The sequence below is a fragment of the Streptomyces sp. NPDC088732 genome, assembly GCF_044751205.1.
Lineage (GTDB): Bacteria > Actinomycetota > Actinomycetes > Streptomycetales > Streptomycetaceae > Actinacidiphila.
Genome location: NZ_JBIVLI010000002.1, coordinates 112895 through 168478, shown reverse-complemented (window position 1 = coordinate 168478; position 55584 = coordinate 112895). Strand labels below are relative to the sequence as shown.

Genomic DNA, 55584 nt, shown 5'->3' with positions numbered 1-55584 from the left:
CAGGGTCTCCACGGGCACGAAGCACAGCACCGCCCCCGGCACACCCACCGCCAGCGTGGCGATCCACGGCGCCCCGAAGCGCTTGCTGAGCGTCCCGAACGCCTTGTTGACCGCCGTCGGCCAGGCGCGGTCGCGCGCCGAGGCGTACAGCACACGGGAGTTCTGGATCACCATCACGATGCCCGCGTTGATGATCGCCAGCGCGATGCACAGGCTGATGAAGGTGCCGACCGCCGAGTTGCTCCAGCCCCGTACCAGGGCCGACAGGTCGCCCGCCGTCAGGGAGTTCATGTCGGGGGCGCCCAGCGTGATGGCGATCGTCGGGACGATCACCACCAGCGCGCCGATGCCCAGCGTCCACAGCACGGTGCGTGAGACGGTGCGGCGCGGGTTCTCCATCTCCTCCGACAGGTAGACGGCGGTGCTGAACCCCTGGAGCACGAACAGCGCGATCGCCAGGCCCGCGACGATCGTGCCGGCCGTGACCGCCGTGCTCAGCCCGTGCGCGCCCTGGGTCACCGGGTGGACCAGCACCGAGGCGGGCCGGGCGCTGTGCGAGAAGCCCAGGAACGCCACCATGCCGGCCGCCACGACCTCCAGCACGAGGAAGATGCCGGTGATCCAGGCGTTGGCCCGCAGGTCCAGCAGGCCCATCACGGTCGCCAGCAGCATGACCGCCGCCCCCGCGACCTTGGGATCGATCTGCGCGAGCGGCGCCAGGTACTCACCGGTGCCCAGCGCGATGATCGGCGGCACGATCATGACCACGATCAGGGACAGCACGAACACGATCCATCCGGCCAGCCGGCCGATCAGCGTGCCGACCATCGCGTACTCGCCGCCCGCACTGGGGATCAGCGTGCCGAGCTCGGAGTAGCAGAAGGCCACCGCGATGCAGAGCACCGCCGCGATCACGATGGTCAGCGCGGTGCCCGTCCCCAGGTCCGCGAAGAGCGGCGGCACGATGACGAACAACGACGACGCGGGCGTCAGGCACGAGAGCGTCAGCAGTGTTCCGCCGACGACGCCGATCGACCGCTTCAGCGCCGCGGGCGCCTCGATGGGCGGGGCCAGGGGCGAGTGCGGGGCCGCCGGCGGGTGAAGCGTGTCGGTCATGCGCGCATCCGATCAGGTCGGGCTGAAGGGGGCTGCAGCCTCCGGTCGAGGAACCGAGGAACCGAGGAACCGAGGAACCGGGGAACCGGGGAACCGGGGAAACACAGAACGGAATGTCGATTTCCGTTCCGAGGATGAAACCCCGGCCGTTAAGCCCCCGTCAAGAGTCTCCGGACAACGAAATCCGTAGCTCAGACCCCCTGCGACCAACGTAAAACCACTGCGATGCAGGTGTTTGAGTGCTTCAATCGCTACTGGAAGCGCGAAGTCGCCACGCCCCGCTTTCCGTTGGCCGACACCGCGCTCGGCCTCACGGCACGACTGCCGTCGCCGTGATCTCCACCAACTGCCCCGCGTAACCGAGGCAGGCGACGCCGACCAGCGTGGAGGTGTGGGGTCCTTCGGTGAGGCCCCCGGCGCGGACGACGTCCCAGACGCGGCCGAGGTCGGCGGGATCGTGGGCGACCACGTACACGGTGGTGGCGACGACGTGGGGGAGCGCGCTGCCCACCGCACGCAGCGCCTCCTCGAGGTTCCTCAGGACCTGATGGGTCTGCGCGACGGGATCGCCGGGGCCGACGAGGCGGCCCTCCGCGTCGAGCGGGACGGAGCCGGCCATGAAGGCGAGGCGGGCGCCGGCCTCGACGACGGCGGCATGGGCGTAGTCGGGCGGCGGGAAGAGGGTCGGGACGGTCGTGCGATCTGTCATCCCCGCAGCCTGCGGGGCCCACCAGGGCCCTGTCACACGGTTTTCGGCGCCCGCCAGGCCGCGAGGACACCGTCCACCTCCACCGCGATCCGCTGCCGGGCCTCCCAGCGCGGGACACCGGAGGCCAGCAGGGCGTCGTAGGCGGTGCCGCCGTGGCGCACGGACGCCCGGACGGCGGCCGTGACGGCGCCCTCGTCCAGCGCGCGCCCCGCGGCGGTGCGGCCCACACGCCCGCTGCCCCGCACGGCCGCGTGCGCGGCGATGGCGGCGGCACGCACCGGCGGACAGGACGGGAACAGCCGCAGCACCTCCGCCGTGAGGGCGCCGGTGACCCGGACGTCCTCGGCCTTGCGGCGCAGCGCGTCGCGGGCCCGGCGGGCGGCCCGCGCGGCGGCGTCCGCGAGGCACTGCCGCTGGGCCAGCGCGAGGGCGTCGGCGTCGACGAACAGCCCTTGGCGCTCCCAGCGGTTGCGGCGCCGGTTGAGCCGGATGACGACCGCCGAGACCGGGGAGGCCGCCCGGGCCCGCCGGGTCAGCGCCGTGTCGCCGCGGGGGAGGAAGACCAGGTGGCCGAGATCGGCGCACGGCAGGCACAGCGGTCGGCCCGTCTCCAGGACGTGGTAGGCCAGCGGCCCCTGCCGGCACGCCGAACACCGGCGCCGCTTGAGGGGTTTGACGACCAGGATCTCGGCGGTGCCGCCGCGTCGCGCCGTGTCCACCGCACCAGTGTGCGCACCCGGGGCCGGTCGGAGAAGTGCAACCGCCGTGTCACGGGATGTCCATGGGTGCGTATCGGCAGGCATGAGGGCGCCGCAGGCGTGGCAGGTTGACCCCATGACCATCATCGGCTGGATCGTGCTCGGCCTGCTCGCCGGCGCAATTGCGAAGATACTGCTGCCCGGCAGGGACCCGGGCGGCCTGATCGGAACCACGCTCATCGGTATCGCGGGCGCCGTCGTCGGCGGCTGGATCTCGGCGAAGTTCCTGCACCACCCCATCACCAAGGACTTCTACGACCTGCCCACCTGGGGAGCCGCGATCGGCGGCGCCCTGGTGCTGCTGATCGTCTACCGCATCCTGTTCGGCGACTCCCGCGCCCGCTGAGCGGGAGCCGCCGCGCACCGCTTGGGGACTAGTCCTCTTCCTCTTCCTCCTCCAGCCAGCCCTCGAACTCCTCCGCCAGCGCGTTGAGCGCGGCGGGATCGAGTTCGCCGTCCTCGTCGTCGACGATGACGAGCCACTGGGCGTCCTCGGCGTCGTCCTCACCTGCGAGGGCGTCGCGGACGATCTGGGGTCGGGCGGGAAGGTCGAAGCGCTCGGAGGCTTCGTCTGCGGCGTCCTCCGCGGAGTCGCGGTCGGGCAGCACGAGAACATGTCTGACGTCATTCACCGGGACATTGTGTCGGACCCGCGTGGGATGCTGGACGGCGATGCCCAGGAACAGTACGACCGACAGTCTGCTCGCCCCCGTCACGATCGCGGTGGGGCAGGAGGACCTGCTTCTCGACCGCGCGGTGCGGGAGGTCGTGCTCGCCGCGCGGGCGGCCGACGCCGACACCGATGTGCGCGATCTCACGCCCGACGCGCTGCAGCCGGGCACCCTCGCGGAGTTGACCAGCCCCTCGCTGTTCGCGGAACGCAAGGTCGTGGTCGTCCGCAACGCGCAGGACCTGTCGGCGGACAGCATCAAGGACGTGAAGGCCTACATAGGGGCCCCCGTCGAGGAGATCACCCTCGTCCTGCTGCACGCGGGCGGGGCCAAGGGCAAGGGCCTGCTGGACGCCGCCCGCAAGGCGGGGGCGCGCGAGGTGGCGTGCCCGAAGATGACCAAGCCGGCCGACCGGCTGGCCTTCGTGCGCGGTGAGTTCCGGACGCTGGGCCGGTCGGCGACCCCGGAGGCCTGCCAGGCACTCGTGGACGCCCTGGGCAGCGATCTGCGCGAGCTGGCGAGCGCCTGCTCCCAGCTCGCCGCCGACGTGGAGGGCGCCATCGACGTGGCCGTCGTCGCCCGCTACTACACCGGCCGCGCGGAGGCCACCGGCTTCGAGGTCGCGGACCTGGCGGTCACCGGCCGCACGGCGGAAGCCCTGGAACGGCTGCGCTGGGCCATCGCGGTCGGCCAGCCGCTGCCCGGCATCACCTTCGCGCTGGCGTCCGGCGTACGGGCCATCGGCAAGCTCGCCTCCGCGCCGCGCGGCGCCCGCCCGGCGGATCTCGCCCGGGAGCTGGGCATGCCGCCGTGGAAGATCGACCGGGTGCGCCAGCAGATGCGCGGCTGGTCGGGGGACGGGGTCTCCACGGCGCTGCGCGCCGTCGCCGAGGCCGACGCCGCGGTCAAGGGCGGCGGCGCCGACCCGGCCTACGCCCTGGAGAAGGCTGTCGTCTCCATCGCACGCGCCTCGCGCACCCGCTGATCCGCAGCCCTGCCTCCCCGGTACGCCGAAGGGCCCCGCACCGGGGAGGTACGAGGCCCTTCGAGGACCGCACCCGCGTGGCGAACGCAGGCCGCGTGCGGCCGGAAAACCATGGATGCCGGTGGTGGAGCGGGTGAGAGGGACCGCTGTGCCCGTCACCGGCGGGTACTGCTGGGTGCTGCTGTCTACCGCTGGGTACTGCTGACGAGAAAGGCTCAGGCCTGGAGCGCGGCGACCTTGACGGCCAGCGCGGACTTCTTGTTGGCGGCCTGGTTCTTGTGGATGACGCCCTTGCTCACGGCCTTGTCGAGCTTCTTGCCCGCGAGACGCGCGGCCTCGGCGGCCTTCTCGACGTCACCGGCGGCCACGGCCTCACGGGTGCGGCGGATGGCGGTCTTGAGCTCGGACTTGACGGCCTTGTTGCGCAGGCGCGCCTTCTCGTTGGTCTTGTTGCGCTTGATCTGGGACTTGATGTTCGCCACGAAAGAGCCTTCTCAGGTGTGATCTGATGGGGTTCACGCCTCGGGTAGAGGGCACGAAGCGCGACTGCCCAGGTTAGCAGTCGGCCACCGCGCCGCCCAAACCGGCGCTCCCGGTCCCGGTCCCGGCGCCGCGCTCGGGCCCTTCCGGGCCGCCCGGCACGGTCCCGTGCCCCGCGCATGGGACTATGGGAGTCATACGTATCGATCCGACCAGAGGCGACAGGCGCCTCAAGAGACAGGACCCTGCGTGCCCGCGACCCCTTCGAACGTGCCGGAGCCGAGCCGTACCGACCCGGCGCTGATCCGCAATTTCTGCATCATCGCGCACATCGACCACGGCAAGTCCACGCTTGCCGACCGGATGCTCCAGCTCACCGGTGTGGTGGATCAGCGGCAGATGCGCGCCCAATACCTCGACCGGATGGACATCGAGCGCGAGCGCGGCATCACGATCAAGTCCCAGGCCGTCCGTCTGCCCTGGGCGCCCACCGCGGGCGCCGGTGAGGGGAAGACCCACATCCTGAACATGATCGACACCCCGGGGCACGTGGACTTCACCTACGAGGTCTCCCGGTCGCTCGCGGCCTGTGAGGGCACGGTCCTGCTGGTCGACGCGGCCCAGGGCATCGAGGCGCAGACGCTGGCCAACCTCTACCTGGCGATGGAGAACGACCTCACCATCGTCCCGGTGCTGAACAAGATCGACCTGCCGGCCGCGCAGCCCGAGAAGTTCTCCGAGGAGCTGGCGAACCTCATCGGCTGCGATCCCTCCGACGTGCTGAGGGTCTCGGCCAAGACCGGCCTCGGTGTCGAGGCGCTGCTGGACCGCGTCGTGGAGACCGTCCCTGCCCCGGTCGGTGTCGCCGACGCCCCCGCCCGCGCGATGATCTTCGACTCGGTCTACGACTCCTACCGCGGTGTCGTCACTTATGTCCGGGTCGTCGACGGCCAGCTCAGCAAGCGCGAGCGCATCAGGATGATGTCGACCGGCGCCACCCACGAGCTGCTGGAGATCGGCACCAACTCGCCCGAGATGCTGTCGGCCGACGGCCTCGGCGTCGGCGAGGTGGGTTATCTGATCACGGGTGTGAAGGACGTCCGCCAGTCCAAGGTGGGTGACACGATCACCCAGCAGACCAAGGGCGCCACCGAGGCCCTGGGCGGCTACAAGGACCCCAAGCCGATGGTGTTCTCGGGCCTGTACCCGCTGGACGGCTCGGACTACCCGGAGCTGCGCGACGCGCTGGACAAGCTCCAGCTCAACGACGCCGCCCTGGTCTACGAGCCGGAGACCTCCGCCGCCCTCGGCTTCGGTTTCCGCGTCGGCTTCCTCGGCCTGCTGCACCTGGACGTGATCCGCGAGCGGCTGGAGCGCGAGTTCGGCCTCGACCTGATCGCGACGGCCCCCAACGTGGTCTACCGCGTGGTGATGGAGGACGGGGCCGAGCACACCGTCACCAACCCCAGCGAGTTCCCCGAGGGCAAGATCTCCGAGGTGTACGAGCCGGTGGTGCGGGCCACGATCCTTGCGCCCACCGAGTTCATCGGCGCGATCATGGAGTTGTGCCAGACCCGGCGCGGCACGCTGCTGGGCATGGACTACCTCTCCGAGGACCGGGTGGAGATCCGCTACACCCTGCCGCTCGCCGAGATCGTCTTCGACTTCTTCGACCAGCTGAAGTCCAAGACCCGCGGGTACGCCTCCCTGGACTACGAGCCCACCGGCGAGCAGACCGCCAGCCTGGTCAAGGTCGACATCCTGCTGCACGGCGACAAGGTGGACGCCTTCTCGGCGATCACGCACAAGGACGCGGCGTACGCCTACGGCGTGCGGCTTGTCGCCAAGCTGCGCGAGCTCATCCCGCGGCAGGCTTTCGAGGTGCCCATCCAGGCCGCCATCGGCTCCCGGGTCATCGCCCGCGAGACCATCCGCGCCATCCGCAAGGACGTCCTCGCCAAGTGCTACGGCGGTGACATCTCGCGTAAGCGGAAGCTGCTGGAGAAGCAGAAGGAGGGCAAGAAGCGGATGAAGATGGTCGGTTCCGTGGAGGTGCCGCAGGAGGCCTTCATCGCGGTGCTGTCGAGCGACGACGCGGCGGCCAAGAAGAAGTAGCCGCAGGCGGATCGGGCGGTCCGCCGCCCGACTCACCGCAGACGAGGGGCGTTTGTCCGATGACCGGGCAGGCGCCCTTTCGTATGAGCGGTTCGGCATTCGGGTGATTGGTGAAAAAGCCTGTCACGTGCGGTTTCCGGGGGTGTTCGCGGGCGTTACCCATGGCGACGGCGGCGAAAGTCGTCGCCGTGGAAGGGGAATGTGTCGTGAAGTACTCGAAGGCCGCGGCCGTCGTCGCAGGTTCCGTGATCGCGCTGGGCGCCGCCGGTGCCGCCGCGTCCCCCGCCTTCGCCGGTGACGGCTCCCTCCCGCTCGGGAAGGGCCCGATGAAGCTCCTGGACGCCAAGGACGAGGTCGCCAAGACCGGCCTGAAGGCGGTCACCGGGAAGACGGGCGAACTGCTGGGCGGGGTCGGCAAGTCGGGCGGCACCACCGGCATGATCGGCGGCCTGCCCATCGGCGGCTGACCGTCCCTGTGCTCCGCGGTGTCGCCGGAGGGTGGCCGGCGTGACGGCGGGAGGCGGGCTCCCCGGGTTCCGGGTGGGCCCGCCGTTTGCGTCTGCGGCCCATGGGGTCCATGCGGCGTACACATGCGCAAAGTAGATGTATCCGTCACCTATCTCACCCGTCGCGCTCGCAACGCGGTGTCCACTGCCCCTTACATAGCGGGCGCGGATTGCCTACCCTGATCACCAATCGCGGGTTACTCGCGAGTCACCCAGCAATGTGGCGGGCCCCGGAGGTTGTCGTGAGCGACACGCAGACTTTGATCGAGAACCGGCCGCCGTCTGTGGCGAACCTGTTCCTGGAGCGCGTCGAGGCCACGCCCGACGCCGAGGCCTACCGCTTCCCGGTGCCCTCGGCGGGCGGCGGCCCGGACTCCTGGCGGTCGCTCAGCTGGCAGGAGGCCGCGACCCGGGTCTTCGCCGTCGCGGCGGGTCTGATGGACCTCGGAGTGCGTCCCGAGGAGCGGGTGGCCATCGCCTCCGCCACCCGGGTCGAATGGATCCTGGCCGACCTGGGCGTGCTGTGCGCGGGCGCCGCGACGACCACGGTCTACCCCAGCACCAACGCCGACGAGACGGCCTTCATCCTCGCCGACTCCGGCAGCCGCGTGCTGATCGCCGAGAACGCCGCCCAGCTGGCCAAAGCCGCCGAACGGCGCGCGGAACTGCCCGAACTGGCCCACGTCGTGGTGATCGACGCCGACGGCATCGAGACCGACGCCGACTCCGGTGACGACGGTTGGGTGCTGTCGCTGGCCGACCTGGAGAAGCGCGGCGCGCTCTACCTGGAGAAGCACCCCGAGGCGGTCCGCGAGGCCGTGGGCGCGATCACCAAGGACCAGCTGGCCACCCTCATCTACACCTCCGGCACCACCGGCCGCCCCAAGGGCGTCCGCCTGCCGCACGACTGCTGGGCCTACATGGCCCGCGCCATCCAGGCCAACGGCCTGCTGGAAGCGGCGGACGTGCAGTACCTCTGGCTGCCGCTGGCGCACGTCTTCGGCAAGGTGCTCACCGCCGGGCACATCACCATCGGCCACGTGACGGCCGTGGACGGCCGGGTCGACAAGATCATCGAGAATCTGCCGGTGGTGCAGCCGACCTACATGGCCGCCGTCCCCCGGATCTTCGAGAAGGTCTACAACGGCGTGGCCGCCAAGGCCCGTGCGGGCGGCGGGGCGAAGTACAAGATCTTCAAGTGGGCCGCCGAAGTCGCCCGCGAGTACGCCAAGGTCACCCAGGACAACCGCCGCCGCACGGGTACGGCCAGTGCGCCCTTCGCGCTCGCCGCGCAGCACGCCGTCGCCGACCGCCTGGTGTACGCCAAGCTCCGCGAGGCCTTCGGCGGCAAGCTGCGCGCCTGCGTCTCCGGCTCGGCCGCCCTGGCTCCGGAGATCGGCTACTTCTTCGCCGGCGCCGGCATCCACATCCTGGAGGGCTACGGCCTGACGGAGTCCAGCGCGGCCAGCTTCGTCAACCCCGGCGAGGCCTACCGCACCGGGACCGTCGGCAAGCCGCTCGCCGGCACCGAGGTGCGGATCGCCGAGGACGGCGAGATCCTGCTCCGCGGCCCCGGCATCATGCAGGGCTACCACAAACTCCCCGAGAAGACCGCCGAGGTGCTGGAGCCCGACGGCTGGTTCCACACCGGCGACATCGGCGAACTGTCCGCGGACGGCTTCCTCACCATCACCGACCGCAAAAAGGACATCATCAAGAACTCCAACGGCAAGTACATCGCACCGGCCGCCGTGGAGGGCCAGTTCAAGGCCGTGTGCCCGTTCGTCAGCAACGTCCTGGTCATCGGCGCGGCCCGCAACTTCTGCACCGCCCTGATCGCCCTGGACGAGCCCACCATCCTCGGCTGGGCCGCGGACAACGGCCTGGAGGGCCGGCCGTACGCGCAGGTCGTCGCCTCCGAGCAGGTCCGCGAACTCATCGACGGCTACGTGCGCCGCGTCAACGAGGACCTGCAGCGCTGGCAGCAGATCAAGACCTTCCGCGTCCTGCCCCGCGACCTCGACGTGGAACACGGCGACCTGACCCCGAGCCTGAAACTCAAGCGGCCCGTCGTGGAACGCGAGTTCAAGGACCTCATCGACGACATGTACTCCGGCACCCGCGAGTCCTGAGCCCCGCGCCCGCCCGCGCCGGGTCAGTCGCCCCGGCGCGGGCCCGGCAGGTCCACCCCGTGGACGGCGCGCTCCAGCCCCGCCACGCGCAGCGCCAGTTCGGCCACGTCGGCGCGGCCGTCGGCGGCGAGCAGCCGCTCGACGGCCGCGAGGCGTTCCTCGACGGCGGCCAGCCGCTCCCGGTCGCGGGCCAGCAGATCGCGCAGTTCCCGGGCGGTGCGGTGGAGTTCGAGGAAGACGGAGACCTTGGCGCGCAGCACCCACGGGTCGAAGGGCTTGGTCAGGTAGTCCGCCGCGCCTGTGGCGTAGCCGCGGAAGGCGACGGTGGTGTCGGGGCCGCTGCCGGTCAGGAAGACGATCGGGATGTCCTTGGTCCGGTCGAGCCGCCTGATGTGCGCGGCCGTCTCGAAGCCGTCCATGCCCGGCATGAGGACGTCCAGCAGGACCACGGCGAACTCCTGGCACAGCAGGGCCTTCAACGCCTCCTGCCCGGAACGGGCCCGGACCATGGGCCGGTTGAGCGAGCCGAGGACGGCTTCCAGGGCGAGCAGGTTGTCCTCCATGTCGTCGACCAGGAGGATGCCGGCGCTGCCCGTACCGGTGACCGCGCCGGCGGCGCCGCCCGTCACCGTCCGGGCCGCCCCTCCGCCGCGCGGGCGTGCCGCCTTTGGCGGAACGTTCCGGCGGACACGGCCGGCGCTCCTTCCCCGCCCAGCACCCGGAGCCCCGCCGCCCGTCGCGGACCCGCGACACGCGGACGTACAGGAGGAGCGGTTTTCAGGGCGGGAACAGCCGATTTACGAGCCATGTCGGCCTTCTTCGGTGACTCGGCGCTTATGAGCGCGCTCAGTCTGTCACGCTGACCCTGCCCTCAAGGGCGCAACGCCGGATCTGCTCGGGAGCCGCACAGTGGGGCCAGATTCCATGCCACGGGAGGTCGTCTCCCGCACCAGCCTGCCCGGCAACCAGCTCGCCGCCTCCGCCGCCCGCAGGTTCGTCCGCGCCGCACTGGACGCGTGGATGACGGGCGGACCCGGCCCCGACGAGCGTCTGACCGCCGACGCCGTCCTGGTCGTCAGCGAACTCGTCACCAACGCGGTCATCCACGCCGGGACGACCGTCGAACTGCTCTGCCGGCTCGAACAGGACGCGCTCGTGGTCGAGGTGTCGGACCACCACCCCGCGCGCGTCGTCCGCGATCGCGCGGAACTGGAACGGGAGGGCCGCGACGGCGGACGCGGCCTCCAGCTCGTCGCGGCGCTCTCCGAGGCCTGGGGCATCACCTACCGGCGCGACCTCAAGACCATCTGGTGCCGGCTCGCCGCCGCGCACGACCCCGAGGAGCACCCCGCCCCACCCGCCGAGGGCGACCGCACGCTGCTGCCCGTTGCCGAATTCCTGGCACCGCTGCCCCGCCAGGCCGCCCGCCGCCCGGACGGCGACTGGATCAGCCGCGGCTCTCTGTCCTTCCTCGCCGAGGCCTCCGACCTTCTCGCCGGGCAGCTCGACGAGGACATGGTCGCCGCACTGGCCGGACAGCTGCTGGTGCCCCGGCTCGCCGACTGGTGCGCCGTCTGGCTCGGCGCCGACGGCCCCGGGACGACCGGACCGCGGCTCGCCCGCGTCTGGCACGCCGCCGAGAGCCGCATCGACGGGCTGCGCATGGTCCTGGAGAAGGACCCGCCCCCGCCGCCCCCCGACGGGCGCTCCGGCGCCGTCCCCTGGCCCTGGCCGGCCACCGCCGACGGGGCCGACGCGGTGGGCGCCGCCCTCGCCTGCCCGCTCGTCGCCGGCGGACGCTGCCACGGCACGCTCCTGCTCGGCCGGACCGGGCTCATGCGCATGCCCGACGAGGTCATCGGGCTCATCGAGGACTTCGCCCGCCGCGTCGCCCTCGCGGTCGGCACGGCCCGGCAGTACGCCCGGCAAGCCATGATCAGCCGCGTCCTGCAGCGCGGACTGCTGCCCGCCGGGCTCGGCACGGTCCCCGGCGTCGAGACGGCCGTCGTCTACGAACCCACCCGCGCCGACGTCGTCGGCGGCGACTTCTACGACATCTTCCCCGCCGGCGGCGGCCGCTGGTGCTTCGCCCTCGGCGACGTACAGGGCAACGGCCCCGAGGCCGCCGCCGTCACCGGGCTCGCCCGTCCCGTGATGCGGCTCCTCGCCCGGGAAGGCCACGGCGTCGCCGAAGTCCTCGACCGCCTCAACCGCGCCCTCGCCGACGAGGCCGCTGCGGCCACCCTCGGCGACGGCCTCGGCCCCGGCTGGGAGACCGGCCCGCGCTTCCTCTCCCTGCTGTACGGCGAGATCGTGCCCGGCGACGACGGCGGCGTCCTGTGCACCCTCGCCAGCGCCGGCCACCCGCTGCCGCTCGTCCTCAACGGCGCGGGCACGGTCCGCGCCGCGGCCGTCCCCCAGATACTGCTGGGCATCACGGACGACGCGCACTACCGCAGCGAATCGTTCCGTCTCGCCCCCGGGGACACCCTCCTGTGCGTCACCGACGGCGTCACGGAGCGGCGCAGCGGCAACCGGCAGTTCGACGACGACGACGGGCTCGCGGCGGTGCTCGCGGGGTGTGCGGGGTTGGGGGCGGCGGGGGTCGCGGAGCGGGTTCGCGCGGCGGTGCACGGGTATGACGTGGCGCCGCCCGATGACGATCTCGCGGTGCTCGTGCTTCAGGCCCAATAGCGCTCCGCTGCGTTCCCTTGGGCCTTGGTTTTTTCCCCGCCCTCCCTCCCGTGTACCCGGCGCGATAAGTGCGGGCCCCGCGCCGCGTGCGTTGTGGGGTCGGCGCCGCTCCGGAGTCCGTCCTCGGCGCTCGCGGGTTACCCCAGCAATTTGAGTGCTGCGGTCTCCGCTCGTCGCCTGCGGGCAGACCCCGGCGCACCCCCTCCCGGGGTCGTTGGAGCGACTTACGGCCGGTGGGGGTGATTGTTGGGCGGCCCCAGGCACGGTGCCGTCCATATCCACCCACCGGGGATCAGGCGCGTGACGAGACCTGAGGGGGCGGGGTCGTAGGGGTGGCGTTTTGGACTGTGGAGCATATTTGGGTGCGTGACCCGGAGTGATCAGGCCGGGTGCCTGAGGCACCTAAATGTGCTGTCCAGAATGGCAGCCCCGGAGGGCCCGCACCCGGCCCCCTGCAACGCGCGTCGGGGTGCGTGACTTCACAGGGCACACGGGCGGGAGGGAGGGAAAAGAACCCGGCAGAATAGGCGTATGCCATCCGTACTGCCCGACGGCGAACCCATGCCCCAGAACGGCGCACTCCCCCCCGCCGCCCTCGCCGGCGCGGAGCACCGCCCGCTCGGGTTCTACCTGCACGTCCCGTACTGCGCGACCCGCTGCGGCTACTGCGACTTCAACACCTACACCGCCGCCGAGCTGCGCGGCACCGGTGGCGTTCTCGCCTCCCGCGAGAACTACGCGGAGACGCTGATCGACGAGGTCCGGCTCGCCCGGAAGGTGCTGGGCGACGACGCGCGCCGCGTCGAGACGGTGTTCGTGGGCGGCGGTACGCCGACGCTGCTGCCGGCGGCGGACCTGACGCGCATGCTGGGCGCGATCCGGGACGAGTTCGGGCTGGCGGAGGGGGCGGAGGTCACGACGGAGGCGAATCCGGAGTCGGTGGACCCCGCGTACCTGGCGGAGCTGCGGGCCGGGGGCTTCAACCGGATGTCGTTCGGGATGCAGAGCGCCCGGCAGCACGTGCTGCGGGTGCTGGACCGCACGCACACCCCGGGCCGGCCGGAGGCCTGCGTCGCGGAGGCGCGGGCGGCGGGCTTCGAGCACGTCAACCTGGACCTGATCTACGGCACGCCGGGGGAGTCGGACGACGACTGGCGGGCGTCCCTGGACGCGGCGATCGACGCGGGCCCCGACCATGTGTCGGCGTATGCGCTGATCGTGGAGGAGGGCACGCAGCTGGCCCGCCGGATCCGGCGCGGCGAGGTGCCGATGACGGACGACGACGTCCACGCGGACCGCTACCTGATCGCGGAGGAGCGGCTGTCGGAGGCCGGTTTCGACTGGTACGAGGTGTCGAACTGGGCGACGTCCACGGCGGCCCGCTGCCGCCACAACGAGCTGTACTGGACCGGTGCCGACTGGTGGGGTGCGGGACCGGGCGCGCATTCGCACGTGGGCGGTGTGCGCTGGTGGAACGTGAAGCATCCCGCGGCGTATGCGGCGGCGCTCGCGGAGGGCCGCAGTCCGGGCGCGGGCCGCGAGGTGCTGGCCGCGGAGGACCGCCGGGTGGAGCGGATCCTGCTGGAGCTGCGGCTCGCGGACGGCTGCCCGCTGGACATCCTGGCCCCGGCCGGGGCGGAGGCCGCCGGGCGCGCGGTGGCGGACGGCCTGCTGGAGCCGGGCGCGTACGAGGCGGGGCGGGCGGTGCTCACGCTGCGCGGGCGGCTGCTGGCGGACGCGGTGGTGCGGGACCTGGTCGACTGATCAGGCGCCCGGGGCCGTGACGAAGTCGATCAGTTCCTCCACGCGGCCGAGCAGTTCCGGCTGGAGGTCCTTGTAGGAGCGGACGGAGCCCAGGATGCGCTGCCAGGCGGCACCGGTGTTCTCCGGCCAGCCGAGCGCGCGGCACACGCCGGTCTTCCAGTCCTGGCCGCGCGGCACGGCCGGCCAGGCGGCGATGCCGAGAGAGGCGGGCTTCACGGCCTCCCAGACGTCGATGTAGGGGTGGCCGGCGACCAGCACGTGGTCCCCGGTGACCGAGGCGGCGATCCGGGACTCCTTGGAGCCGGGTACGAGGTGGTCGACGAGCACGCCGAGCCGGGCGTCGGGTCCCGGGGCGAAGGCGGAGACGATGGCCGGCAGGTCGTCGACGCCCTCCAGGTACTCCACGACGACGCCCTCGATCCGCAGGTCGTCGCCCCAGACCCGTTCGACGAGCTCCGCGTCGTGGCGTCCTTCGACGTAGATGCGCCCGGCGCGGGCGACCCGGGCGCGGGCGCCGGGGACGGCGAGGGAGCCGGAGGCGGTCAGCCGAGGGCCGGAGGGGGCGGCGGCGCCGGGGCGCACGAGGGTGACGACCTTGCCCTCCAGGAGGAAGCCGCGCGGCACGAGCGGGAAGACGCGGTGCTTGCCGAAGCGGTCCTCCAGGGTGACGGTGGGGCCCTCGGCGGTCTTCTCGCAGCGGATCACCGCCCCGCAGAACCCCGTGAAGACCTCTTCGACCACCAGGTCGCGTTCGGCCGCGACCTCGGGCGCGGGCACCGACGGCCGCTTCCAGGGCGGGGTGAGATCGGCGTCGTAGTTCCGGCTGCGCATGCCAGGGATCGTATCCGGGCGCGGGGCCGCTCAAGCGGATCCGAACCGGGCGGCCAGCGCGTCCCGTTGGGCGCGGACGAAGCGCGCGTCGACCACCGCTCCGTGGCCGGGGACGTAGAGCGCGTTCCCGCCGCCCAGTTCCAGCAGCCGGTCCAGGGTGCCCGGCCACGCGCCGGGCGCCGCGTCCGGGCCGGCCTGCGGCTCGCCGGACTCCTCGACGAGGTCGCCGCAGAAGACCACGGTGGGCGTGCCCGGTACGACCACGACCAGGTCGTGGGTGGTGTGTCCCTCACCGGGGTGGACCAGCAGGGCCTCGCGGTCGCCGCCGAGGTCCAGCGCCCAGTGGCCGTCGACGAGGTGGCCCGGAGTCACCAGGGCCGCCGCGGCCTCGTCCGCCTCCTCCTCGGGGACGCCGTACCCGATCGCGTCCCGGCGCAGCGCACCGCGCTCGCGGTCCAGGTGGGCGCCGAGGGTCATCTCCCCGTGGACCTGGGCGCCGGGGAAGGCGGCCGTGCCGAAGACGTGGTCGAAGTGACCGTGGGTCAGTGCGATGTGCGTCACGTCGCGCCCGGTCAGCTCCCGGACCCGCCGGCGCAGACCGGCTCCCTCGGCGACCGAGGACCCGGTGTCGACGAGCAGGACGCCCTCGCCGCCGGTGACGACCCCGATGGTGACGTCCAGGAACGGCATCCGGCACCGCGCGACGCCGGGCGCCAGTTGCTCCCAGCCGCCGAAGGTGCCCGGTGCCGCAGGTGTCGTCTCCACACGGCGACGGTATCCCCGCCGGGGCGGCCCGTGCGCGCTACGGTGACCGGTCGAGGGGGTCCGGGTGCGGACCGCCCTTGCCGAGGTCTTGCCTCCCCGCCGTACACTGACTTGGGGAAAGCTGGCACTCGCTCGAAGGGAGTGCCAGGGCAGGGAAAACGACCGACGCACCGGTGACCGACGACTGGAGGTGGACGCCGCAATGCTGAGCGAACGACGGCTCGAAGTGCTGCGGGCCATCGTCCAGGACTACGTGGGCACCGAGGAACCGGTCGGTTCCAAGGCGCTCACCGAACGCCACCGGCTGGGTGTGTCCCCCGCCACGGTGCGCAACGACATGGCGGTGCTGGAGGAGGAGGGCTACATCCAGCAGCCCCACACCAGCGCCGGCCGGGTGCCGACCGACAAGGGCTACCGGCTCTTCGTCGACCGGCTCACGAACGTCAAGCCGCTGTCGGGCGCGGAGCGCCGGGCCATCGGGAACTTCCTGGACGGCGCGGTGGACCTCGACGACGTCGTGGCCCGTACGGTGCGGCTGCTGGCGCAGCTGACCCGGCAGGTCGCCGTCGTCCAGTACCCGTCGCTGACCCGCTCGACCGTGCGCCACGTCGAACTGCTGGCGCTCGCGCCGGCCCGGCTGATGCTGGTGCTGATCACGGACACCGGCCGGGTCGAGCAGCGGCTGGTCGACGCCCCCGCGCCGGTGGGCGAGACCGTGCTGGCCGATCTGCGGGCCCGGCTCAACAGCCGGGTGGTGGGCCGCCGCTTCGCCGACGTCCCGCAGCTGGTGCAGGACCTCGCGGACGGCTTCGAGCCCGACGACCGGCCGACCGTCCAGGTCGTGCTGGCCACGCTGCTGGAGACCCTGGTCGAGGAGACCGAGGAACGGATCATGCTGGGCGGCACCGCCAACCTGACCCGTTTCGGCCATGACTTCCCCCTCACGATCCGCCCGGTCCTGGAGGCGCTGGAGGAGCAGGTCGTGCTCCTGAAGCTGCTGGGCGAGGCCGGGGATTCGGGCGTGACCGTGCGAATCGGTCACGAGAATTTCCACGAGGGCCTGAACTCCACATCGGTCGTCTCCGTCGGCTACGGTTCGGGCGACGAGGCGGTCGCGAAACTTGGCGTGGTCGGCCCGACCCGCATGGACTACCCCGGAACGATGGGAGCGGTACGCGCAGTGGCACGTTACGTCGGACAGATCCTGGCGGAGTCGTAGTGGCCACCGACTACTACGCCGTGCTCGGCGTGCGCCGTGACGCGAGTCCGGACGAGATCAAGAAGGCCTTCCGCCGTCTCGCGCGCGAGCTGCACCCGGACGTCAATCCGGACCCGAAGACGCAGGAGCGGTTCAAGGAGATCAACGCCGCCTACGAGGTGCTCTCGGACCCGCAGAAGAAGCAGGTCTACGACCTCGGCGGCGACCCGCTGTCCGCCAACGGCGGCGGCGCCGGTGCGGGCGCGGGCTTCGGCCAGGGCTTCGGCAACTTCAGCGACATCATGGACGCCTTCTTCGGCACGGCGTCCCAGCGCGGCCCGCGCTCGCGCACCCGGCGCGGCCAGGATGCGATGATCCGGCTGGAGATCGAGCTCGACGAGGCCGCCTTCGGCACGACCAAGGACATCCAGGTCGACACGGCGATCGTCTGCAACACCTGCCACGGCGAGGGCGCCGCCCCCGGCACCTCGGCGCAGACCTGCGACATGTGCCGCGGCCGCGGTGAGGTCTCCCAGGTCACCCGGTCCTTCCTCGGCCAGGTCATGACCTCCCGGCCCTGCCCCCAGTGCCAGGGCTTCGGCACCGTCGTGCCGAACCCGTGCCCCGAGTGCGCGGGCGACGGCCGGGTCCGCTCGCGCCGCACGCTGACGGTGAAGATCCCCGCCGGCGTCGACAACGGCACCCGCATCCAGCTCGCGGGCGAGGGCGAGGTCGGCCCCGGCGGCGGCCCCGCCGGCGACCTGTACGTGGAGATCCGCGAACTGCCGCACGCGGCCTTCCAGCGCCGCGGCGACGACCTGCACTGCACCGTCACCCTCCCGATGACAGCGGCGGCGCTGGGCACGAAGGTGCCGCTGGAGACCCTGGACGGGCTGGAGGAGATCGACATCCGGCCGGGCACGCAGTCCGGCCAGTCGATCCCGCTGCACCAGCGCGGCATCACGCATCTGCGGGGCGGCGGCCGGGGCGACCTGGTCGTGCACGTCGAGGTGCAGACCCCGGGCAAGCTCGACCCGGACCAGGAGGAACTCCTGCGGCGGCTGGCGAAGCTGCGCGGCGAGGAGCGGCCCATGGGCCAGTTCCAGCCGGGCCAGCAGGGCCTGTTCTCGCGGCTGAAGGACGCCTTCAACGGCCGCTGACGCGGCATGCGCGAGGCGCGGGCACCCGCCCGCGCCTCGCGCGGCCGTGCGCCCGGTCTCGTGAAACGATGGACGCATGGCCGCGCTGACCGATCTCTCGACCCTCGCCGCGCATCCGGTGGTGCAGGCGCCCATGGCCGGCGGTACGTCCACACCCGCCCTGGCGGCGGCCGTGGCCGAGGGCGGCGGCGTCGGCTTCCTGGCGGCCGGCTTCAAGACCGCCGAGGGCATGCGCGAGGAGATCGCCCGGATCCGCGGACTCACCTCCCGTCCCTTCGGCGTCAACGTCTTCATGCCGCAGCGCGAGACCGCCGACCCGGCGCGCGTCGAGGAGTTCGCCGCACGGGTGGCCGGGGAGGCCGGCCACTACGGCACGTCCCTGGGCGACCCCGCCACCGGCGGCGACGCCGTGCTGGAGGACGCGTACGGGGCGAAGATCGCGGCCCTGCTGGAGGACCCCGTCCCCCTGGTCAGCTTCACCTTCGGCTGCCCCGAACCCGCCGTGCTGCGCGGCTTCGCCGACGCCGGCACCGTCACCGTCGTCACCGTGACCTCCGTCGCCGAGGCGCGGGCCGCCGAGGAGGCGGGCGCGGCGGCGGTGTGCGTACAGGGTTCCGAGGCCGGCGGCCACCAGTCCACGCACCGCGACGACCCGGAGCGCGACGGCACGGAGACCGGGCTGCTCGCCCTCCTGCCGCAGGTGCGGGCGGCCGTGTCGCTGCCCCTGGTCGCGGCGGGCGGCATCATGCGCGGCGAGCAGATCGCCGCGGTGCTGGCGGCGGGCGCGGACGCCGCCCAGATGGGCACCGCCTTCCTGGCCTGCCCCGAGTCGGGGGCGCACCCCGTGCACAAACGGGCCCTGACCGACCCGGACTTCACGGCGACCCGGCTGACCCGCGCCTTCACCGGCCGCCCCGCGCGAAGCCTGGTCAACCGGTACCTGCGCGACCACGACCGGTACGCCCCGCCCGGCTATCCGCGCATCCACTTCCTGACCGCCCCCGTGCGCGCCGCCGCCGTGAAGGCCGGCGACCCCGGGGCGATGGCCCTGTGGGCCGGCCAGGGACACGCCATGGCACGCGACCTGCCCGCCATCGACCTCGTCCGGCTGCTCGCGGCCGAACTCGACTCCGCCCGGAGCGCTTTGTGACCGCCCCCGTCTTCGTCGTCGAGCCCGACGCCCTGGGCCCGGCCCGTATCACCCTCTCCGGCCCCGAGGGGCGGCACGCCGTCTCCGTACGGCGGCTGCAGGTCGGCGAGGAGATCGTGCTGACCGACGGTCAAGGGCGCGGCGCGCACGGCGTCGTGGCCGCCGTCGACGGCAAGGACACCCTCGAGGTCGACGTCACGGGCGTCCGGGAGGAGCCCGCCCCCCACCCGCGGATCACGGTCGTCCAGGCACTGCCCAAGGGCGACCGCGGCGAACTGGCCGTGGAGACCATGACGGAGGTCGGCGTCGACGCGATCGTGCCGTGGGCCGCGTCCCGCTGCATCACGCAGTGGAAGGGCGACCGCGGCGCCAAGTCCCTTGCCAAATGGCGCTCCACCGCCCGCGAGGCCGCCAAGCAGGCCCGCCGGCTGCGCTTCCCCGACGTTGCCGAGATGGTGACGACACGTCAACTCGCGCCGCTGCTCGCGGGGGCGGCCTTCGCCGCCGTCCTCCACGAGGAGGGCTCCGAACCGCTGGCCTCCGCGGGCCTTCCCGCGGACGGCGACATCGTCCTGGTCGTCGGACCCGAGGGCGGCGTCTCCCCCGAGGAACTGGACGCCCTGGCCGCCGCCGGGGCGAAGCCGTACCGGCTCGGTGCGAGTGTGCTGCGCACCTCGACGGCGGGGGTCGCGGCGACGGCGCTGCTGCTGGGGCGGACGGGGCGCTGGGGCTGAATTTTTTGTGTTCGCTCGCCTCCGGGCGCCCCTTTTTGTGTTCGCTCGCCTCCGGGCGCTTTGATCCGGTGCCGACGCTTCTTGACGCTGCGCTTCCTCGTTCCTCGGTCGCTGGGTCTCGTCGCTTTCGGCCCTTTTTGTGTTCGCTCGCCTCCGGGCGCTTTGACCCGGTGCCGACGCTTCTTGACGCTGCGCTTCCTCGTTGCTCGGTCGCTGGGTCTCGTCGCTTTCGGCACCGGCGCGCCCTTTGGCTCGCTCACGGGGGTGGGGGTGGGCCCTTGGGCATGGCGAAGCGTGGGGCGGGGCTGCTTTCAAGGGCGCGGGCGTGGGCGGGAGCGGCAAATGAGATCCAAAAGCCCTGACCCACAGGCCACGGGGTGGTTAGTGTGACGGCGTGACGCAGCCTTCGTACCTCCGCTTTCCGCATCTGCACGGCGACCTGATCACCTTCACCGCCGAGGACGACGTCTGGGCGGCCCCGCTCGACGGTGCCGGCCGGGCGTGGCGCGTGAGTGCGGACAACATGCCGGTCGCCCACCCGCGGTTCTCGCCGGACGGGGAACACGTGGCCTGGAGCTCGACGCGCGACGGGGCGCCGGAGGTCCATGTGGCGCCGGTCGACGGCGGCCCGTCGAAGCGGCTGACGTACTGGGGCGCCGGGCGCACCCTCGTGCGGGGCTGGACGGCCGACGGCGAGGTGCTGGCCATCAGCCCGCAGGGGCAGGCGTCGTCGCGCCGGAGCTGGGCGTGGGCCGTCCCGCTGGACGGGGGGCCGGCCCGGCAGCTGCCGTACGGGCCGGTGGGGGACGTCGCGTACGGGCCGGACGGCGCCGTGCTGCTGCTGTCGGCCACGATGGGCCGTGAGGCGGCGGCGTGGAAGCGCTACCGCGGCGGCACGGCGGGCAAGCTGTGGATCGACCGCACGGGGAGCGGGGAGTTCGAGCGGGTCCACGCGGATCTGGACGGCAACCTGGAGTGCGCGATGTGGGTGGGGGACCGCCTGGCGTTCCTCTCCGACCACGAGGGCGTGGGCGGGCTCTATTCGAGCCTTCCCGACGGGAGCGACCTGCGGCGGCACACCGCCGTGGAGGAGGGCGGCTTCTACGCGCGGCAGGCCACGACCGACGGCACCCGGGTGGTGTACACCAGCACCGGGCGGCTGTTCCTGCTGGACGACCTCGACGGCGCCGAGGCCCGCCCGCTGGAGGTGCGCCTGGGCGGCCAGCGCACGGATCTGCAGCCGCATCCCGTGCACGCCGGCAGCCATCTCGGTGACGCGCGCCCGGACCACACCGGCCGCGGCAGCGCCGTCGAGGTGCGCGGCACCACGCACTGGGTCACCCACCGCGGCGGTCCCGCGCGGGCGCTGGCCGCCGAGCCGGGGGTGCGCACCAGGCTGCCGCGGGTGTTCGGCGGCGAGGGCGACCAGCAGGTCGTGTGGGTGACGGACGCGGAGGGCGAGGACGCGCTGGAGATCGCGCCCGCCGCGGGCGGGGTCCCCGCGCCGCGCCGGCTGGCCGCGGGGCGGCTCGGCCGCGTCCTGTCGATGGCCGTGTCCCCCGACGGCCACCGGATCGCGGTCGCCTCGCACGACGGCCAGGTGCTGCTGGTCGAGGCGCAGACCGGCGAGGTGCGCACGGTCGTGGAGAGCGCGTACGGTCACGCCCGCGGCCTGGCCTTCTCGCCGGACTCCGCGTGGCTGGCCTGGTCGCAGCCGGGGCGGGAGCCGCTGAGCCAGCTCAAGCTGGCGTCCACCGCCGACCTGACCGTCGTCGACGCGACGCCGCTGCGCTTCAACGACTTCTCGCCCGCCTTCACCGCCGACGGCAAGCACCTGGCCTTCCTGTCCGAGCGGTCCTTCGACCCGGTCTACGACGAGCATGTCTTCGACATGGCCTTCCTCGCGGCCTGCCGCCCGCACCTGATCACTCTTGCCGCCACCACCCCCTCGCCGTTCGGCCCGCAGCTCCACGGCCGGCCCGTCGACTCCTCGGCGGAGGACAAGGACGGCGACGACCGCGGCCAGGACGAGGCCAAGAACCCCAAGGGCGAGTCCCGCAAGGAGGACGGCGAGGAGCGTCCCCGCGTCCCCGCCACCCGGGTCGACGTCGAGGGCCTGGCCGACCGGATCGTGCCGTTCCCGGTCGAGGCGGCCAGGTACTCCACGCTGCGCGCGGCCAAGGACGGCGTCCTGTGGCTGCGCCACCCCGTGCGGGGCGTGCTCGGCGCGAGCCTGGCGTCCCCGGAGTCGGAGCCGCCGTCCAGCGTGCTGGAGCGGTACGACCTCAAGCAGTTGCGGGTGGAGGAGATCGCCGACGACGCGGACGACTACGCGGTCAGCGGTGACGGCAACAAGGTGCTGGTCTCCTCCGGGAACCGGCTGCGGGTGGCCGCCGCCGACCACAAGTCCACGCCCTCCGAGGACGATTCGGACAGCAATGTGACGGTGGACCTGTCCCGGGTCCGCGTCACCGTCGACCCGCACGCCGAGTGGCGCCAGATGTACGACGAGGCGCACCGCCTCATGCGCGACAACTTCTGGCGTGCCGACATGGGCGGCGTCGACTGGGACGGCGTGCGCGACCGCTACCGCCCGGTGCTGGACCGCGTCGCCACCCACGACGACCTGACCGACCTGCTGTGGGAGGTGGCCGGCGAGCTCGGCACCTCGCACGCGTACGTCAGCCCGCCCGGCGGGCGCGTCGACTCCCTGTACCGGCAGGGCCTGCTCGGTGCCGATCTCGTGCGTGACGAGGACGGCGTCTGGCGGATCGGGCGCGTGCTGCCCTCGGAGACCTCCGACCCGCGCGCCCGTGCCCCGCTGGCCGCGCCCGGGGTCGCGGTGCGGGCCGGGGACGCGATCCTCGCGGTCGACGGCCGGCCCGTGGACCCGGTGGCCGGGCCCGGCCCGCTGCTGATCGGGACCGTGCGCAAGCCCGTCGAGCTGACGGTGGCGCCGGCCGACGGGAGCGCCCCGCGGCATGTGGTCGTCGTGCCCATCCCGGACGAGGAGCCGCTGCGGTACCACGACTGGGTCGCCGGGCGGCGTGCCCACGTCCGTGAGGCCTCGGACGGCCGGCTGGGCTATGTGCACGTACCCGACATGGTGGGTTCGGGCTGGGCGCAGCTCCACCGCGACCTGCGGGTCGAGGTCGCCCGCGAGGGGCTGATCGTGGACGTCCGGGAGAACCGCGGCGGCCACACCTCGCAGCTCGTGGTCGAGAAGCTCGCCCGCCGTGTCGTCGGCTGGGACCTGCCGCGCGGGCTGCCCGCGTTCACCTACCCCATGGACGCCCCGCGCGGCCCGGTCGTCGCGGTCGCCAACGAGTTCTCCGGTTCGGACGGCGACATCGTCAACGCGGCCATCAAGGCGCTCGGGATCGGGCCCGTGGTGGGCACCCGGACCTGGGGCGGGGTCATCGGCATCGACTCCCGCTACCACCTGGTGGACGGCACGCTGGTGACCCAGCCGAAGTACGCGACCTGGATGGAGGGCGTCGGCTGGGACCTGGAGAACCACGGTGTCGACCCGGACGTCGAGGTCCCGCAGACGCCGCAGGACTGGGCGGCCGGCCGCGACCCGCAGCTCGACACCGCGATCCGTCTCGCCCTCGACGCGCTCGCGGAGAACCCGGCGCGCACGGCGCCGCCGCTGCCGTGACCCCGGCTCCGCCGGGGCACCGGTAGCATGCCCGTACCGATCAACGAAGCGACCCACGACGTGCCGGAGGCGCCACGGTGGCGGGAGAACCGCAGGCGGACTGCCTGTTCTGCAAGATCGTCGCGGGGAGCGTGCCCGCGACCGTCGTCCGCGAGACGGCGACGACGGTCGCGTTCCGCGACATAAACCCGCAGGCGCCGACGCATGTGCTGGTGATCCCCAAGGCGCACTACCCGGACGCGGCCTCCCTCGCGGCGGCCGAGCCGCAGTTGGCCGCCGACGTGCTGCGCGAGGCGGGCGAGGTGGCGGCCGAGGACAAGGTGGACGGGACCGGCTACCGGATCGTCTTCAACACCGGGTCGGGCGCGGGCCAGACGGTCTTCCACGCCCACGCGCACGTGCTCGGCGGGCGCGGCCTGGACTGGCCCCCGGGATAACGGCCCGTGTCCGCACGCGAACTCGTCGTCCTGGGCACGGCCAGCCAGGTCCCGACACGGCACCGCAACCACAACGGCTACTTCCTGCGCTGGGACGGCGAGGGCATCCTCTTCGACCCCGGCGAGGGCACCCAGCGCCAGATGCTGCGCGCCGGGGTGGCCGCGCACGACCTGACCCGGCTGTGCGTCACGCACTTCCACGGCGACCACAGCCTGGGCGTGGCCGGGGTGATCCAGCGGATCAACCTCGACCGGGTGCCGCACCCCGTCACCGCCCACTACCCCGCGTCGGGGCGGCACTTCTTCGACCGGCTCCGCTACGCGACGGCGTACCGCGAGACGGTGAAGCTGCGCGAGGAGCCGGTGTCCGGCGAGACCGCCGTCCTGACCGACGGCGCCTTCCGGCTGGAGGCGCGCCGGCTCTCCCACCCCGTGGAGGCGTACGGCTACCGGCTCGTCGAGCCGGACGGCCGGCGCATGCTGCCGGACCGGCTCGCGGCGCTCGGCATCAGCGGACCCGCGGTCGGCCGTCTCCAGCGCGACGGCGAGGCCGACGGCGTCACCCTGGCCGAGGTCAGCGAGGTGCGGCCGGGCCAGCGCTTCGGCTTCGTGATGGACACCCGGTTGTGCGACGCGGTGTACGCGCTCGCGGACGGCTGCGACCTGCTGGTCATCGAGTCCACCTTCCTCGACGAGGACGCCTCCCTCGCCGAGGAGCACGGGCATCTGACGGCTGGTCAAGCAGCGCGGGTGGCGGCCGAGTCCGGGGTCCGCCATCTGGTGCTCACCCATTTCTCCCAGCGCTACACCGACCCCGAGGCCTTCGAGCGGCAGGCCCGCGGTGCCGGCTTCGCGGGGGAGCTGACCGTCGCGCAGGACCTCGGCCGGGTCCCGGTGCCGCGCCGCCGCTGACCCGCCGCGGGCCGGTTCGCACCGCTGTGACCTGTACCGTTGCCGGGTGACGATCCCGAAGGCCGAACTCCATCTGCACATCGAAGGCACCCTCGAACCGGAGCTGGCCTTCGCCCTCGCCGAGCGCAACGGGGTCACGCTGCCGTTCGCGTCGGCGGACGAACTGCGCCGGGCGTACGCCTTCGACGACCTGCAGTCGTTCCTCGACCTGTACTACGCGCTGATGGCCGTGCTCCGCACCGAGCAGGACTTCGCCGACCTCGCCGACGCCTACCTGGCGCGGGCCGCCGCGCAGGGGGTGCGGCACGCGGAGATCTTCTTCGACCCGCAGGCGCACACCGCGCGGGGGGTGCCGATCGGGACCGTCGTGGAGGGCCTGGCACGGGCGCTGGACGCCGGCCGGGAGCGGCACGGCGTCAGCACACGGCTGATCATGTGCTTCCTGCGCGACGAGTCCGCCGCGTCCGCGTGGGAGACCTTCGAGGCCGCCCGGCCCCACCTGCACCGCATCACGGCGGTCGGGCTGGACTCGGCCGAGGTGGGCCATCCGCCGTCGAAGTTCCGCGAGGTCTACGCGGCGGCCGCGGAGGCGGGGCTCCGGCGTGTGGCGCACGCCGGGGAGGAGGGGCCGCCCGCGTACGTACGGGAGGCCCTGGACGTCCTCGGCGTGGAGCGGATCGACCACGGCATCCGCAGCATGGAGGACCCGGAGCTGGTCGCCCGGCTGGTGCGCGACCAAGTCCCGCTGACCGTCTGCCCGTTGTCCAACGTGCGGCTGCGCTGCGTGCCCGCCCTGGCGGAGCACCCGCTGCCCGCGATGCTCGACGCGGGGCTGCTGGTCACCGTCAACTCCGACGACCCCGCCTACTTCGGCGGGTACGCCGGCGACAACTTCGACGCCCTGCGCGACGCGCTCGGCCTCGACGAGGACACCCTGCGGCGCCTGGCGCGCAACTCCTTCCACGCCGCCTTCCTGGACGACGAGGAGGTCCTGCGCGCCCGCTATCTCGCCGAAGTGGACGCGTACGTCTTCTGAGTTCCCTGCCCGTTCCGGGGGCAGGCGTTCTGAGTACGCGCACTCATGCGGACGGCGTCCGCCGGACGGAGCATGGACTCATGGGAAAGCACCCGATACGGCCCCTGGCGGCCGTCACGCTGATCGTTTCGGTACCGGTCGCCGTCTGGGGCCTGCTGGGCCGGCAGGACGCCCCCGGCTTCCGCCCCTCCGAACTCGACTACCTGGTGCGGCCCTTCGACATCCCGGCCGGTGTGGAGACCGGCCTGGGCGTCGCGGCGGCAGTGCTGGCCGTGGCTGCTGCGACCGTGCTGGGGCTCGCCTCGCGGCGACCCGGGCCGGAGCGGTTCGACGGACGGTGGTGGCAGGTGCTCGGCCCGCTGGTGGCGGCCGGAGCGCTGGCCGGTGCGGGCTGGCGGGTCGTGACCGCGGGCGGCATCGGCGCCAACATCGGCGCCGGGCTGGTGATCCTGTTCGGCGGCCCGCTCGTCGCCGCGCTGCTGGCCTGGTCGGCGGGGCGCGGTCTGTGGCTGGCCCGCGCGGGGCGCCGCGGCCCCCGTCCGCCGCGCGGCGGCACGGGCGGCGCGGGCTGGCGGCCGGTGCCCCGCGAGGGTGTGTGACGACCGCATAGCTGACGCATCGTCAGTTGCGGCTTCCGCCGTGCCGGCTCGCGTGCCGTCCGGCCTCCCGCCCCCGCCGGCGCGCCGCCTTCGACAGGGCCGCGCCGGCGCCGAACAGCACCGCACCGCCGCCGAACGCGGCGAACCCCAGCGGTGCCTTCGGCGCTCCCCACAAGTGCTCGGCGAAGGGGTCGGGCGGCACCGCGGCGCTGCCCGTGCCGCCCAGGAGGCCGAGGATCAGGGACACCCAGATCACGAACCCGGCGAGCGCGACGAGCACGCCCAGCACCATCAGGGCGCGGCCCGGCCCCTGCCCCGGGGCGGCGACCGCGCCGTCCGGGTCGTCGTCCGGGTCGTCGTACGGACCGGCGTACGCCGCGTCAGGGACCTCCGGGCCGTCCGCCGCGGGCTCCGGCGGATCGTCCCGGTAGAGGTCGCGGCCCACCAGGAACTGCTCGTGCGCCGAGACGTACCGCCGCGTGCGGCCGCGCGGGGCCGGGCCGCGGACGTCGCCGAGGTCGACGGCCACCGAGGGCGCGGCGGGCGGCGGGGGGTCGTCGGGAGCGGACCCGTCAGGGTCCTGTCCGGCCGGCTCCCGTTCCGGCTCGCGTCCCGGCGGCGCCTCCCGGTCGCCGCCCGAGGCCACCGACAGCCGCAGTTCGACATGCCCGATCCGCACCAGGTCGCCGTCCCGCAGCGGCCGCGGCGCCATGAGGCGGTCCCCGTTGAGGAACGTGCCGTTGGTCGAGCCCAGGTCGGCGAGGACGACATGGCTCCCGGCACGGTTCATCGCCGCGTGCCGCCTGCTGATCCCCTCGCCGTCGAGCCGGATGCCGCTCCCGGGCAGTCTGCCGATCTCGCAGTACCCGGCCGGGACGTCGTAGACGGTTCCCTCGTCCGGCCCGGACGTGACGATCAGCCGCGGTGGTGAAGCCGAAGGTCCGGGCATGTTCAGCCCCCGCCGTTCGTCCGCTTTCCTTCATGATCCGCCCGAGTGTCCGAACGGACAAACGCATATGGGCGGGGGCCGTCGCGCGTACGATCGTCCGAACGACACCAGGTCGGGAGGAACCCCGGGTGGAAGACCAGCCCGTCCTCGATCCGCTGGCCGCCGTGCGCGCCGCGGACGACCCGGAGACCGATGTGTACCTGACCGGCACGGTCTTCCTGGACATCATCTTCACCGGTCTCGACACCGCGCCCGTGCGCGGCACCGAGTCCTGGGCCCGCGGCATGGGCTCCAGCCCCGGCGGGGTCGCCAACATGGCCACCGCGCTGGCCCGGCTCGGCCTGCGCACCTGCCTGGCCGCCGCCTTCGGCGACGACATGTACGGCGACTACTGCTGGGACTCCCTCGCCGAGGGGGAGGACATCGACCTGGCGCCCTCCCGGAGGATTCCCGGCTGGCACTCGCCGGTCACCGTCTCCATGGCGTACGAGGGCGAGCGGACCATGGTCAGCCACGGCCACGAGGCCCCGCCGCCGGAGGAGGCGGCCCCGGTGTGCCCGCCGCCGAGCCGGGCTTGTGTGGCCTCGCTGGTGCCCGGCCGGCCGCGGCAGGAGTGGATCGGGCACGCCGCCCGGCACGGCAGCCGGGTCTTCGCCGACGTCGGCTGGGACGAGTCCGGCCGCTGGGACCCCTCCGACCTGAGCGATCTGGAGCACTGCGAGGCGTTCCTGCCCAATGCGGCGGAGGCGATGGCCTACACCCGCACCGACTGCCCCCGGGCCGCCGCCCGCAAGCTGGCGGAGCTGGTGCCGCTGGCGGTGGTGACGCTCGGCCCCGAGGGCGCCTACGCGGTGGACTCCGGTTCCGGGCAGTGCGCGCAGGTGCCCGCGCTCGACGTGGAGGCGCTCGACCCGACGGGGGCGGGCGACGTCTTCGTCGCGGCCTTCGTGACCGGCACGCTCGCCGGCTGGGCGCTGGACGACCGCCTGTCCTTCGCCTGCCTGGCCGCCGCGCTGTCGGTGCAGGAGTTCGGCGGCTCGCTGTCGGCACCCGGCTGGATCGAGATCGCCGCGTGGTGGCAGCACGCCAAGGCCTACGACGACCAGGACCGCACGGCGCTGCGCCGCTACGCCTTCCTGGACGACCTGCTCCCCACCGGCACCCGCCGCTGGCCGCTGCGCCGTGCGGTGCCGACGATCGGCTTCCGGCCGTACCGCTGAGCGGTCGCCTCACGCGACCATGCGGGGCAGCGCGCCGGCCCCGTCGGCGCGATCCGCGAGCGCGACCTACGACGCGCCGTACGCCGACAGGCCGGTGCGCGGTTCCGGACCCGTTCGAGCAGGGCGTATCCGGGCGGGCGCCGAATCGACGGGGCGGACAGCAGGGTGATCGCCGCCACCTCCCGGCGACAGACCGCGGACCGCACGGGCCGCCGCGGGTGGGGGCGAGGACGATCCCCTGCGCGTCGGCGACGATCACCGGTGAGGCCCCTCGTCGAGGGGGCCCAGCAGGTCGTCGAGCGTGTAGTCGGCCGTCGCAGACTTCCGGGCACGGGCCAGTACGTCGTCGGGCGTCGGCGTTCGCGCCTGCGAGATCAGCCATCGGCGCAGGTAATCCTCGAGGGACTGGTGCGCCGCGAGCGCGCGGTGCCCGAGCGCGCGGTGCACCTTGTCGGGGACGTCCGTGATCCGGATGTTCGCCATGCCCGCCACGCTGGCATGCCGCAGGCCTCCCCGCCCGCGTATCGCCCTCGGGTTCACACCCTGCGCTGAAGCACCTGCCCCGGCCAGGGGTCGCCCCCGGCCCGCGGCACGGTGAACGGTTCCGCCCGGGTGAAGCCCAGCGCCTCGTACTGCCGCACGAGCCGCCCGTTGCCGCCCGCGTAGCAGTCGACCCGCAGCAGGCCCACGCCCCGGCGGCGGGCCTCGGCGACCGCGTCGTCGACCAGCGCGGCGCCGATGCCGCTCCCGGAGCGCGCGCGGTCGGTGACCAGCAGCCGGATGTACAGCTCGGGCTCGCCGGCCGGCGGCGTGAACTGCGGGGGCTCCTCGGCGAGCACGCACACACCGGCCGCCTCGCCGCCCACCTCGGCGACGCGCAGCAGGTACTCCTCGGTGTACCGGCGGGTCCGTTCGACGGCCGCCGGGCGGGACGACCACGGCTCGGTGCCCCACTGCCCAGTGCGGCCGCGCGCGGTGAGCCAGGCGACGGCGCCGTCGAGCAGGGCGAGCGTGGCGGTGAGGTCGCCGGGGCCTCCGGTGCGGATCTGCATGGCGCAGTTCTACCCGTCGCGTGACGCAGCGTAAAACCCCTCGGCACGTCCGTCGCACCGACGTACCCTTGAACCCCAAGCCCAGTGGTATGTCGAAGAGCAGAAGGCGGGATGAGCAGGCCGAAGTGCCTGGCCCATGACACAGACACCGACAACGCAGCAACCGCAGGCGAGCGCCCACTTCGTCGTACCGGCCAAGCACCCCATGGTGACTGTCCTGGGGTCCGGCGACTCGCTCCTGCGCGTGATCGAGAAGGCGTTCCCGGCCGTCGACATCCATGTACGAGGCAATGAGATCAGCGCGACCGGTGAATCGGCCGACGTCGCCCTGGTCCAGCGCCTGTTCGACGAAATGATGCTGGTGCTGCGCACCGGACAGCCGATGACGGAGGACGCCGTGGAGCGGTCGATCGCCATGCTCCGCCAGGACAGCGGAGACGACGGCCTGGAGGAGACCCCTTCCCAGGTCCTGACCCAGAACATCCTGTCCAGCCGGGGCCGCACGATCCGCCCCAAGACGCTGAACCAGAAGCGCTATGTCGACGCCATCGACAAGCACACGATCGTCTTCGGGATCGGCCCGGCGGGCACCGGCAAGACCTACCTGGCGATGGCCAAGGCCGTGCAGGCCCTGCAGTCCAAGCAGGTCAACCGGATCATCCTGACCCGTCCCGCCGTCGAGGCCGGCGAGCGGCTCGGCTTCCTGCCGGGCACGCTCTACGAGAAGATCGACCCGTACCTGCGCCCGCTGTACGACGCGCTGCACGACATGGTCGACCCCGACTCCATCCCGCGCCTCATGGCGAGCGGGACGATCGAGGTCGCCCCGCTGGCGTACATGCGCGGCCGTACGCTCAACGACGCGTTCATCATCCTCGACGAGGCGCAGAACACCAGCGCCGAGCAGATGAAGATGTTCCTCACCCGGCTCGGCTTCGACTCCAAGATCGTCATCACCGGCGACGTCACGCAGGTCGACCTCCCGGGCGGCACGAAGAGCGGCCTGCGCCAGGTCGTGGACATCCTGGACGGTGTCGAGGACGTGCACTTCTCGCGCCTGACGAGCACCGATGTCGTACGCCATAAGCTGGTCGGGCGCATCGTGGACGCCTACGAGCGCTACGACGACCTCAACGGCAACCGAAACGGCAACGGAAAGTAGCCACCGAAGCACTATGGCGATCGACGTCAACAACGAATCCGGCCGGGATTTCGACGAGGCGGCTGTGCTCGACATCAGCCGCTACGCCCTGCAGCACATGCGCATCCATCCGCTGTCCGAGCTCTCGGTCATCGCGATCGACGCCGACGCCATGGAGCAGCTGCACATCCAGTGGATGGACGAACCGGGCCCCACCGACGTCATGTCCTTCCCGATGGACGAACTGCGTCCCGGGAAGGACGACGAGGAGCCCCCGCAGGGCCTGCTCGGGGACATCGTGCTCTGCCCCGAGGTGGCCAAGCAGCAGGGCGCGGCGGCCGCGACGAAGCACTCCATGGACGAGGAGCTCCAACTGCTCACCGTCCACGGGGTGCTGCACCTGCTCGGCTACGACCACGACGAGGCCGACGAGAAGGCCGAGATGTTCGGCCTGCAGAAGGCCATCCTCGACGGCTGGCGCGCCGAGCGCGGCATCCAGGGCCCCTCCCCGGCCCCGACCACCACCCACTGATCACGATGGTGGTCTATGCCGTCCTGCTGGTCGTCGTCGCATGGCTCGCCGCCTGCGCCGAGGCCGGCATCGCCCGCATGTCCCGCTTCCGTGCCGAGGCGGCGCTGCGGGCGGGCCGCCGGGGTGCGGACAAGCTCCTGGCGGTCGCCTCGGACCCCACGCGCTATCTCAATGTGGCCCTGCTGGTGCGCGTGGCCTGCGAGATGGCGGCGGCGGTGCTCGTCACGGTGCTGTGCGTACGGCACTTCGAGCCGACCTGGCAGGCGCTGCTCGTCGCCATCGGCGTGATGATCGTCGTCTCGTACGTGGCCGTGGGCGTCTCCCCGCGCACCATCGGCCGCCAGCACCCGCTGAACACGGCCACCGCGGCGGCGTACGTCCTGCTGCCGCTGGCCAGGGTGATGGGCCCGATCCCCGCGCTGCTGATCCTCCTCGGCAACGCGTTCACCCCCGGCAAGGGCTTCCGGCAGGGCCCGTTCGCCTCCGAGGCCGAACTGCGGGCGCTGGTCGACCTCGCCGAGAGCGAGTCCCTGATCGAGGACGAGGAGCGCCGCATGGTGCACTCCGTCTTCGAGCTCGGCGACACACTGGTGCGCGAGGTGATGGTGCCGCGCACCGAACTGGTCGCCATCGAGCGCTTCAAGACGCTCCGGCAGGCCATGACGCTCGCCCTGCGCAGCGGGTTCTCCCGCATCCCCGTCACGGGGGAGAGCGAGGACGACATCGTCGGCATCGTCTACCTCAAGGACCTCGCCCGGCGCGTGCACATCAACCGCGACTCCGAGACCGACCCGGTCTCCTCGGTGATGCGCCCGGCCGCCTTCGTGCCGGACACCAAGAACGCCGGCGACCTGCTGCGCGAGATGCAGCGCGAGCGCAACCACGTCGCCGTTGTCATCGACGAGTACGGCGGCACGGCCGGCATCGTCACCATCGAGGACATCCTGGAGGAGATCGTCGGCGAGATCACCGACGAGTACGACCGCGAGCTGCCGCCCGTCGAGGAACTGGGCGACGGCCGCTACCGGGTGACCGCCCGCCTCGACCTGGGCGACCTCGGCGAGCTGTACGGGGTCGACCTGGACGACGAGGACGTGGAGACCGTCGGCGGCCTGCTCGCCAAGATCCTCGGCCGGGTGCCCATCCCGGGCGCCTCCGCGGTCGTGGAACTGCCCGAGACCGCCTCGGCCCCCGACGCCCCCGCCGCGCTGCGCCTGACCGCCGAGGCCCCGTCGGGGCGCCGCAACCGGATCGGCGCGGTGCTGGTCGACCCGCTGCCCGCCCCGGTGGAGGGCGCCGGCAGCGACACCCCGGACGGGGCCGTACGCGGCTAGGACCTGCCCTGGGAACCCGTCCCCGGCGGGCAGTTCATGGCGGATACGCTGACCGCATGAGCGACGAGCAGCCGGTGCAGGACCCCGAGGACCGCAAGATCATCACGCTGGCCCGCTCGGCGCGGGCCCGGGGCGGCGTTCCCGAGGGCGCGGCCGTGCGGGACGGGACGGGGCGCACCTACGTCGCGGGCACGGTGGCGCTGCCGTCGCTGGCGCTCAGCGCCCTGCGCACGGCCGTCGCCATGGCCGTCGCGAGCGGCGCCACGTCCCTGGAGGCCGCGGCGGTCGTCACGGCGGCCGACACGGTGCCCGAGCAGGACCTGGCCGCCGTGCGCGACCTCGGCGGCCCGGACACCCCGGTGCTCCTCGCGGGCCCGGACGGCGCGCTGCGCGCCACCGTCCGCACGCGGTGATCCGCGGCGGGCGCCCGGCGGCAGGGCGCGTGCGTCGGGCGGGCCCGGAGGATCAGGGACAATGGTCGCCATGAGCGTTCGTACCGAGACCACTGCCCCCGCCCACCGGGCCGGCTTCGCCTGCTTCGTGGGCCGCCCCAACGCGGGCAAGTCGACCCTGACCAACGCTCTGGTCGGGACGAAGGTGGCGATCACCTCCAACCGCCCGCAGACCACCCGGCACACCGTGCGCGGCATCGTGCACCGGCCGGACGCGCAGCTCGTGCTGGTCGACACCCCGGGACTGCACAAGCCCCGCACCCTGCTCGGCGAGCGGCTCAACGACGTGGTCCGCACCACGTGGGCCGAGGTCGACGTGATCGGCTTCTGCCTGCCCGCCAACGAGAAGCTGGGCCCCGGCGACCGCTACATCGCCAAGGAGCTGGCGGAGGTCCGCAAGACCCCCAAGGTCGCGATCGTCACCAAGACCGACCTGGTGGACTCCAAGCGCCTCGCCGAGCAGCTCATCGCCATCCACCAGCTGGGCGCCGAAGTCGGCATCGAGTGGGCCGAGATCATCCCCGTCTCCGCCGTCGGCGACACCCAGGTCGGCCTCCTCGCCGACCTGCTGGTCCCGCTCCTCCCCGAGGGCCCGGCCCTGTACCCGGAGGGCGACCTCACCGACGAGCCCGAGCAGGTGATGGTCGCCGAGCTGATCCGCGAGGCCGCGCTGGAGGGCGTGCGCGACGAACTGCCGCACTCCATCGCCGTGGTGGTCGAGGAGATGCTGCCCCGCGAGGACCGCCCGGCGGACCGGCCGCTGCTCGACATCCACGCCAACATCTACATTGAGCGGCCCAGCCAGAAGGGCATCATCATCGGCCCCAAGGGCGCCCGGCTCAAGGAGGTCGGCACCACCTCCCGCCGCCACATCGAGGCCCTGCTCGGCACGCCGGTCTTCCTCGACCTGCACGTGAAGGTCGCCAAGGACTGGCAGCGCGACCCCAAGCAGCTGCGCAAGCTGGGCTTCTAGGGCGCCACCCGACCGCGGCCGGCCGCGGTCAGGTGCCCTCCTTCAGGACGGTGCGGATCAGTTCGTGCTGGGCCTCGGTGAGGTGCGGGTCGGCGCAGTGCACCGTGCGCGCGTCGACCGTGATCTCGTAGTGGAAGCCGTCCGGGACCCCGGGCTGCGGTGCCGTCCCGCCCGCGGCGAGCGCGTCGCGGGCCAGGGCGTGCAGCCGGAAGGCGTCGGGCCGGCCGGCCGTGTCCAGCGCGGCCCGGCGCTCGATCCCCGCGAAACCGCCGGAGCGGATCACCTGTATGCGCATGGGGGGCGCCTACCCCTGGACGGGGGGCTGCGCACCTTCCGGTGCCGGTGCCTGGCGCGGGAGTTCGGATCCGCCGGCGGCCGGCGTGGCGATGCCGACGTCGCCCCAGGCCCTGGCGACGGCCGTGCGCTCCTCGCCGTCCTCGCCGTAACGGGCGGCGGCCGCCGCCACCGTGGCGCGCGCGAACTCCGCGAAATCGGCGCGCGGTGAGAGCCCGCCGCCGGTCAGCGTGTCGTACCAGATCCGCCCGGCGCGCTCCCAGGCGTGCCCGCCCAGCGCGGTGGCGGCCAGGTAGAACGCCCGGTTGGGGATGCCGGAGTTGATGTGGACGCCGCCGTTGTCGCGGGAGGTGCGCACGTAGCCGTCCATGTGGGCGGGCTGCGGGTCCTTGCCGAGCACGTCGTCGTCGTAGGCCGTGCCGGGGGCCTTCATGGAGCGCAGGGCGGCGCCGGTGACGCGCGGGGCGAGCAGCCCGGCGCCGATGAGCCAGTCGGCCTCGCCGGCCGTCTGTCCGAGCGCGTACTGCTTGATCAGCGAGCCGAAGACGTCGGACACCGATTCGTTGAGCGCGCCGGACTGGCCGAAGTAGTCCAGGTTGGCGGTGTACTGCGTGACGCCGTGGGTGAGTTCGTGGCCGATGACGTCGACGGGCAGCGTGAAGTCGAGGAAGAGCTCGCCGTCGCCGTCGCCGAAGACCATCCGCTCGCCGTTCCAGAAGGCGTTGTTGTAGTCGCGGCCGTAGTGCACGGTCGCGTCCAGCGGCAGGCCGGCGTCGTCGATGGAGTGCCGGCCGTACGCGGTCAGGTACAGCTCGAAGGTCGCGCCGAGCCCGTCGTAGGCCCGGTTGACCGTCGCGTCGGCGACCGGCGCCTCGCCCTCGCCGCGCACCGTCGCGCCCGGCAGGTCCTCCCCGTGCCGGGCGTCGCCGATGGTGCGCCGCGGCTGCTCCGAGGGCTCCGCCCCCGCCACCGGCAGCGTTCCGATGACGGTGGTCAGCCGGCGCCGGGTGCGTTGCGCGGCGTCCTGCTCCAGGGTGCGGCGGGAGGGGCCGGCCAGCGCGCTGTCCGGATTGCGGGCGATCCGGTCCAGGACGTGCGGCGGCACGATCGTGCAGAAAACGGGTGTGTGCTCCATGGTCCGCAATGTGGCACGCCGCGTCTCCCGTGTCACCAGCTGTGACGGCGATTGCCGCAAAGTGCGGAGAATTACGTTTTTCATGTCAACGCGGGCGGTCTTGCATACTGAGAAGAACGCCGCGGCGGCTGCGGGGCGACCCGGGGCTCGGTTAGGGTCGGACGCATCATGCGTTTCGGGATGCTTCTCCTTAGCTGCCGCGGCGAGGGCCTGTAGTCCAGGTCGACTCCCTCCCCGCGGAGTGTGGCGTTGTCGGAGAGCCAGCGCCGGTCGGCCGCTTCTGAAGCCGCAACCGAGGAGCACCCCCGCACATGTCCACCCCCAATGCCGTAGGCCGTCCCACGCCCATCACCGCCGCGACCGTGCGCCAGCGCCCCACGGCGATGCCGGTGCACAAGTACCGGCCGTACGAGGCCGTGGAGATCCCGGACCGCACCTGGCCCGGCAACCGGATCACCAAGGCGCCCCGCTGGCTGTCCACCGACCTGCGCGACGGCAACCAGGCCCTGATCGACCCGATGTCGCCCGCCCGCAAGCGCGCGATGTTCGACCTGCTGGTGTCGATGGGCTACAAGGAGATCGAGGTCGGCTTCCCCGCCTCCGGCGAGACCGACTTCGCCTTCGTGCGCTCCATCATCGAAGAGGGCGCGATCCCCGACGACGTCACGATCTCCGTGCTGACCCAGGCCCGCGAGGAGCTCATCGAGCGCACTGTGGAGTCCCTGCGCGGCGCGGCCCGCGCCACCGTCCACCTGTACAACGCGACCGCCCCGACCTTCCGCCGGGTGGTCTTCCGCGGCTCCAAGGAGCAGATCCGGCAGATCGCCGTGGACGGCACGCGGCTGGTCATGGAGTACGCGGACAAGATCCTGGGCGGCGGCGGTCAGGAGACCGTCTTCGGCTACCAGTACAGCCCGGAGATCTTCACCGACACCGAGCTGGACTTCGCCCTGGAGGTCTGCGAGTCGGTCATGGACGTCTGGCAGCCCGAGGAGGGCCGCGAGATCATCCTGAACCTGCCGGCGACCGTGGAGCGCTCCACGCCCTCCACGCACGCCGACCGCTTCGAGTGGATGTCGCGCAACCTGTCGCGCCGCGAGTACGTGTGCCTGTCGGTGCACCCCCACAACGACCGCGGCACGGCCGTCGCCGCCGCCGAACTGGCGCTGATGGCGGGTGCGGACCGCATCGAGGGCTGCCTGTTCGGCCAGGGCGAGCGCACCGGCAATGTGGATCTGGTCACCCTGGGCATGAACCTGTTCAGCCAGGGCGTGGACCCGATGATCGACTTCTCGCAGATCGACGAGATCCGCCGCACCGCCGAGTACTGCAACCAGATGGAGGTCCACCCGCGCCACCCGTACGTGGGCGACCTGGTCTACACGTCCTTCTCCGGCTCCCACCAGGACGCCATCAAGAAGGGCTTCGACGCCATGGAGGCCGACGCGGCCGCCCAGGGGAAGACGGTCGACGAGATCGAGTGGGCGGTCCCGTACCTGCCGATCGACCCCAAGGACGTCGGCCGCTCCTACGAGGCCGTGATCCGCGTGAACTCGCAGTCCGGCAAGGGCGGCGTCGCGTACGTCCTGAAGAACGACCACAAGCTGGACCTGCCGCGCCGGATGCAGATCGAGTTCTCGAAGATCATCCAGGCCAAGACCGACGCCGAGGGCGGCGAGGTCACCCCGAAGGAGATCTGGGCGATCTTCGAGGACGAGTACCTGCCGACCCCGGACAACGCCTGGGGCCGCATCGCCCTGCGCTCCGCGCAGACCTCGGCCAGCAGCGACGGCACCGACACCCTCACCGTCGAGGCGGCCGTGGACGGCACCGAGACGGTCCTGACCGGCACCGGCAACGGCCCCATCTCGGCGTTCTTCGACGCGCTGGCCGCGGTCGGCGTCGACGCCCGCCTGCTGGACTACACCGAGCACACCATGAGCGAGGGGGCCAGCGCCCAGGCCGCCTCCTACATCGAGTGCGCGATCGACGGAAAGGTCCTGTGGGGCATCGGCATCGACGCCAACACCACCCGTGCCTCGCTGAAGGCGGTCGTCTCCGCCGTCAACCGCGCGACCCGCTGAATCACCGCGGACGGTGAACCGGCCACGGCACCCGCCCGGGTGCCGTGGCCGATTCTTGTATTCGGCCCTCTCGTGGTACTGACTCCGCGTTGCTCATGTGGCTAACATCACGTCATTACGGCGCCGTTGCCGGAGCGTTACCCACGCCTACGGCCCGTAACGGGACGAACCGGGATTTATCCGGATGAGCGGCCGGAGGGTGCGAAGTGCTCCACATCAAGGGCTTGTGCCTCTTGGGCGTGCGGACGGTCTGGCACACCGAGGGCGACGGGGAGTTCTTCTGCGCCGGCTGCGGCGGCGACCGCGGCTACCGGCGGCGCACCGGCACCCGGCGGCTGACCGTCCTCGGCCTGCCGCTGCTGCCACGCGGCTCGGCCGGTACCGTCGTGGAGTGCGTCGTGTGCCGCGCCCGCTCCGGCCCCGAGGCCCTGGAGCAGCCGACCACCACCGTCTTCTCCGCCATGCTGCGCGACGCCGTCCACACCGTCGCCCTCGCCGTCCTCACCGCCGGCGGCTCCACGGGGCGGGCGGCCCGCGAGACGGCCGTGGAGGCGGTCCGCACGGCCGGCTTCACCGACTGCACCGAGGACCAGCTGCTCGGCCTGCTCGCGGCCATCGTCGCCGACGAGGGCCGCTTCCCCGGCGCCGCCGGCTCCCTCCCGGCGGACGGCCTCGCCGACTCCCTCGACGGCTGCGGCAGCTGGCTCTCCATCGAGCTGCACGAGGCCCTGGAACCGCTCTCCCGCCACCTCGCCCCGCAGGGTCGCGAACGCGTCCTCCTCCAGGGCGCCCGCATCGCCCTGGCCGACGGCCCGTACCTGCCCGCGGAGCGCGAGGTGCTGGGCGCCGTCGGCCGCTGCCTCGGCCTGGTCGGCGAGGACACGGCCCGGATCCTGGAGGCCGCCGCCCGCACGCCCTCCTGAGGCGTACTCCCCGGGGAGTAACGCGGCCCGTCCCGCACCCCGGGCAGTAACGCGCGGCTCCCTCCCGGGCCCGACGAAAGAGCGCCCCCGCGCCGGAAGTCTGGAATCACACCAGACCACCTGCCCGGAGGGAGGCCCGCGATGGGGGCCCCGACCACTGAGACCACACCGGCGGCCGTGCCGCCGCCGACGCGACCGGACGGCCGCCGGGGCGCCCGCGCGATCCCCTGGGCGGTGCTCGCCCTGTGGATCGCCGTCCTGGCGCTCGCCGGCCCGCTGGCGGGCAAGCTCGCCGACGCCCAGCAGAACCGGGCGGTGGACTACCTCCCGGTGAGCGCGGACTCCACGCAGGTCGCCCGGCTCCAGGACGCGCTGCCCGGCGGCGAGGCCACCGAACTCGTCGTCGTCTACCACCGCGACGGCGGGCTGACCGCCGCCGACCGCGAGAAGGCCGCCGCCCAGATCGCCGGTGTCGCGCGGGCGCACCGGCTCACCGGCGGTGCGCCGCACGCGGTCGCTTCGCACGGAGACACGCTGATGTACCCCGTGGCGAGCACCGAGCCGGGCCAGGACGACGAGGCCAGGAACGCCTTCGTCACCGACGTCCGCGACCGGGCCGAGGGCGGCGCCGGGCTGACCGCCCAGGTGGGCGGCCCCGGCGCGCTCAACACCGACATGAAGGAGGGCTACTCCTCCCTCGACGGGCCGCTGCTGTGGACCACCGTCGCGGTGGTCGCCGTCCTGCTGATCCTCATCTACCGCAGTCCGCTGCTGTGGCTGCTGCCGCTGGTGGTCGCGGGCGTCGCCGACGCCGCCGCGATGGCCGGGGTCTACGGGCTCCACCGGGCCTTCGACATCACCGTCACCGGGCAGAGCCAGGGCGTCATGACCATCCTCGTCTTCGGCGCGGGCACCGACTACGCGCTGCTGCTCGTCTCCCGCTACCGCGAGGAACTGCGCCGGATCCAGCGCCCGTACGACGCCATGCGCGCCGCGCTGCGCGGCTGCGGGCCCGCGATCCTGGCCTCCTCCGGGACCGTCGCCGCGGGGCTGCTGTGCCTGCTCGCCGCCGACCTCAACAGCAGCCGGGGCATGGGCCCGATCGCCGCCGTCGGGGTGGTGTGCGCGCTGCTGGCGACGACCACGCTGCTGCCCGCGCTGCTGGTGCTGCTGGGACGGCGGGTGTTCTGGCCGCTGGTGCCCGCGTACGGCAGCGAAGTGCCGCGCCCGCGCGGCCTGTTCGCGGCGATGGGCGGCTCGGCGGCACGCCGTCCGCTGACCGTGCTCGCCGGCGGGGCCGTCCTGCTCGGGGCGCTCGCGCTCGGGACCCTGGCCCTGCCCGGCACCCTGCGGAACGACGACACCTTCACCAGCGCGCCGGAGTCCGTCGCCGCGATGCGCACCCTTGCCGCGGCCGGTCCCGGCCGCTCCGCGCAGCCGATCACCGTCATGGCGCCCACCGGCCGGGCCACCGAGGTGCTGGCCGCGGTCCGGGACACCGAAGGCGTCGCGTCCGCCGAGCCCGGGCGCAGCGGAGGCGGCTGGACCGAGGTGTCGGTGACCGCGAAGGCGCCGCCGGAGTCGGCCGGCGAGACCGCGACCATCCACGCCCTGCGGGCGGAGCTTGACGGCCCGTACGGCGCGCATGTGGGCGGGCCCGGCGCCCAGCAGGCCGACCTGGCCGGCACCAGCTCCCGCGACCGCCGGGTCGTCGTGCCGCTCGTCCTGGCCGCCGTGCTGCTGATCCTCGTCGTGCTGCTGCGCAGCCTGGTCGCGGCGCTGCTGCTGGTGGCGGCCGTGATCGCGGTGTGGGGCGCCGCGCTGGGCATCGGCGGACTGGTCTTCGGGCCGCTGTTCGGCTTCGCGGGCACGGACCCGGGGCTGCCGCTGCTGTCGTTCGTCTTCCTGGTCGCCCTCGGGGTCGACTACGGCATCTTCCTCATGCACCGGATGCGCGAGGAGTCGCTGGCGGGAGCCCCCGCGGCCGCCGCCGCCGTCACCGCGCTGCGCACCACGGGCGGGGTGATCGCCTCGGCGGGGCTGGTGCTGGCGGCCACCTTCTCGGTGCTGCTCAACATGCCGCTGGTGTCGCTGGTCGAGCTGGGCTTCGTCATCGCGGTGGGCGTCCTGCTGGACACCTTCCTGGTGCGCACCTACCTGGTCACCTCCGCGAGTGTGGCGCTGCGCGAGCGGCTGTGGTGGCCGGGCCGGCTCAGCCGGCCGCGCACGGGCCCGTGAACCGGTCTGTCCCCCCGCCGACCCCGTAACGGAAGATGGAGCCGTGCCGAAGCCGCCGCCCCTCCCGCCCGCCGTCCGCGCGCACAAGGACGCCGTCCTCGCCGTGGGCGTGCTCGCCCTCCAGTGCGCCATGGGGGCCCTCCTGCCGGCCGGGCAGGGGCACCGCCCGGACGCGGTGGGGTGGGCGCTGCTGGTGGTCACCGCGCTGGTGCTGGCGGCCCGGCGGCGGTGGCCGATGACCGTGATGCTCGTCATGGTCGCGGCCGTCGCCCCGTACCACGCCATGGACAACCTGCACCTGGCCGTGGTCCCGGCCAGCATGGTGGCGGTCCACTCGCTGGCGGTCGCCGGGCCGCCGCCGCGCACCTACCTCACCGTGGCGGCGGTCGTCGCGATCATGGTCGGCGTGATGTCGGCGACACCGGACCGGCACGCGGCGACCGACATGCTCCGCAGCGGCGGCTGGGTGGTGGCGGTGGCGCTGACCGGCGAGGCGGTCCGCATCCACCGCAAGTACGTGGCCGCCATCGTCGGACGCGCCGAACGCGCCGAGCGCACCCGCGAGGAGGAGGCGGCCCGCCGCGTCGCCGAGGAGCGGCTGCGGATCGCCCGCGACCTGCACGACCTGCTCGCCCACAGCATCACCCTCATCGGCGTGCAGACCTCGGTCGCCGCCCACGTCCTGCTCGCCGACCCCGACCGCCTGGACCGCACCGCCGTCGCCGGCGCCCTCGACAGCATCGCCGGCACCTGCCGGGACGCCCGCGCCGAACTGCGCGCCACGCTCCAGGTGCTGCGCGGCGACGACGAGCGCGGCCCGCTGCCGGGCCTGGCCGCCGTGGCCGACCTGGCCCGCTCCGCCGAGGCCGCCGGCGCCCGGGTGGAACTGGCCGTCGCGGACGGCGCGGACGGGGTGCCCCCGGCGATCGGGGCGGCCGTCTACCGCATCGTGCAGGAGGCGTTGACCAACGCCGTACGGCACGCCGGGGGCACCTTGGTGCGGGTCGGGGTGGAACTCGGCACCGACCCGGACCGGGGCGCCGCCCTGCGGATCGCCGTCACCGACGACGGCCCCTGCCCCGGCACAGGGCCCGGGCAGGGGCCGGAGCGCCCCGACGCCCGCTGGCGCCCCTGGCGCGCCGTGGCACCGCCCAGGACGCCCGTGGACGCCGCCCCGGCGGAGACCGCGCCCGCCACCGGCTACGGCCTCGTCGGCATGCGGGAGCGGGCGCGCAGCGTCGGGGGCACGCTCACCGCCGGGCCGCGCCCCGAGGGCGGTTTCCAGGTCGCCGCCGTCCTGCCGCTGGCCGGGGGCGCCGCGTGATCCGCGTGCTGCTCGCCGACGACCAGACGCTGGTCCGCGAGGCCTTCGCGATGCTGGTCGAGTCCGCCCCGGACATGGCGGTCGTCGGCCACGCGGCCACCGGCCGGGAGGCCGTCTCCGCCGCCCGGGCCTGCCGTGCCGACGTCGTCGTCATGGACATCCGCATGCCCGACCTCGACGGCATCGAGGCGACCCGGCTCATCGCGGCCGACGACGACCTCGCGGGGGTGCGCGTGCTGGTGCTCACGACCTACGACACCGACGACCACGTCGTCCCGGCGCTGCGCGCGGGCGCCAGCGGCTTCCTGGTCAAGGACACCCGCCCCGCCGAACTCCTCGACGCCATCCGCACGGTCGCCGCGGGCGAGGCGCTGCTCTCGCCCGGGCCCACCGCACGCCTGATCGCCCGGGTGCTGCGCCTGCCGGACGGTCCGGGGCCCGGTGTCCCGGCTCCGGGGCGGACGGCCGCGCTGTCCGGACGGGAACGGCAGGTGCTCGTCCTCGTGGCGCGCGGCCTGAACAACACCGAGGTCGCCGAGGCGCTGGGCCTCAGCCCGCTCACCGCCAAGACCCATGTCAGCCGGATCATGGGCAAGCTCGGTGCCCGCGACCGCGCGCAGCTGGTGATCGCCGCCTACGAGTCGGGGCTGGTCAGTCCCGGCGGCTGACCCGCCGGACCGCCCTGCCGTGCGCGGGGATCCTCAGTGCGCGGCGACGACCAGCGCCAGCGCGACCAGGGCCGGAACGGTCTGCACGAAGAGGATGCGGCGGCTCGCGGTCGCCGCGCCGTACACCCCGGCGACGGCCACGCAGATCAGGAAGAACAGCTTCGCCTGGAAGCCGGCCGGGTCCGACGCCAGCGCGCCCCACACCAGTCCCGCGGCCAGAAAGCCGTTGTACAGGCCCTGGTTGGCCGCCAGCGCCTTGCTCTCGCGGGCGAACTCCTCGGTGGTGCCGAAGGAGGCGCGGGCGCGCGGTGTGGTCCACAGGAACATCTCCAGGACCAGGATGTAGGCATGCAGGGCCGCTATGAGCAGCACGGCGACGGTTGCGGTGATCGACATGGGCCGTAGCGTACGTTGCGTGCCGGGCGCCCCGCGCCGTGCGGGAGAATGGGCGCCATGAGTCTGTTCCGCGACGACGGCATCGTGCTGCGCACCCAGAAGCTGGGCGAGGCGGACCGGATCATCACGCTGCTCACCCGCCGCCACGGCCGGGTGCGCGCGGTGGCCCGCGGAGTGCGGCGCACGAAGTCGAAGTTCGGGGCCCGGCTGGAGCCCTTCTCCCATGTGGACGTGCAGTTCTTCGCCCGCGGGGGAGAACTCGTCGGACGCGGGCTGCCGCTGTGCACGCAGGGCGAGACGATCACCCCGTACGGCAGCCGGATCGTCACCGACTACGCCCGGTACACCGCGGGCACCGCGATGCTGGAGACCGCCGAGCGCTTCACCGACCACGAGGGCGAACCGGCGGTGCAGCAGTACCTGCTCCTCGTCGGCGGCCTGCGCACCCTCGCCGACGGCGAGCACGACCCGCGCCTGGTGCTCGACGCCTTCCTGCTGCGTTCCCTGGCGGTCAACGGCTACGCGCCCAGCTTCGGCGACTGCGCGAAGTGCGGGATGCCCGGACCGAATCGGTTCTTTTCGGTCGCGGCGGGAGGAGTCGTATGCGGCGAGTGCCGCCCGGCCGGAAGCGTCGTACCCTCACTGGAGTCCCTGGAACTCCTCGGGGCGCTGCTCGGCGGCGACTGGGAGACCGCGGACGCGTGCGAGCCGCGCCATTGCCGTGAGGGCAGCGGGCTGGTCGCCGCCTACCTGCAGTGGCATCTGGAGCGCGGGCTGCGCTCGCTGCGGTTCATCGACAAGTAGATACACACGGAAGTGGAGAGCAGGCGCATGGCTGTACGCGGGATTCTGAGCCGCCCCCGACGCGAGTACCGGGCTCCCGACCCGCACCCGTCCGGCGCCCGGCCACCCAAGATCCCAGGTGAGCTCGTCCCGCAGCACGTCGCCATCGTCATGGACGGCAACGGCCGCTGGGCCAAGGAGCGCGGCCTGCCCCGCACCGAGGGCCACAAGGTCGGCGAGACCGTCGTCCTCGACGTCCTCAAGGGCTGCCTGGACATCGGCGTCAAGAACCTCTCGCTGTACGCCTTCTCCACCGAGAACTGGAAGCGCTCCCCCGACGAGGTCCGCTTCCTGATGAACTTCAACCGCGACGTCATCCACCGCCGCCGCGACGAGATGCACGAGATGGGCATCCGCATCCGCTGGGCCGGGCGCATGCCGCGGCTGTGGAAGTCCGTGGTCAAGGAACTCCAGGTCGCGGAGGAGATGACCCGCGACAACGACGCGATGACGCTGTACATGTGCGTCAACTACGGCGGCCGCGCCGAGATCGCCGACGCGGCGGCGCGCATGGGCGAGGACATAAAGGCGGGTCGCCTGGACCCCTCCAAGGTCACCGAGAAGACCCTCGCGAAGTACATGTACCACCCGGACATGCCCGATGTGGACCTCTTCGTCCGCCCCTCCGGCGAGCAGCGCACCTCCAACTTCCTGCTCTGGCAGTCCGCCTACGCCGAGATGGTCTTCCAGGACGTGCTCTGGCCCGACTTCGACCGCCGCGACCTGTGGCGCGCCTGCCTGGAGTACGCCTCCCGCGACCGCCGCTTCGGCGGCGCGATCCCCAACGAGCTGATGTCCGCCGAGGGCGGGGCGGCGGCCCCGCAGGCATGACGGATCCCGTCGGGTACCGCGCCGCACGGGGGTGCGGCGCGGTCGTCCGGGCCGTGCTCGCGAAGGCGAACGCCACCCAGACGTCCCGTCTGCGCGCGAACAGGCTGTGGATTGCCGCGTCCCTGTACGTGATGGCTCCGCTCGCGGCCGCGGGCCCGTGCCTGGACCGCGGGTCCGGCTGAGGCGTGGGCCGGCGGAGGCGGGGCCGGGGGACCGGCTCCGCGCTCAGTCCTCCGCGGGGATGCCGCAGCCCGCGCAGTCGGCGCAGGTGCCGAAGATCTCGACCGTGTGCGCGACGTCGACGAAGCCGTGCTCGACGGCGATCGCGTCGGCCCACTTCTCGACCGCGGGGCCCTCGACCTCGACGGCCTTGCCGCAGACGCGGCAGACCAGGTGGTGGTGGTGACCGCTGCTGCAGCGCCGGTAGACGGACTCGCCGTCGCCCGTGCGCAGGACGTCGATCTCGCCGGCGTCGGCGAGGGACTGCAGGGTGCGGTAGACCGTGGTGAGGCCCACCGAGTCACCCCGGTGCTTCAGGAGGTCGTGCAGTTCCTGTGCGCTGCGGAACTCGTCGGCCTCGGCGAGGGCCGCGGCCACGGCGGCGCGCTGCCGCGTCGAACGGCCCCGTACGGGGGGCTTGGCGGTCGTCACCAGTGGCCTCCTTCTCGGTCGTTGTCCCGGTCGGACATTGTGCCAGTCCGGGGCTCTCAGACCCGAACGTCGTCCTCGGCCGGGCGTGCGCCGGGTACCTCAAGGGTGCATCGTTCCGTGTCCTGCGCGGCCCTGCGAGCCCTCTTTTTCGCCAGTGGCGTGGAGGCCGCGGTCAGGGCGACGAAGACACCGATGGCGAGCAGCACGATCGTCGCCCCGGAGGGCACGTCGACGTAGTACGAGGTGACCGTGCCGGAGAAGGCCACCGTCACGCCGATGGCCACCGCCAGTGCGAAGGTCGTCGCGAAGCTGCGGGTGATCGCCTGCGAGGCCGCCACCGGGATCACCATGAGCGCGCTCACCAGCAGCAGGCCGACGACCCGCATCGCCACGGTGACGGTGACCGCCGCGGTGACCGCGACCAGCAGGTTGAGCAGCCGCACCGGCAGCCCGGTGACGCGGGCGAACTCCTCGTCCTGGGAGACCGCGAACAACTGCCGCCGCAGCCCCAGGGTGACCAGCACGACGAAGCCGGCGAGCACGCAGACGGCGGTGATGTCCTGCGGGGAGACGGTGGTGATCGAACCGAAGAGATACGTCGTCAGGTTGGCGTTGGAGCCGTTGGGCGCGAGCGAGGTGAACATGACGCCGGCCGCCATACCGCCGTAGAAGAGCATGGCGAGCGCGATGTCGCCGCGGGTGCGGCCGTACCAGCGGATCAGCTCCATCACGATCGCGCCGACGATCGACACGGCCGTCGCCATCCACACCGGGTTGGTGCTCAGCAGGAAGCCCAGGCCCACGCCGGTCAGCGCGACATGGCCGATCCCGTCGCCCATCAGGGCCTGGCGGCGCTGGACGAGGAAGATGCCGATGGCGGGGGCGGTGATGCCGACCAGGACGGCGGCGATCAGGGCCCGCTGCATGAAGGCGAAGGTGAACAGCTCCATCAGAACAGCCCCGTCCGGATCGGCTCGGCCGCACGGTCGGCGTGCGGGTGGACATGGTCGTGGCCGGGCAGCGCGTGCTGGCCGCGCGCCTGCGGCGGCGGGCCGTCGTGGACGACGCAGCCGTCGCGCAGTACGACCGCGCGGTCGATGAGCGGTTCCAGCGGGCCGAGTTCGTGCAGGACGACCAGCACGGTGGTGCCGAGGCCGACTTGCTCGCGCAGGGTGCCCGCGAGCACCTCCTGGCTGGCGAGGTCGACGCCGGCCATCGGCTCGTCCATGATCAGCACGTCGGGTTCCACGGACAGCGCGCGGGCGATCAGCACGCGCTGGTGCTGGCCGCCGGAGAGGGCGTTCACCGAGTCGCCGGCCCGGTCGGCCATGCCGACCAGCTCCAGGGCGCGGTCCACCGCGGCCCGGTCGGCCTTGCGGGAGAACCCCATCCGGGTGCGGGCCAGCCGCCCCGCGGTGACGACCTCGCGCACGGTCGCGGGGACCCCGGAGGCGGCCGTGGTGCGCTGCGGCACGTACCCGATCCGCGCCCAGTCCCGGAAGCGGCGGTGCGGGGTGCCGAAGAGCTCCAGCTCGCCGCCGGTGAGCGGCACCTGGCCGACCACGGCACGCACCGCGGTCGACTTGCCGGAGCCGTTGGCGCCGAGCAGCGCGACGACCTCACCCCGCCGCACGTCCAGGTCGACGCCGCGCAGTACCGGGCGCGAGCCGAGCGAGGCGGTCGCGCCCCGCAGCGAGATGACCGTGTCCGTAGCGTCCATAGCTGCCTCCGTCGTCGCGGTCACGTGGTGGCGCCCAGCGCCGTCTGCAGGGCCTTGAGATTGGCGCGCTGGACCCCGAAGTAGTCGGACCCCCGTGAGCGGTCGGTGATCCCCTCGATCGGGTCGAGTACGTCGGTCCGCAGGTCCAGGTCACCCGCGAGGGTCTTCGCCGTCCGGTCGCTGACGAGCGTCTCGAAGAACACCGTGCTCACCTGCCTGTCCTTGGCGAGGTCCTGGAGCGCCCGCATCCGGGCGGCGCTCGGCTCCGCCTCGGGGTCGATGCCGTTGACCGCCTCCTCCACCAGGCCGTAGCGCTCGGCGAGGTAGCCGAAGGCGGCGTGGGTGGTGAGGAAGGTGTCCGAGGTGCGGTTGCGCAGTCCGTCGGTGAACGCGGTGTTCAGCGCGTCGAGCTTCTTCACGAGCGCGTCGGTGTTCTCGGCGTAGAGCGCCGCGTGGTCCGGGTCGGCCTGGGCCAGCGTCCGGCCGACGCCCTCGGCGACCTGCGCGTACTTCACGGGGTCGAGCCATATGTGGGGGTCGGCGCCGGCGTCCTCGTGGTGGTGCGGGTCTTCCTCGTCCGGGCCGGGGTCGCTGTGGTTGTCGCCGGTGGTGTGGTGCTCGCCGTCGACCTCGGTGCCGTGGTCCTCCAGCGCGGTGAGCGAGGCGGCGTCCACGATGTGCCGTACGCCGGACTGGGCTATGGCCTCGTCCACGGCGGGCTGGAGGCCCTTGAGGTAGACGACCACGCCCGACTGGCCGAGTCGGCCGATCTGCCGGGGGGTGAGTTCCAGGTCGTGCGGCTCGGTGCCGGGTTTGGTGAGGCCGGTGACGCTGACGTGGCTGCCGCCGATCTGCTCCGCGAGGTACTGCATCGGGTAGAAGGACGCAGTGACCTTGAGGCGGCCGTCCGTGGTCCGGGTGTCGCCCGCGGCGGCGGAGCACGCGGAGAGGGCGACCAGCCCGGCGACGGCCGCCATCGGGAGCAGCACACGACCTATGTTCATGACTCCCATTTTCAACAAAAATGGAAACGATTGTCAATTGAGCACAGTGTGATCACGATCGGCCCCCCGCGACGCGGAACCGATTTGATACGGCCCCCGTCGGCGCCGGTAATCTGAGGTATTCGCCGGACCGAGCTCGCCCCCGGCGACCCCACCGACCGCTTCGTCGTCTGAAGAGAGCACCGTGGCCGCCGACAAGATCGACACCATCGTCAGCCTGAGCAAGCGCCGTGGCTTCGTTTTCCCCTGCAGCGAGATCTACGGCGGCCAGAAGGCCGCCTGGGACTACGGGCCGCTGGGCGTGGAGCTCAAGGAGAACATCAAGCGCCAGTGGTGGCGCGCGATGGTCACCTCGCGGGAGGACGTGGTCGGCATTGACTCCTCGGTGATTCTGGCCCGCGAGGTCTGGGAGGCCTCCGGCCACGTCGCCACGTTCACCGACCCGCTCACCGAGTGCACCTCCTGCCACAAGCGCTACCGCGCGGACCACCTGGAGGAGGCGTACGAGGCCAAGCACGGCCACCTGCCGGCCAACGGCCTGTCCGACATCAACTGCCCCAACTGCGGCAACAAGGGCGCGTTCACCGAGCCCAAGCAGTTCTCCGGGCTGCTCTCCACCCACCTGGGCCCGACCCAGGACTCCGGCTCGGTCGCCTACCTGCGCCCCGAGACCGCCCAGGGCATCTTCACCAACTTCTCCCAGGTGCAGACGACCTCGCGCCGGAAGCCGCCGTTCGGCATCGCCCAGACCGGCAAGTCCTTCCGCAACGAGATCACGCCGGGCAACTTCATCTTCCGGACCCGTGAGTTCGAGCAGATGGAGATGGAGTTCTTCGTCAAGCCGGGCGAGGACGAGACCTGGCACGAGTACTGGATGCAGCAGCGCTGGGACTGGTACCGGGGCCTCGGCCTGCGCGAGGAGAACATGCGCTGGTTCGAGCACGCCAAGGAGAAGCTCTCCCACTACTCGAAGCGCACCACCGACATCGAGTACCGCTTCAACTTCGGCGGCACCGAGTTCTCCGAGCTGGAGGGCATCGCCAACCGCACGGACTACGACCTCAAGGCGCACAGCCAGGCCAGCGGCCAGGACCTGTCGTACTTCGACCAGGAGGCCGGCGAGCGCTACTTCCCGTACGTCATCGAGCCCGCGGCCGGTCTCAACCGCGCCATGCTCGCCTTCATGCTCGACGCCTACAACGAGGACGAGGCGCCGAACGCGAAGGGCGTGATGGAGAAGCGCACCGTCATGCGGCTCGACCCGCGCCTGGCCCCGGTCAAGGTCGCGGTGCTCCCGCTGTCCCGCAACCCGCAGCTCTCCCCGAAGGCCAAGGGGCTCGCCGCGGACCTGCGCCGGCACTGGAACATCGAGTTCGACGACGCCGGCGCCATCGGCCGCCGCTACCGCCGCCAGGACGAGATCGGCACGCCGTTCTGCGTCACCGTCGACTTCGACACCCTTGAGGACAACGCGGTGACGGTCCGCGAGCGCGACACCATGAAGCAGGAGCGCGTCTCGCTCGACCAGGTCGAGTCCTTCCTCGGCGGCCGTCTGCTCGGCTGCTAGGTCCCGACGTACGGCGAAGGCGCCCGGTCACCCCCGTGGGGGAGACCGGGCGCCTTCCGTCTGTACGCCCGCGCTTCAGGACGCCAGGCCGCGCACGATCAGGTCGCAGACGGCCGTGAACGCGGCGTCGATGCCGGGGGCGGACCACTCGGCCGCGTAGGCGGGGTCGTGGAAGCGTCCCGCGGCGTCGAAGACGGCCCGCGCCACGACCTCGGGGTCCCCGGCCTCGAACTCGCCCGTGCCGGCGCCGTCCCGGACGATCCGGGTCAACTGCCCGACCAGGTCGTCCACATGGCGCTCGATGACGACGCTCTGCTCCGCCGCCAGCACCATGTACGTCGCGAACAGCTCCGGGTCGCCACCCGCCTTGCGCCGCTTCGCCGCGAAGAGCGCCGCGAGCCACGCCCGCAGCCGGTCCGGCGCGGGGCGGCCGGCGTCGAGCGCTATGGCGGAGAGTTCCGCGTGCGACTGGTCCAGCCAGCGCTGGGTGACCGCCTCCCGCAGCGCCGCCTTGGTCCGGAAGTGCCGGTACACGCTTCCGTGGCTGACGCCGAGCGCGCGGGCCACGTCGACCACGGTGGCCTTGGCGGGGCCGTAGCGGCGCAGCACGTCCTCCGTGGTCTCGAGGATGCGTTCTGCGGTCAGCGTCTCGGGTGGCATGGTGGACATTCTCCCAGGACCCGGGCGGTGGGCGTCAGTGCTCCCGCTCGCTGTCCAGGTGCCCCATCTGCGCGTCCGGGTAGCGGTTGCCCGCCGCCGCGCCGGCCGGGACGGCCGTCTCGATCGCGGCGAGGTCGGCGGCGTCGAAACGGACGTCCAGCGCGCCCAGCGCCTCGCCGAGCCGCTCGCGGGTGCGGGAGCCGATCAGCGGCACGATGTCCTCGCCCTGGGCCAGCACCCAGGCGATGGCGGTCTGCGCGACGGAGACGCCCTTCTGCTCGGCGATCTTCCGCAGCGCCTCGACCAGCGCCAGGTTGTGGTCCAGGTTCTGGCCCTGGAAGCGCGGGCTCATCGCCCGGAAGTCGTGGGCGGCGAGCTGCCGGTCCCGGGTGAAGTGGCCGCTGATCAGGCCGCGCGAGAGCACGCCGTAGGCGGTCACGCCGATGCCCAGCTCGCGGGCGGTCGGCAGGATCTCGTCCTCGATGCCGCGGGAGATCAGCGAGTACTCGATCTGCAGATCGCTGATGGGGGCGGTGGCGGCCGCGCGGCGCAGGGTGCCGGCGCCCACCTCGGACAGGCCGATGTGGCGTACGTGGCCGGCCTGGACGAGGTCGGCGATGGCGCCGACGGTCTCCTCGATCGGGACGGCGGGGTCGACCCGGGCGATGCGGTAGATGTCGATGTGGTCGGTGCCGAGGCGCTGCAGCGAGTACGAGGCGAAGTTCTTCACCGCCGCCGGGCGGCCGTCGTACCCGAGCCACTCGCCTCCGGGGCCGCGCAGGGCACCGAACTTGACGCTGACCAGGGCCTTGTCACGGTTCGCGCCGGCGGAGCGCAGGGCCTCGCCGATGAGCATCTCGTTGTGGCCCATGCCGTAGAAGTCGCCGGTGTCGATCAGGGTGATGTCCGCGTCGAGGGCGGCGTGGATCGTGGCGAGGGACTCGGCGCGGTCGGCCTCGCCGTAGAGGGCCGACATGCCCATGGCGCCGAGGCCGAGGGTGGAGACGGTCGGGCCGGTGGTGCCGAGGGTGCGGTTGCGCATTGCGGGAGCTCCGTTCAGGGGGTGTGCGGACAACGATGACACATGCACTGACAGATTTCAATATCTGTCAGTGCATGTGCCTGACCCACTCCCTCGTGACCCCCCGACCGGGGGTGCACCCGCCCCGTCATGACCGCCGGGCCGGGTGCCTCACCCCACGTGCCGCGGCAGCCGCAGACTGAACAGCGCCGTGCCCAGGACGGCCGCGAGCTGCACGACCAGCACGATGACCAGGGCGTCCCGCATCCCGTGCCCGGGCGCCAGGGAGAGGAAGAGCGTGCCGAGCGTGGCCACGCCCAGGGCGAGCGCGGACTGCTGCGCGGTCACCATGACCCCGCTGCCCACCCCGGCCCGCGCGGCCGGCACGTCGGCGAGCACCAGCCGGAACAGCACGGGCAGTTGCAGCCCCTGCCCGAAGCCGGCCAGTGCCAGCCCCGGCAGCAGCGCCCAGCCGCTCATGCCCCCCGCGTGCCACTCGCGGGCCACCGACGCCGCCAGCACGGCGACACCCACCGCCTGCACCAGGCCGCCGGCGCTGACCACCCGTCCGCCGTAGCGCAGGACCAGGCGGGGCCCGGCGAGCGAGGCGATGAAGAAAGCCACCGCCATCGGCACCAGCGCGGCCCCGGCCTGCACCGGGCCGTACGCCAGGCCCTCCTGGAGCGCCACCGCGATCACGAACATGAAGCCGCCGAAGCCGAGGGAGAACGGCAGCACCAAAGGCAGCGCCCTGCGCATGCCCGCCGAGTGGAAGAGGCTCGGCGGCACCAGCGGGACCCGTCCCGCGCGGTCCGCCCGGCGCTCGACCAGGTAGAAGGCGATCGAGGCGAAGGGGAAGAGCAGCAGCGACACCCAGGTCCACACCGGCCATCCGGCGGCCCGGCCCTCGGTGAGCGGCGCGAGCAGCGTGATCAGGGACACCGCCAGCAGGAGCGTGCCGGGGCGGTCCACGGGCGCCGGGTGCTCGGAGCGGGTCTCCGGCACACTGCGCGCGGAAAGGAACAGGCCGATCGCCGCGACCGGGACGTTCACCAGGAACACCGCGCGCCAGCCGGTGCCCGCGATGTCCGCGGCGACGAGGATGCCGCCGAGGATCTGGCCGGCGACCATCGACAGGCCGGCGGTGGCACCGTACAGGCTCAGCGCCTTGGCCCGGCGGTGGCCGGAGGTGGCGGAGTGGATGGTGGCCAGCACCTGCGGCAGCATCAGCGCCGCCGAGGCGCCCTGGGCGACGCGCGCCGCCACCAGCGTCCAGGCGTCGGGCGCCAGGCCGCAGGCGAGCGAGGTGAGGCCGAAGGCCGCCATGCCCGCGATGAAGAGCCGGCGGCGGCCGAAGGAGTCGCCGAGCCGCCCGCCGAGCACCAGCAGCACGGCGTAGGCCACGCCGTAGCCGGCGACGACCAGCTCCAGCAGCGCGGCCCCGGCGTGCAGGTCGGATTCGATGGCGGGCAGGGCGACGTTGACGATGAAGAAGTCGATCAGCGGCAGCGCGGCGCCCAGCAGCACGGTGAACAGGCCCAGCGGGCTGAGCGCGGGGGAGGCGGGCGGGGCGGGCGACGCCGCGGAGGTGGTGGAGGCGGCGGAGGCGGCGGAGGATGCCTCGGGAGCGGACGGCGCGGACGCGGCGCCGGTGCCGCCGCGCAGGCGGATCACCCGGGGCTTGACCTGGGCCCGCGACGGCAGGCCGGGGGAGACGGAGAGGTCGTTTCGATCGGTCACCTATGACACGATGGGCCCCTTCCCAAGGTGGTACCAGAGAGCGTTTATCCAGGTATCACAACCACCTGGCAACGGGCTGGGCGATGCGGCACCCTGGGAGTCATGACGACGACCGCAGCAGCCCGGCTGGAACTCGCCTCCTTCCTCCGAAGCCGCCGCGAGCGGATCGCCCCCGAGCAGGTCGGCCTTCCGCCCGGGCGCCGCCGGCGCACCCCGGGACTGCGTCGCGAGGAGGTCGCGCAGCTCGCCGCGGTCGGCGTCACCTGGTACACGTGGCTCGAACAGGCCCGGGAGATCCAGATCTCGGCGCAGGTGGCCGACGCCATCGCCCGCGCGCTGATGCTCGACCCGAACGAGCGGACGCATCTGTTCCTGCTCGCCGGCGTCACCGACCCCAATCCGCTCGCCCGGTGCCCCGGCATGTCGGACCAGATCCGCGAGATGCTCGCCAAGCTGGAGCCGCTGCCGGCCGCCGTCCTCAACAGCCGTACCGATGTCATCGCGCACAACCGCACCTACGGGCGGCTGGTGGCCGACCTCGACGCGCTGCCCTTCGAGGACCGCAACATCATGTGGCTGGCCTTCACCGATCCCGCCTGGCGCGTCGGCATGCCGGACTGGAAGGAGACCAGCCGGCTGATGGTCGCCAAGTACCGTTCCGCGATGGCCGGGCATCTTGCCGAGCCCGCCTGGAAGTCACTGGTGAAGCGGCTGGAGCAGGCGTCGCCGGAGTTCCGCGAACTCTGGGAGCGCCACGAGGTCCAGGAGCCGGAGAACCGCACCAAGCGCTTCCTCAACCCCGATGTCGGCCTGCTCACCTTCGACTTCACCCACCTGTGGCTCGGCCCCCGGCAGGGTCCGCGACTGGTGACCTACACCCCGGCGGACGACGTCACCCGGGAGCGGGTGCAGCGTCTGTACGAGCTGGTCACCGCCCCTGCCGCTGCCTCCCTGCCGCAGGCCGTCCCCGCCTGACTCAGCCGAGCCGGGCCCGGGCCTCCATGAGCGCGAAGCCCAGCAGGTTCAGGCCGCGCCACTGCGCCGGGTCGGCCGCGCGCTCGTCGTCGGCGGCCAGGCCGATGCCCCATATCCGGTCGACCGGGCTGGCCTCGACGAGCACCCGCCGGCCCGTGCCCAGCAGATAGGCGCGCAGCGCCGGGTCCTGCCCGAACTTGGCCGTGTTGCCCGCCACGACGAGCTCCGAGCGCCGCCCTTCCCACGCCTCGCCGTCGAAGCCGCGCACCTGGCGGCCCAGCCGCTTCGCGGCCTGCGGATGCGGCGCGGCGAGGATCTTCGCCAGCGTCTCCTCGTCGCCGAAGAGCCTGGCCTTGCCGGCCATCATCCAGTGCTCGGCCGTCGGGTAGGCGACGCCGTCGACGGAGAACTCCGAGGGCCACCACTGGCTCAGGCAGCCCGCGCCCACGCTGCCGTCCCGCTGCGGGCGGTGCCCCCAGAAGAACAGGTACTTCGGCCGTGTGCCCCGCGTCGCCAGCGCCACGAGGGTTTCGTGGTCGCGTGCGTCGCCCGGCTCGGTGAACGGCGTGTGCGTCATGCCGTGACGGTAACGCGGGGGTACGACAGCGGGCATCGGGATTACCCGTCGAGCAGCCGGCCCAGTATGCGGTCCAGCAGCGCGAGTTCGTCCTCCGGCAGGGCGGCGAGACCCGGCGGGGGAGTGCCGAGGATGCGCTCGGCCTCCGCGGCGGCCGCGGCACCGGCCGCGGTGACCGCCACGACCTTGCGGCGGCGGTCACCGGGGTGCGGGGTGCGGTCCACCAGGCCGCGCCGGGCCAGGTCGTCCACGACGAGCGTGATGTAGGGGCGGTCCGACATGAGGTCGGACGCGAGCTCTCCCGGGGTGACGGGCGCGGCGGCGATCCGGCGCAGTGCCTTGACGCGGAAGAAGCTCATGCCGAGGGCGTCGGCCACCTCCCGGCGGCGCTCGTTGCGTTCCAGGACGAGGGTGCGCAGATTGCGCCACACGCGGTCCGGTGTCCCGTCGTTCACCTGGCGCCCACCATCTCCCGCGGCTCGTCGGCCGCCAGGCGCTGCGCGGCCCGCGCCGCGGTGCCCGCGGCCCAGGAGCCCGTCGTCAGCCAGCCCAGCACCAGCACGACCACGCCGCAGCCGGTGATGATCCACCACGCCGTGATGTCCAGCCCGGCGGCCAGGGCCGCGCCGACGACGGCGACGCCCAACGACTGCCCGACCTGGCGGCTGGTGGAGGCCACGGCCGCGGCGACCCCCGCCTGGGAGCGCGGCATGCCGGAGACGGCGGTGTTGGTGATGGGGGCGTTGACGAAGCCGAAGCCGATGCCGAACAGGACGTACCCGGTGAAGAGCAGGACGTCCGAGGACTGGCCGTGCAGCGCGGCGAAGACCACCCCGCTCGCGGTCGTGGCGGTGCCCGCGAGCAGCA

Annotated in this window: 56 protein-coding genes (2 of these 56 only partly in view); 32 read left to right on the top strand and 24 right to left on the bottom strand. The window is 72.9% G+C overall.

The window, feature by feature from the left end; genetic code table 11:
- The 3 genes from ACIP9H_RS03650 to ACIP9H_RS03640 form a co-directional block, all read right to left on the bottom strand.
- A protein-coding gene (locus ACIP9H_RS03650) for an APC family permease (protein WP_401582718.1) crosses the window boundary here: on the bottom strand, positions 1–1116 show its 5' portion. 306 nt of this gene lie to the left of the window's left edge; only the first 1116 of its 1422 coding nucleotides appear in the window; the start codon lies at positions 1114–1116; the stop codon falls past the left edge of the window.
- A 310-nt stretch (positions 1117–1426) separates the two neighbouring features.
- Positions 1427–1825: a RidA family protein gene (locus ACIP9H_RS03645; RefSeq protein WP_401582717.1), complete on the bottom strand. Its 399-nt coding sequence runs from the start codon at positions 1823–1825 to the stop codon at positions 1427–1429.
- A 32-nt stretch (positions 1826–1857) separates the two neighbouring features.
- Entirely contained in the window at positions 1858–2544 is a 687-nt protein-coding gene (locus ACIP9H_RS03640; RefSeq protein ID WP_401582715.1) for a DUF2293 domain-containing protein, read from the bottom strand.
- Between the two features lie 115 nt (positions 2545–2659).
- On the opposite strand from ACIP9H_RS03640, the gene ACIP9H_RS03635 reads away from it, so the two are divergent.
- Positions 2660–2929 (top strand): GlsB/YeaQ/YmgE family stress response membrane protein, encoded by a 270-nt coding sequence (locus ACIP9H_RS03635; RefSeq protein WP_360906839.1) that lies wholly within the window; start codon positions 2660–2662, stop codon positions 2927–2929.
- Between the two features lie 28 nt (positions 2930–2957).
- Here ACIP9H_RS03635 and ACIP9H_RS03630 read toward each other — a convergent pair whose 3' ends face one another.
- Positions 2958–3215, bottom strand: coding sequence for a hypothetical protein (locus ACIP9H_RS03630; RefSeq protein WP_401957287.1), 258 nt, complete (start codon positions 3213–3215; stop codon positions 2958–2960).
- A 40-nt stretch (positions 3216–3255) separates the two neighbouring features.
- Here ACIP9H_RS03630 and holA point away from each other — a divergent pair, with 40 nt between their 5' ends.
- Positions 3256–4239, top strand: a complete 984-nt coding sequence (gene holA, locus ACIP9H_RS03625) for a DNA polymerase III subunit delta (RefSeq protein WP_401957284.1) — start codon at positions 3256–3258, stop codon at positions 4237–4239.
- Positions 4240–4454: 215 nt separating this feature from the next.
- Here the strand turns inward: holA and rpsT are convergent, their stop codons facing one another.
- On the bottom strand, positions 4455–4721 hold the full coding sequence (gene rpsT, locus ACIP9H_RS03620; RefSeq protein ID WP_360906833.1) for a 30S ribosomal protein S20: 267 nt from the start codon (positions 4719–4721) through the stop codon (positions 4455–4457).
- Positions 4722–4968: 247 nt separating this feature from the next.
- On the opposite strand from rpsT, the gene lepA reads away from it, so the two are divergent.
- From lepA to ACIP9H_RS03605, 3 genes are all read left to right on the top strand, one after another.
- Positions 4969–6834, top strand: a complete 1866-nt coding sequence (gene lepA, locus ACIP9H_RS03615) for a translation elongation factor 4 (protein ID WP_401582694.1) — start codon at positions 4969–4971, stop codon at positions 6832–6834.
- 206 nt (positions 6835–7040) lie between these two features.
- Positions 7041–7301, top strand: a complete 261-nt coding sequence (locus ACIP9H_RS03610) for a hypothetical protein (protein ID WP_360906829.1) — start codon at positions 7041–7043, stop codon at positions 7299–7301.
- 281 nt (positions 7302–7582) lie between these two features.
- Positions 7583–9472 carry an AMP-dependent synthetase/ligase gene (locus tag ACIP9H_RS03605; RefSeq protein ID WP_401957279.1) on the top strand — a complete coding sequence of 630 codons (1890 nt, stop codon included), beginning with the start codon at positions 7583–7585 and terminating at the stop codon, positions 9470–9472.
- A gap of 23 nt (positions 9473–9495) precedes the next feature.
- On the opposite strand, the gene ACIP9H_RS03600 is transcribed toward ACIP9H_RS03605, so the two are convergent.
- Entirely contained in the window at positions 9496–10035 is a 540-nt protein-coding gene (locus ACIP9H_RS03600) for a two-component system response regulator (protein WP_401583201.1), read from the bottom strand.
- 361 nt (positions 10036–10396) lie between these two features.
- Here ACIP9H_RS03600 and ACIP9H_RS03595 point away from each other — a divergent pair, with 361 nt between their 5' ends.
- Complete coding sequence (locus tag ACIP9H_RS03595) at positions 10397–12166, top strand: SpoIIE family protein phosphatase (protein WP_401957277.1); 1770 nt, start codon at positions 10397–10399, stop codon at positions 12164–12166.
- Between the two features lie 531 nt (positions 12167–12697).
- Positions 12698–13930 carry a radical SAM family heme chaperone HemW gene (hemW, locus tag ACIP9H_RS03590; protein ID WP_401582688.1) on the top strand — a complete coding sequence of 411 codons (1233 nt, stop codon included), beginning with the start codon at positions 12698–12700 and terminating at the stop codon, positions 13928–13930.
- On the opposite strand, the gene ACIP9H_RS03585 is transcribed toward hemW, so the two are convergent.
- Together ACIP9H_RS03585 and ACIP9H_RS03580 are read right to left on the bottom strand one after the other, a co-directional pair.
- Positions 13931–14761 carry a DUF3097 domain-containing protein gene (locus tag ACIP9H_RS03585; protein ID WP_401582686.1) on the bottom strand — a complete coding sequence of 277 codons (831 nt, stop codon included), beginning with the start codon at positions 14759–14761 and terminating at the stop codon, positions 13931–13933.
- A gap of 30 nt (positions 14762–14791) precedes the next feature.
- Positions 14792–15526, bottom strand: coding sequence for an MBL fold metallo-hydrolase (locus ACIP9H_RS03580; protein ID WP_401582684.1), 735 nt, complete (start codon positions 15524–15526; stop codon positions 14792–14794).
- Between the two features lie 202 nt (positions 15527–15728).
- Between ACIP9H_RS03580 and hrcA the strand changes: the two genes are divergently transcribed.
- From hrcA to ACIP9H_RS03535, 9 genes are all read left to right on the top strand, one after another.
- The gene (hrcA, locus tag ACIP9H_RS03575; RefSeq protein ID WP_360906817.1) at positions 15729–16745 is read left to right on the top strand and encodes a heat-inducible transcriptional repressor HrcA; all 1017 of its coding nucleotides are present in this window, start codon (positions 15729–15731) and stop codon (positions 16743–16745) included.
- Positions 16745–17884 carry a molecular chaperone DnaJ gene (gene dnaJ, locus ACIP9H_RS03570; RefSeq protein ID WP_360906815.1) on the top strand — a complete coding sequence of 380 codons (1140 nt, stop codon included), beginning with the start codon at positions 16745–16747 and terminating at the stop codon, positions 17882–17884. Before hrcA ends, dnaJ begins: the two co-directional genes overlap by 1 nt.
- A gap of 76 nt (positions 17885–17960) precedes the next feature.
- The gene (locus tag ACIP9H_RS03565; RefSeq protein ID WP_401582682.1) at positions 17961–19034 is read left to right on the top strand and encodes a nitronate monooxygenase; all 1074 of its coding nucleotides are present in this window, start codon (positions 17961–17963) and stop codon (positions 19032–19034) included.
- Positions 19031–19768 (top strand): 16S rRNA (uracil(1498)-N(3))-methyltransferase, encoded by a 738-nt coding sequence (locus ACIP9H_RS03560; protein WP_401582681.1) that lies wholly within the window; start codon positions 19031–19033, stop codon positions 19766–19768. The genes ACIP9H_RS03565 and ACIP9H_RS03560 overlap by 4 nt, the downstream gene beginning before the upstream one ends.
- 394 nt (positions 19769–20162) lie before the next feature.
- Positions 20163–23429: a S41 family peptidase gene (locus ACIP9H_RS03555; protein ID WP_401957270.1), complete on the top strand. Its 3267-nt coding sequence runs from the start codon at positions 20163–20165 to the stop codon at positions 23427–23429.
- Positions 23430–23506: 77 nt separating this feature from the next.
- Positions 23507–23866, top strand: coding sequence for a histidine triad nucleotide-binding protein (locus ACIP9H_RS03550; RefSeq protein ID WP_360906807.1), 360 nt, complete (start codon positions 23507–23509; stop codon positions 23864–23866).
- 6 nt (positions 23867–23872) lie between these two features.
- Entirely contained in the window at positions 23873–24778 is a 906-nt protein-coding gene (locus ACIP9H_RS03545; protein ID WP_401957267.1) for a ribonuclease Z, read from the top strand.
- Between the two features lie 46 nt (positions 24779–24824).
- Positions 24825–25814, top strand: a complete 990-nt coding sequence (locus tag ACIP9H_RS03540) for an adenosine deaminase (RefSeq protein WP_401957265.1) — start codon at positions 24825–24827, stop codon at positions 25812–25814.
- Between the two features lie 80 nt (positions 25815–25894).
- The gene (locus tag ACIP9H_RS03535) at positions 25895–26413 is read left to right on the top strand and encodes a hypothetical protein (protein WP_401957262.1); all 519 of its coding nucleotides are present in this window, start codon (positions 25895–25897) and stop codon (positions 26411–26413) included.
- Between the two features lie 22 nt (positions 26414–26435).
- Here ACIP9H_RS03535 and ACIP9H_RS03530 read toward each other — a convergent pair whose 3' ends face one another.
- Positions 26436–27362, bottom strand: a complete 927-nt coding sequence (locus ACIP9H_RS03530) for an FHA domain-containing protein (protein WP_401957260.1) — start codon at positions 27360–27362, stop codon at positions 26436–26438.
- 128 nt (positions 27363–27490) lie between these two features.
- On the opposite strand from ACIP9H_RS03530, the gene ACIP9H_RS03525 reads away from it, so the two are divergent.
- Positions 27491–28582 (top strand): carbohydrate kinase family protein, encoded by a 1092-nt coding sequence (locus ACIP9H_RS03525; protein WP_401582668.1) that lies wholly within the window; start codon positions 27491–27493, stop codon positions 28580–28582.
- Positions 28583–28837: 255 nt separating this feature from the next.
- Here the strand turns inward: ACIP9H_RS03525 and ACIP9H_RS03520 are convergent, their stop codons facing one another.
- Both ACIP9H_RS03520 and ACIP9H_RS03515 read right to left on the bottom strand, forming a co-directional pair.
- A complete protein-coding gene (locus tag ACIP9H_RS03520) occupies positions 28838–29065 on the bottom strand; it encodes a FitA-like ribbon-helix-helix domain-containing protein (RefSeq protein ID WP_401957257.1) in 228 nt (75 codons plus the stop codon).
- Between the two features lie 53 nt (positions 29066–29118).
- Positions 29119–29634, bottom strand: a complete 516-nt coding sequence (locus tag ACIP9H_RS03515) for a GNAT family N-acetyltransferase (RefSeq protein ID WP_401957254.1) — start codon at positions 29632–29634, stop codon at positions 29119–29121.
- A 136-nt stretch (positions 29635–29770) separates the two neighbouring features.
- Here ACIP9H_RS03515 and ACIP9H_RS03510 point away from each other — a divergent pair, with 136 nt between their 5' ends.
- The 5 genes from ACIP9H_RS03510 to era all read left to right on the top strand — a co-directional run bounded on the left by ACIP9H_RS03510 (position 29771) and on the right by era (position 34066).
- Entirely contained in the window at positions 29771–30796 is a 1026-nt protein-coding gene (locus ACIP9H_RS03510) for a PhoH family protein (RefSeq protein ID WP_360906793.1), read from the top strand.
- A gap of 13 nt (positions 30797–30809) precedes the next feature.
- Positions 30810–31307: an rRNA maturation RNase YbeY gene (gene ybeY, locus ACIP9H_RS03505; RefSeq protein WP_401957251.1), complete on the top strand. Its 498-nt coding sequence runs from the start codon at positions 30810–30812 to the stop codon at positions 31305–31307.
- A gap of 5 nt (positions 31308–31312) precedes the next feature.
- A complete protein-coding gene (locus ACIP9H_RS03500; RefSeq protein ID WP_401582660.1) occupies positions 31313–32641 on the top strand; it encodes a hemolysin family protein in 1329 nt (442 codons plus the stop codon).
- Between the two features lie 56 nt (positions 32642–32697).
- Positions 32698–33054, top strand: a complete 357-nt coding sequence (locus ACIP9H_RS03495; protein ID WP_401582659.1) for a cytidine deaminase — start codon at positions 32698–32700, stop codon at positions 33052–33054.
- Positions 33055–33115: 61 nt separating this feature from the next.
- The gene (gene era, locus ACIP9H_RS03490; RefSeq protein ID WP_401582657.1) at positions 33116–34066 is read left to right on the top strand and encodes a GTPase Era; all 951 of its coding nucleotides are present in this window, start codon (positions 33116–33118) and stop codon (positions 34064–34066) included.
- Between the two features lie 28 nt (positions 34067–34094).
- On the opposite strand, the gene ACIP9H_RS03485 is transcribed toward era, so the two are convergent.
- Positions 34095–34361, bottom strand: coding sequence for a protealysin inhibitor emfourin (locus ACIP9H_RS03485; RefSeq protein ID WP_401582656.1), 267 nt, complete (start codon positions 34359–34361; stop codon positions 34095–34097).
- Positions 34362–34370: 9 nt separating this feature from the next.
- On the bottom strand, positions 34371–35495 hold the full coding sequence (locus ACIP9H_RS03480; protein ID WP_401582655.1) for a M4 family metallopeptidase: 1125 nt from the start codon (positions 35493–35495) through the stop codon (positions 34371–34373).
- Positions 35496–35806: 311 nt separating this feature from the next.
- Between ACIP9H_RS03480 and leuA the strand changes: the two genes are divergently transcribed.
- From leuA to ACIP9H_RS03455, 5 genes are all read left to right on the top strand, one after another.
- Entirely contained in the window at positions 35807–37579 is a 1773-nt protein-coding gene (gene leuA / locus ACIP9H_RS03475; RefSeq protein WP_401582653.1) for a 2-isopropylmalate synthase, read from the top strand.
- Positions 37580–37785: 206 nt separating this feature from the next.
- Complete coding sequence (locus ACIP9H_RS03470) at positions 37786–38502, top strand: TerB family tellurite resistance protein (RefSeq protein ID WP_401582652.1); 717 nt, start codon at positions 37786–37788, stop codon at positions 38500–38502.
- Between the two features lie 141 nt (positions 38503–38643).
- Positions 38644–40740 carry an MMPL family transporter gene (locus ACIP9H_RS03465; protein WP_401957244.1) on the top strand — a complete coding sequence of 699 codons (2097 nt, stop codon included), beginning with the start codon at positions 38644–38646 and terminating at the stop codon, positions 40738–40740.
- A 43-nt stretch (positions 40741–40783) separates the two neighbouring features.
- Positions 40784–42064, top strand: coding sequence for a sensor histidine kinase (locus ACIP9H_RS03460; protein ID WP_401957242.1), 1281 nt, complete (start codon positions 40784–40786; stop codon positions 42062–42064).
- A gap of 50 nt (positions 42065–42114) precedes the next feature.
- Positions 42115–42732 carry a response regulator gene (locus ACIP9H_RS03455; protein WP_401583200.1) on the top strand — a complete coding sequence of 206 codons (618 nt, stop codon included), beginning with the start codon at positions 42115–42117 and terminating at the stop codon, positions 42730–42732.
- Positions 42733–42765: 33 nt separating this feature from the next.
- Here the strand turns inward: ACIP9H_RS03455 and ACIP9H_RS03450 are convergent, their stop codons facing one another.
- The gene (locus ACIP9H_RS03450) at positions 42766–43128 is read right to left on the bottom strand and encodes a DUF1304 domain-containing protein (protein ID WP_401582647.1); all 363 of its coding nucleotides are present in this window, start codon (positions 43126–43128) and stop codon (positions 42766–42768) included.
- Positions 43129–43185: 57 nt separating this feature from the next.
- Between ACIP9H_RS03450 and recO the strand changes: the two genes are divergently transcribed.
- Genes recO through ACIP9H_RS03435 form a run of 3 tightly spaced genes read left to right on the top strand, consistent with a single transcriptional unit; the run spans position 43186 to position 44984 of the window.
- The gene (recO, locus tag ACIP9H_RS03445) at positions 43186–43932 is read left to right on the top strand and encodes a DNA repair protein RecO (RefSeq protein ID WP_401582646.1); all 747 of its coding nucleotides are present in this window, start codon (positions 43186–43188) and stop codon (positions 43930–43932) included.
- A gap of 27 nt (positions 43933–43959) precedes the next feature.
- Entirely contained in the window at positions 43960–44802 is an 843-nt protein-coding gene (locus ACIP9H_RS03440; RefSeq protein ID WP_401582645.1) for an isoprenyl transferase, read from the top strand.
- The gene (locus ACIP9H_RS03435) at positions 44799–44984 is read left to right on the top strand and encodes a hypothetical protein (protein ID WP_401957239.1); all 186 of its coding nucleotides are present in this window, start codon (positions 44799–44801) and stop codon (positions 44982–44984) included. Before ACIP9H_RS03440 ends, ACIP9H_RS03435 begins: the two co-directional genes overlap by 4 nt.
- 43 nt (positions 44985–45027) lie before the next feature.
- Here ACIP9H_RS03435 and ACIP9H_RS03430 read toward each other — a convergent pair whose 3' ends face one another.
- The 4 genes from ACIP9H_RS03430 to ACIP9H_RS03415 are packed head-to-tail and all read right to left on the bottom strand — an operon-like array spanning position 45028 to position 48177.
- Complete coding sequence (locus tag ACIP9H_RS03430; RefSeq protein WP_360906763.1) at positions 45028–45453, bottom strand: Fur family transcriptional regulator; 426 nt, start codon at positions 45451–45453, stop codon at positions 45028–45030.
- Positions 45454–45509: 56 nt separating this feature from the next.
- The gene (locus tag ACIP9H_RS03425) at positions 45510–46403 is read right to left on the bottom strand and encodes a metal ABC transporter permease (RefSeq protein WP_401582642.1); all 894 of its coding nucleotides are present in this window, start codon (positions 46401–46403) and stop codon (positions 45510–45512) included.
- Entirely contained in the window at positions 46403–47173 is a 771-nt protein-coding gene (locus ACIP9H_RS03420; RefSeq protein WP_401957235.1) for a metal ABC transporter ATP-binding protein, read from the bottom strand. Before ACIP9H_RS03420 ends, ACIP9H_RS03425 begins: the two co-directional genes overlap by 1 nt.
- Positions 47174–47193: 20 nt before the next feature.
- On the bottom strand, positions 47194–48177 hold the full coding sequence (locus ACIP9H_RS03415) for a metal ABC transporter substrate-binding protein (RefSeq protein ID WP_401582640.1): 984 nt from the start codon (positions 48175–48177) through the stop codon (positions 47194–47196).
- Positions 48178–48361: 184 nt separating this feature from the next.
- Between ACIP9H_RS03415 and ACIP9H_RS03410 the strand changes: the two genes are divergently transcribed.
- Positions 48362–49744, top strand: coding sequence for a glycine--tRNA ligase (locus ACIP9H_RS03410; protein WP_401957232.1), 1383 nt, complete (start codon positions 48362–48364; stop codon positions 49742–49744).
- Between the two features lie 75 nt (positions 49745–49819).
- On the opposite strand, the gene ACIP9H_RS03405 is transcribed toward ACIP9H_RS03410, so the two are convergent.
- From ACIP9H_RS03405 to ACIP9H_RS03395, 3 genes are all read right to left on the bottom strand, one after another.
- The gene (locus ACIP9H_RS03405; RefSeq protein WP_401957229.1) at positions 49820–50404 is read right to left on the bottom strand and encodes a TetR family transcriptional regulator; all 585 of its coding nucleotides are present in this window, start codon (positions 50402–50404) and stop codon (positions 49820–49822) included.
- A 34-nt stretch (positions 50405–50438) separates the two neighbouring features.
- Positions 50439–51446 (bottom strand): aldo/keto reductase, encoded by a 1008-nt coding sequence (locus ACIP9H_RS03400; protein ID WP_401957227.1) that lies wholly within the window; start codon positions 51444–51446, stop codon positions 50439–50441.
- A gap of 150 nt (positions 51447–51596) precedes the next feature.
- Positions 51597–53165 (bottom strand): MFS transporter, encoded by a 1569-nt coding sequence (locus ACIP9H_RS03395; protein ID WP_401957224.1) that lies wholly within the window; start codon positions 53163–53165, stop codon positions 51597–51599.
- Positions 53166–53267: 102 nt separating this feature from the next.
- Between ACIP9H_RS03395 and ACIP9H_RS03390 the strand changes: the two genes are divergently transcribed.
- Positions 53268–54140, top strand: a complete 873-nt coding sequence (locus tag ACIP9H_RS03390) for a helix-turn-helix transcriptional regulator (RefSeq protein ID WP_401582632.1) — start codon at positions 53268–53270, stop codon at positions 54138–54140.
- 1 nt (position 54141) lies between these two features.
- On the opposite strand, the gene ACIP9H_RS03385 is transcribed toward ACIP9H_RS03390, so the two are convergent.
- The 3 genes in view from ACIP9H_RS03385 to ACIP9H_RS03375 are tightly spaced (at most 41 nt apart) and all read right to left on the bottom strand, a layout consistent with a single transcriptional unit that may run on beyond the window.
- Complete coding sequence (locus ACIP9H_RS03385) at positions 54142–54717, bottom strand: NADAR family protein (protein ID WP_401957219.1); 576 nt, start codon at positions 54715–54717, stop codon at positions 54142–54144.
- Between the two features lie 41 nt (positions 54718–54758).
- Complete coding sequence (locus tag ACIP9H_RS03380) at positions 54759–55172, bottom strand: MarR family winged helix-turn-helix transcriptional regulator (RefSeq protein ID WP_401582629.1); 414 nt, start codon at positions 55170–55172, stop codon at positions 54759–54761.
- On the bottom strand, positions 55169–55584 hold the 3' end of the coding sequence (locus ACIP9H_RS03375) for a DHA2 family efflux MFS transporter permease subunit (protein ID WP_401582628.1). Its footprint extends 997 nt past the window's final position; 416 of the gene's 1413 nt are visible here — the last part of the coding sequence; its start codon lies off the right edge, out of view; the stop codon is at positions 55169–55171. The genes ACIP9H_RS03380 and ACIP9H_RS03375 overlap by 4 nt, the downstream gene beginning before the upstream one ends.

What these genes read in the sequence shown, in the direction of transcription:
- ACIP9H_RS03645 (WP_401582717.1), bottom strand. Translation starts at nt 1,825, where the DNA reads ATGACAGATCGCACGACCGTCCCGACCCTCTTCCCGCCGCCCGACTAC.
- ACIP9H_RS03635 (WP_360906839.1), top strand. Translation starts at nt 2,660, where the DNA reads ATGACCATCATCGGCTGGATCGTGCTCGGCCTGCTCGCCGGCGCAATT.
- holA (WP_401957284.1), top strand. Translation starts at nt 3,256, where the DNA reads ATGCCCAGGAACAGTACGACCGACAGTCTGCTCGCCCCCGTCACGATC.
- ACIP9H_RS03600 (WP_401583201.1), bottom strand. Translation starts at nt 10,035, where the DNA reads ATGGAGGACAACCTGCTCGCCCTGGAAGCCGTCCTCGGCTCGCTCAAC.
- ACIP9H_RS03595 (WP_401957277.1), top strand. Translation starts at nt 10,397, where the DNA reads ATGCCACGGGAGGTCGTCTCCCGCACCAGCCTGCCCGGCAACCAGCTC.
- hemW (WP_401582688.1), top strand. Translation starts at nt 12,698, where the DNA reads ATGCCATCCGTACTGCCCGACGGCGAACCCATGCCCCAGAACGGCGCA.
- ACIP9H_RS03585 (WP_401582686.1), bottom strand. Translation starts at nt 14,761, where the DNA reads ATGCGCAGCCGGAACTACGACGCCGATCTCACCCCGCCCTGGAAGCGG.
- hrcA (WP_360906817.1), top strand. Translation starts at nt 15,729, where the DNA reads ATGCTGAGCGAACGACGGCTCGAAGTGCTGCGGGCCATCGTCCAGGAC.
- ACIP9H_RS03565 (WP_401582682.1), top strand. Translation starts at nt 17,961, where the DNA reads ATGGCCGCGCTGACCGATCTCTCGACCCTCGCCGCGCATCCGGTGGTG.
- ACIP9H_RS03535 (WP_401957262.1), top strand. Translation starts at nt 25,895, where the DNA reads ATGGGAAAGCACCCGATACGGCCCCTGGCGGCCGTCACGCTGATCGTT.
- ACIP9H_RS03530 (WP_401957260.1), bottom strand. Translation starts at nt 27,362, where the DNA reads ATGCCCGGACCTTCGGCTTCACCACCGCGGCTGATCGTCACGTCCGGG.
- ACIP9H_RS03520 (WP_401957257.1), bottom strand. Translation starts at nt 29,065, where the DNA reads ATGGCGAACATCCGGATCACGGACGTCCCCGACAAGGTGCACCGCGCG.
- ACIP9H_RS03515 (WP_401957254.1), bottom strand. Translation starts at nt 29,634, where the DNA reads ATGCAGATCCGCACCGGAGGCCCCGGCGACCTCACCGCCACGCTCGCC.
- ACIP9H_RS03510 (WP_360906793.1), top strand. Translation starts at nt 29,771, where the DNA reads ATGACACAGACACCGACAACGCAGCAACCGCAGGCGAGCGCCCACTTC.
- ybeY (WP_401957251.1), top strand. Translation starts at nt 30,810, where the DNA reads ATGGCGATCGACGTCAACAACGAATCCGGCCGGGATTTCGACGAGGCG.
- ACIP9H_RS03500 (WP_401582660.1), top strand. Translation starts at nt 31,313, where the DNA reads ATGGTGGTCTATGCCGTCCTGCTGGTCGTCGTCGCATGGCTCGCCGCC.
- ACIP9H_RS03495 (WP_401582659.1), top strand. Translation starts at nt 32,698, where the DNA reads ATGAGCGACGAGCAGCCGGTGCAGGACCCCGAGGACCGCAAGATCATC.
- era (WP_401582657.1), top strand. Translation starts at nt 33,116, where the DNA reads ATGGTCGCCATGAGCGTTCGTACCGAGACCACTGCCCCCGCCCACCGG.
- ACIP9H_RS03485 (WP_401582656.1), bottom strand. Translation starts at nt 34,361, where the DNA reads ATGCGCATACAGGTGATCCGCTCCGGCGGTTTCGCGGGGATCGAGCGC.
- ACIP9H_RS03480 (WP_401582655.1), bottom strand. Translation starts at nt 35,495, where the DNA reads ATGGAGCACACACCCGTTTTCTGCACGATCGTGCCGCCGCACGTCCTG.
- leuA (WP_401582653.1), top strand. Translation starts at nt 35,807, where the DNA reads ATGTCCACCCCCAATGCCGTAGGCCGTCCCACGCCCATCACCGCCGCG.
- ACIP9H_RS03465 (WP_401957244.1), top strand. Translation starts at nt 38,644, where the DNA reads ATGGGGGCCCCGACCACTGAGACCACACCGGCGGCCGTGCCGCCGCCG.
- ACIP9H_RS03455 (WP_401583200.1), top strand. Translation starts at nt 42,115, where the DNA reads ATGCTGGTCGAGTCCGCCCCGGACATGGCGGTCGTCGGCCACGCGGCC.
- ACIP9H_RS03450 (WP_401582647.1), bottom strand. Translation starts at nt 43,128, where the DNA reads ATGTCGATCACCGCAACCGTCGCCGTGCTGCTCATAGCGGCCCTGCAT.
- recO (WP_401582646.1), top strand. Translation starts at nt 43,186, where the DNA reads ATGAGTCTGTTCCGCGACGACGGCATCGTGCTGCGCACCCAGAAGCTG.
- ACIP9H_RS03440 (WP_401582645.1), top strand. Translation starts at nt 43,960, where the DNA reads ATGGCTGTACGCGGGATTCTGAGCCGCCCCCGACGCGAGTACCGGGCT.
- ACIP9H_RS03435 (WP_401957239.1), top strand. Translation starts at nt 44,799, where the DNA reads ATGACGGATCCCGTCGGGTACCGCGCCGCACGGGGGTGCGGCGCGGTC.
- ACIP9H_RS03425 (WP_401582642.1), bottom strand. Translation starts at nt 46,403, where the DNA reads ATGGAGCTGTTCACCTTCGCCTTCATGCAGCGGGCCCTGATCGCCGCC.
- ACIP9H_RS03420 (WP_401957235.1), bottom strand. Translation starts at nt 47,173, where the DNA reads ATGGACGCTACGGACACGGTCATCTCGCTGCGGGGCGCGACCGCCTCG.
- ACIP9H_RS03415 (WP_401582640.1), bottom strand. Translation starts at nt 48,177, where the DNA reads ATGAACATAGGTCGTGTGCTGCTCCCGATGGCGGCCGTCGCCGGGCTG.
- ACIP9H_RS03405 (WP_401957229.1), bottom strand. Translation starts at nt 50,404, where the DNA reads ATGCCACCCGAGACGCTGACCGCAGAACGCATCCTCGAGACCACGGAG.
- ACIP9H_RS03400 (WP_401957227.1), bottom strand. Translation starts at nt 51,446, where the DNA reads ATGCGCAACCGCACCCTCGGCACCACCGGCCCGACCGTCTCCACCCTC.
- ACIP9H_RS03390 (WP_401582632.1), top strand. Translation starts at nt 53,268, where the DNA reads ATGACGACGACCGCAGCAGCCCGGCTGGAACTCGCCTCCTTCCTCCGA.
- ACIP9H_RS03385 (WP_401957219.1), bottom strand. Translation starts at nt 54,717, where the DNA reads ATGACGCACACGCCGTTCACCGAGCCGGGCGACGCACGCGACCACGAA.